Here is a 47,286-nt window from a genome sequence, read left to right on the forward strand (position 1 = left end):
TCTATCAGCACTCCAATCTCTCAAAGCGCCCACACAGTTTGTCTTCTATTTCTTAATGAACCCGCCCCGAAGGCGTGATGCGTATTCTACTCATCTGAACGAATTTGTCGAATACTTTTTGAAAAAAAACCCAAAAAAGTTAAATCAAGCTAATTGAATAAGCCAATTTGCACAAAACAAAACCCAATAGTATTATTTTGTTCATCGAAAGATCAAATAGACAATCACTCGACCTTCAATTATTTTGTTTAGATTTAATCATCCTGTACAATATAGTTCCTGATTTAAAATTAGTCAAATAAAATTACAACAAATTTTACACTAAGCTGAACTATAATCTAAAGACAATGAACTTCTATACAATATAAAGGATTATTGTGATAAGAGAGGAGCTCAGCCGATGCTTTCAAAGCATTCGTGAACAAACAGAAAAACTATGCCAGCCTCTTTTTACAGAAGACTATGTAATCCAAAGCATGTGTGATGTAAGTCCTCCTAAATGGCATTTGGCTCATACCACCTGGTTTTTTGAGAATTTTATCCTGGTTCCCAAGCTAAAAACGTATCAGTTATTTAACTCTTCTTTTCATTATTTATTTAATTCCTACTATCAAAGCCTTGGTAAACCCTACGTAAGGGCAAGGCGAGGATTGCTGTCACGACCCACTACGGAAGTTATCTATGCTTATCGAACCCATGTCAATCATGCGGTCTTAGCATTAATTGATCAATTAACCGAAGCAGAACTCGATGATATACAACTATTGATTATCTGGGGTTTACAACATGAGCAACAACACCAGGAACTTTTGCTGATGGATATTAAGCATAACTTCTCCATTGACCCTGATTTCCCTTCTTATAAACCACATACTATTAGCAATAACCAAAAGATAAACTCGGTAATGTCTAAACCTGTTATTGGAGTCAACGGCGGCATTATTGATATTGGTTATGCAGGCATGGATTTTTGTTTTGATAATGAAATACCCAGACATAAAAAAATTCTTGTCCCTTATTTAATTGCCCCCCAATTAGTAACCAACGGTGATTATCTGGAATTTATAAATGATGGGGGCTATAACGAACCAAGATGGTGGCTTGCAGACGGTTGGGAGCATGCTCTGGAGCAAGGATGGCAGGCACCCTTGTATTGGTATAATTTTGATGGTGAGTGGTATATCTTTACTCTGTCAGGATTACAAAAGTTAAATCCTGCCGAACCTGTGTCTCATGTCAGTTATTATGAAGCTGATGCCTATGCTAAATGGCGTGGCTTCCGCCTTCCCACTGAAGAAGAATGGGAACATGTTGCTATTACCCATGCTCTTTCTATAGATAAAGGAAATTTCCTTGAGTCAGGTTTGTTGCACCCCAAAATACTGACAAGCGCAAATAAAATAAAGCCTGAACAATTTTTTGGTGACGTATGGGAATGGACAGCCAGCAACTATTCTCCTTATCCTGGCTATAGAATCATAGAAGGCCCTCTCGGCGAATACAATGGGAAGTTTATGAGCAACCAGATAGTGCTTCGTGGGGGTAGTTGCGTTACGCCTATGACTCATATTCGAGTAAGCTATCGAAATTTTTTTCAACCTGAAAAGCGCTGGCAATTTAGCGGGATACGCTTGGCTGCAAATCCTTAGGGAGAAAATTCGTGGATGCAAAAATAAGGATTATCCAAAATGATTGTAAAAATCAGGTCGACCACAAACAATTCATGCAGGATGTGTTTATTGGCCTTTCTAAAAAAAACAAGCAAATTCAATCCAAATATTTTTATGATGCAGCGGGTTCAGAATTATTCAACCAAATTACCCGTCATCCCGACTACTATTTAACCCAGTGTGAATTAGAAATATTAACCGCCTATAAGCAGACTTTTTCTACCCTGTTAAGTAATACCCAACCTTTCAATCTTGTCGAGTTAGGACCTGGCGAGGGCATAAAAACACGGATTTTGCTTAATCAGTTTTTAGAAGATCAGTTAAGCTTTACTTATTACACAATTGATATTTCCAGAAGCTACCTGATTAATTTGGTCAAGCAACTGCAGCAACAATTACCGCAAATTGACATGGTCGCATTAAACTCGGACTATCTGGGTGGTCTGGAGTGGTTGGGATTAAATTCAAATCAGCGTAATTTTGTGCTTTTCCTGGGTTCAAGTATAGGGAATTTTGATTTAGCAGCGTCAAAGGAGTTTCTGCGCAATCTCAGAGCCTCTCTTCGCAAAGGTGATTACCTGCTAATCGGTTTTGACTTACTAAAAGATATTGATGTACTTATGCGAGCGTACAATGATCGGGACGGCATTACAAGACGTTTTAATTTGAACTTATTAAAACGTATAAATTATGAGTTAAATGCCAACTTCAATATTGATTCCTTTTACCATTATGGAACATATAATGCTTATAACCGAGCAATGGAAAGCTATCTCATAAGCCGCAAAGAGCAAATCGTCTCCATTAAAGCGCTAAACAAATCTTTTAATTTCAAAGCATTTGAACCGATTCATGTAGAGTCCTCCTACAAATACCTCTTTCCGCAAATAAAAAAATTGGCTGATATCAGCCAATTTAATATCATTGAAAACTACACTGATTCCAATGAATACTTTGTCAACTCTTTATGGCAGGTACCGAACTAAATCGATATGAAAATATCAACACAAAGCCCAGCCATCAAAATTTAGTTATTGTCATTATCGCCGAAATATTGCAGATAGCAGAAACCCAATTCCACCGGCAACAAGAAGAGAGGTCAGAGGATGTTGCTGTACTTTAGTAGCCACTTCATTTGAGTATCCCTTTAAATTATTTTGTGCTTCATAAACCCTGTCTCGCCCTTGCTCATAGAGTTCATTTGCCATCTTTTTACTCTCATTAAGCAATTCGATTGCAGCCTCCCCCACATGAGATTCCTGATGGCTTTCTTTGCGGGATTTAATTCGAGCAGCTGCTTGCTCTCTTGGAGTATGTTGTGTTTTGGCGTCCATTACTATCTCCTATTCCTTAAGTTACTTAGAAAAATGATATCTATCTAACTTTGTTTCTAATTATAGCAAATGGAGTGATAATTGGTTTCGGGTAGATTTAAAGCCGCTCGCCCTGATAATCAGGTAAATTTTTAAGACCCTTAAGATTATCTTAACTAACAAGGCTTTAAATATGCTCAAGGTTAATGCCAACCATTCGTTTTTTTGAAATTCTCACGAAATATATTCTTTATCCACTAGAAGAGCATATGAATGAGGAACTCCGACATCGCGCTGAGCAAACAGGGATTTAAGCAACTGGCTTGCCTGGGTGAGACTCTTTTAACAGAAATAAAGCAATAATCAAACTCGCCAGATAACAACAAGGCATCACCAACAATGCCTTGTTGTAGCTTTGTAAGCTGTATACCGGAACCTCGTTTGCCAGAGTCCAATGATTACTATAATTTAAAATTATACCAACAAGCGGCTGAAAAATTGCCCCACCTAAAAGTACAGAAAGATTATTAAATCCGGAAGCCGTACCAACCAACTCAGGTGGATTATTATCTTTTACAACTGCAAAACTGACTGTTTGTCCTCCAGCACCAAGTCCGAGGAGGAAAAGAACAGCATACATCCAACTGACTGGCACATCAGGCAGATACAATAAAATGAGTGTCGCCGTTAATCCAAAAAAAGAACTAAGAGTCAGTGCTAAACGACGTCTGTAAAAACGATCACTGATCCAGCCTAACAAAGGACTACCGACTCCAATTCCCAACCAAATCATACTGCAAAGACCAGACGCCATTAAAACAGAGATTTGGTATTTTTGCTGCAAGTAAGGGACACCCCATAGTGCTGCAAAAACAGCTATCGGTGTCCAAATAGAAAAAGCATAGGCACCCGTCAACCAGGTATAAGAACGTCTACACACACTAAGCAGACGGTACCATTCATCAATAAATTGCCGTTTTGGAGGCGTTTGGGTCGCTTGATCCGGATAGTCGCGTATTACCAGCCAAATTAATGTCGCAAGAAATAAACCAATCAAGGCCAGGATAAAACTGGCATTGCGCCACCCCACCAGCTCAATCAATGCTGCCAGAGGCATTTCACCAAACATTGCCCCAACAGAGCTCATGAGCTGAGCAATCCCTGCAAGCAGTGCGAATTGGTGCGGAGGAAACCAACGTGAAACTAAAACCAACACACCAATAAAAGAAAAGGCTGAAGCTATACCAATGAGAAAACGTCCTAAAGCCGCAGTTAACAAGCTGGATGTCGAAGCAAAAAAGAAAGAGCCAACAGCACATAAAATTAATGCACAAGTCATTAATTTACGTGGGCCATAGCGGTCAAATAATAAACCAGCCGGTAATTGCATGGGGGCGTAAGCATAAAAATAAAAAGCGGAAACAATCCCAAAACCAGCAGCACTGACATTAAAGGTTTTCATCATGGGCTCTGCCATGACACTGGGTGCAACCTGCAAGATAAATTCATACAAATAAAACGATGCAGACAACAAAAAAATTATGTATGCAGTAAACTTGCCAGGGTGCTGATAATTTGACTGATATGCGCTCAAAATAGAATATCTTGTTATTGATAATACACAACATTACACCCTAAGCTAATTTCGTTTGTCAATGCCCGCAGGGTAGATTACTCCCAATATAATTGGTCGATTTGAGCCAGTAACCTGTGTTAAATCCAAAGCGGTATTATTCAGTGTCTTTTCAGCAAACCAGGCAAACATCGATGCTTCTATAAAATCAGGATCAACACCATAGGCGCTGGTACTTTCTACCTTAACATCAGCTAATAATTCCGCTATTTTTTCAAGCAACGTCAAATTATGAGCCCCACCGCCACAAATCAGCAAGGTATTTGGACATAAACCATGCCCCTTTATAGCCTGAGCAATAGTAGTTGCTGTCAACATCAATAAAGTAGCTTGCACATCAGCAGCAGCATATTGAGGACGCAGATGACCCTCTAGCCAGCTCAGTGAAAAATATTCTTTGCCGATACTTTTGGGATATTGCCGATTGAAATAGTTGTCGGTTAATAAGGAGTCAAGTAAAGGGCCAATGAAATTGCCGGAAGCAGCCCAGGCTCCAGCTTTGTCATAACTATATCCCTGATGTTTTTGAATCCATGCATCCATCAGGCAGTTTCCTGGTCCCAAATCATAGCCACACAAATTAAACTCATCTTTGAGATAAGTCATATTTGCAATGCCACCAATATTCACTATAGCTAGTGGATGACGATGTGCTTTAAATAATGCCTGATGATAAATTGGCGCAAAGGGTGCCCCCTGCCCACCTGCAATAAGATCACGTGTTCTAAAGTCAGCGATTACCCTGACACCAGTAAGCTCAGCGATAGTATGTGCACAGCCTGATTGCACGGTATAGGGAATATCAGCAGTAGCATCATGACAAAGGGTTTGTCCATGACTACCAATCGCTTCAATCTCTTTGGCATTTACACCTGCTTTATCCATGACCTCAAGAGCAGCTTTTGCAAACTCTCTTCCCAGGATAGTGTTTAATTGACTATACGCTTTTAAGCCAGAACATGTTCCTTCCAGTACTTGCTCAAGAAACGCTCTTGCATTAACGCCATAGGGTCTGGTGAGCCCGGCAATCAATGAATTTGAGGTGAAGTCCATGAGTGCTGCATCAACACCGTCCATGCTGGTACCAGACATTAAACCTATAAATAATTTTCTACTTTTATTTAAGTTTACTTGTGTCATAATTTTTCTCCTGACATTCACCACCAGATTAACTCTTATTTAAATTAGAAGTCCTTATGCAGAATAAAGTCATTCCACAGCCAAAAACCACCCCTTTTTTATTTTTAGGTATCTTGTCGACATTTTCCCTGCTTACCTTTGATTTATATCAACCAGCACTTCCTGCAATGACAAACTATTTTAATACAAGTCATGTTTTAGGTCAGTTGACTCTAAGTTTATTTTTCTTCGTTTTCGGGTTTTCTCAATTAATTTGGGGGCCTTTAGTTGACCATTTTGGCCGCAAAAAAACCTTAAGGCTAAGTTTATTTCTTTTCCTGGCAGCTACTTTAGCTTGCATTTTTTCAATCAATATAACGATGCTAATCATTGCAAGGATGTTCCAGGGATTTACTGTTTGCTGTGCTTATATTGTTGCCTTTTCGTCAACTCGGGATCAGGAGGATAGTACCGACCGAGCCAGGGTTTTATCTCATATATCGATGATTGTTTCTGTTTCTCCTATCTTTGCTCCCCTGGTAGGCTCAGTTATTTTCACCCACTATGGTTGGCAGGCAACATTTGTTTTGATGGGATTAATTGCTGTTTTTTTACTTGTTTCAGCAGAAAAAGTATTACTTGAATCACCCCACTGGTCAAAGACTGATACGGCATTTTTATGGCAAACATCATGGGCCACTTATAAGAAAATACTAACGCATCAACGGTTATGGATTGGTACCGCCCTGGTTACTGCCTCCTACTCTTGCGTCATGATAGTAGTTATCAATGCCGCGTTTTTAGTGATAGATAACCTGGGAATTACTCCTTTCTATTTTGCCATTCTTTTTGGCAGCAATGGCCTTATGCTTATTTTGGGTAATTTTATTGGCATTAAGCTACGGGAGCATAAATCCCTAACATGGAATATTTGTGCTGGCAGTCTGTTAATGACTTTAAGTTCACTGCTAATGCTGCTTTTATTTTATATTTATGGCTTGAGTTTAATTAGTTTAGCCCCTACCCTCCTCATTAACCTGGGAGTCAGTTTAGTCAATCCACCGGCATTTTCTCTCGTGCTATCTGATTATAAACATCATGCAGGAACAGCGACCGCTTTACTTAATACAGTAAGAATGACTTGCTCTGCCATTATAGGTGGATTTATTGCTGGATTAATTACCATCCACAGCAGTATTATGGCTGTAAGCCTGCTTTTCTGCTCCCTGATTTGCTTGGCGTTCAGCTTTTTAATTTGGAGCGATTAAGATTAAAACAGCGATAGAAATTGTCAGTTGTTTGCCTGGCTACTTCTTCATAACTTACCTGACGCAAATTACTTAGAGCCTCAGCCACGTATTTGACAAGCGCTGGATGATTCTGCTTTCCGCGATAAGGAACAGGTGCCAAATAAGGAGAATCAGTCTCAATTAAAAGCCGATCGATAGGTACTTTCTTAGCCACCTCATGTAAATTCGTAGCATTTTTAAATGTTACGATCCCGGATAATGAGATATAAAAATTCATATCCAAAGCACGTTTTGCTATGTCCCAGCTTTCAGCAAAGCAATGCATGACACCGCCAATATTACCTGCTTTTTCTTCCTGCATCACCAGCAGCGTATCGTCAGCAGCTTGCCGGGTATGTATTATCAACGGCTTGGATGAGGTCAACGCAGCATGAATATGCTCACGGAAACGTTGCCGTTGTTGCTCCTGAGCCAGTGCAGTTTCCGTACGGTAGTAATCAAGACCAGTTTCCCCAATGGCAATACAGGCAGGATGCTCAGCCAATTTAATTAATAGCGCAGCATCCGGTTCTTTTATCACTTCATTATTAGGATGAAGGCCCACAGAAATACTGATATCTGAATAGTTATCAGCTAACTTACAAAGGGTCGGATAATCATCAAGCTCAACACAGACACAGAGAAAATGTTTCACTCCGTTTTCTTTCGCTCTGGCTATTACGTTTGCCAGCTGATTATCGAATTCGGTTAAGTCAATAAAATTAAGATGACAGTGGGAATCTACAAGCATATTTATTACATCGTATCGGTAACTTGGTTTGATTCTAACATGCTCCCGAGACAAGATTCTATTTTATGGCAAAGATCCTGACTATTGCTTCCTGTAAATTGTACACCTATGCCAGCAGGCCTGTTCCCTTGCGCCCCTTCAGGAGTAACCCAGGCAACAACCCCCTCTGTCTTATATGCTTCATTAATCAAATTAACGTTGAGACTAACAGGTGTTCCCGGCTCAAGATATTGATGCGATCGAATAAATAAACCACCCCCTTTTAAAAAAGGCATATAAGCGAGATAAAGGGCGTTATTATTGATGAACGAACAGTTAATCGTTTGAGCTTCCTTAACCATATACTTCCTTGAGCCATAAGAATAATAAGAATAGCAAAGCTCCCAAAGCCTTCCTGGATAAAGGACTTTGGGAGTAAGCCTTCAGTTAAACTGATGCGTCAAGCAAAAGTTTATTTACACGACTAATAAAGTCAGCAGGATTTTCCAGTTGGCCACCTTCTGCCAATACAGCTTGTTCAAACAGCATCAATACCCATTCTGCGAAGCGATTATCATCTTCAATCGCATGTAAACGCTTAATTAAGGTATGTTCTGGATTAATTTCAAAGATCGGCTTTGTACTGGGCACTTCCTGTCCGGCTGCTTGCAGAATACGTTGCATTTCCAGCCCCATATCATGTTCATCAGCAACAATACAGGCAGGAGAGTCAGTCAGCCGATTAGTGAGTTGAACTTCTTTTACTTTATCGCCCAGAACTTCTTTTATTTGTTTAAGCATAGGAGCCAGCGTTTTTTCCTGCTCTTTAATTTCTGGTGCATCAGGCAGATCTAAATCTATTTTACCCTTACTGATAGACTGTAGTTTTTTTCCGTCAAATTCACTTAAATAGCCTACTAACCATTCATCAACCCGATCACTTAGCAGCAAGACTTCAATATCTTTTTTATTGAAAATCTCTAAATGTGGGCTATGTTTGGCAGCATTATAGCTAGATGCCGTAATGTAGTAGATTTTATCCTGTCCCTCTTTCATACGAGAAACATAATCAGTTAGAGAAACAGTTTGTTTCTCTGAGTCATTTTTGGTGGTAGTAAAACGTAATAGTTTAGCGATAGTTTCCTTATTCGCATAATCTTCAACAGGTCCCTCTTTCAACACCAAACCAAATTCATTCCAAAAACGCTGATAAGCCTCCGGATCCTGACTACTCAGCTTTTCCAGCATTGATAATACACGTTTAGTGCAGGCAGATTTAATAGCCTCTACTTGTTTATTGTCTTGCAAAATCTCACGAGAAACGTTTAATGGTAAATCGCTGGCGTCAATTATTCCCTTAACAAAACGTAAATAACGAGGTAAAAACTGTACAGCATCATCCATAATAAAAACACGTTTTACATAAAGCTTTAAACCGTGCTTGGTTTCCTGCTGCCATAAATCAAAAGGAGCGTGGGCAGGTATATACAATAGACTGATGTAATCCTGCTTCCCTTCCACATGATTATGGGACCAGATCAAAGGATCCTGGAAATCATGAGAAATATGCTTATACAAGGTTTTATAATCCTCGTCGCTTACTTCTGCTTTTTGTAGTGTCCAAAGCGCCGTTGCTTTGTTGACTGTCTCAAAATCATCCGATTTTTTATCTTCTTCCTCATCTTTTTTCATTGTAATGGGCCAGCAGATATGATCGGAGTATTTGGTAATAATACTACGCAACCGCCAGCTACTTAAGAATTCATCCTGATCCTCTTTAAGGTGGAGGATAATTTCAGTGCCGCGTTCTGCTTTCTTCTCCTGGCCAATAGTGAACTCCCCCTCTCCGTTCGATTTCCAGACAATTCCCTCTTCCGGACTTAATCCTGCTCGACGGCTTTTGACAGTCACTTTGTTTGCCACAATAAATGCTGAATAAAAACCAACACCAAATTGACCAATTAATTGTGTATCTTTGGTATTTTCCCCGGTTAAATGACTGACAAACTCTTTTGTTCCAGACTTGGCAATGGTTCCAAGATTTTCAACTGCTTCATCCCAACTGAGGCCTATTCCGTTATCTTTAACAGTAATAGTTCGATGTTTTGGATTAAAATCAATTGTAATTCGCAGGTCGGAATCGTCCTCATATAAAGAAGAGTCGGACAGTGCCAGAAAACGAAGCTTATCCAATGCATCAGAAGCATTGGAAATTAATTCGCGTAAAAAGATCTCTTTATTTGAATAAAGTGAATGAACCACCAGGTGTAACATTTGCTTTACTTCAGTTTGAAACCCCATAGTCTGCTGCTTACCCACCATTTATAAACTCTCCAGTTTGCGGTTATCAATAATAAATTCTGTATATGCGGCTAAATTGATAAATTTCAAGAGGATTAATGAAATCGAACGCGCGGTCTATGCATGAAAAATATAATCTTCTTGCTGGTGCTGATTGTTTTGCCGTTTTTATCTATGATTTTTGCAATCAAATGATGGCTGCCACGCTCTATCTCGCTTAAAGTGAAGACCATAGTTTGGTCGCTTTCTGCTACAGGCTTATCATCATAAAAAAGCTGTAAAGTATCTCCTGCCTTTAGCCGTGGTTTAATTTGCACAATAACCGTTAACTGTCCCTGATTGTTACGGATAGTAGATTGATCAGCAGGTTGAATAATCGAAATCTCATATTCAGAAACCGATTCAACCTTCATAGCTAAGCCATTCTTTTCCTTAACTGCAGGAAAAGAATGGCTTTGTTCATCAGGCAAAATAAATTTCTCAGCTCCTTTATGAGGCATGTCACTAAAATGAACCGTACCTTTATTGTCAGTCCATTTGTAAATGGCAGCACCCAAAGGACTGACTAATAAGCACCAGAGAATCAGATAATATTTAAACACTGAATTTTAAAGGCTATAGTACAATTCAAACTCGAAAGGATGAACAAGACTTCTGACTTGTGCAATTTCTGCTTCGCGAAGTTCTATATAACTCTTGATAAAATCTTTAGAGAAAACATCCCCCTGGATTAAGAATTCATGATCATCCTGAAGATGATGGACTGCTTGCTCCAGAGAACTACATACCGTAGGGACATCAACCAGTTCTTCAGGTGGTAAATCATATAAATCTTTATCCATGGGTTCGCCAGGATGAATTTTTTTCTGGATGCCATCGAGTCCTGCCATCATCATTGCAGAAAATGCAAGATAAGGATTAGCCATAGGATCAGGGAAACGCACTTCAATACGGCGCCCTTTAGGATTATTTACATGCGGTATACGGATAGCTGCCGAACGGTTACGTGCGGAGTAAGCTAAAAGTACCGGCGCTTCAAAACCAGGCACTAACCGCTTGTAACTGTTTGTTGCAGGATTGGTAAACGCATTTAACGCACGGGCATGCCGGATAATACCACCAATGTAATAAAGTGCAGTCTCAGATAAACCTGCGTATTGATCACCAATAAACAGATTTACCCCGTCTTTTATTAATGATTGATGGCAATGCATCCCATTGCCATTATCACCAACCAAAGGTTTGGGCATAAATGTAGCAGTCTTGCCATAATTGTGGGCTACGTTGTGAATGACGTATTTTAAAATCTGCAGCTCATCCGCTTTTTTTGTCAAGCTATTAAAACGCGTAGCGACTTCGCATTGGTTACCGGTTGCGACTTCATGATGATGCGCTTCAACTACCATGCCTAATGCTTCTAATGTTAAACAAATTGCTGAACGGATATCTTGTGAGGAATCGACAGGAGGTACAGGAAAATATCCCCCTTTGATGCTGGGTCTATGGCCAATATTACCACCCTCAAATACTTTGCCAGAATTCCACTGGGCTTCCTCGGAATCGAGCTTGTAGAACGAGCCGCTGATATTCGTTTCCCAACGAACATCATCAAATAAAAAAAACTCAGGTTCAGGACCAAAAAGAGCCTCCTCCGCAATCCCTGTAGACTGCAAGTAAGCTTCTGCACGTTGGGCAATAGAGCGAGGATCACGATCATATCCAAGCATTGTCTGCGGATCCACAACGTTACATCGAATGACTAATGTATTATCCTGATAGAAAGGATCAGTCAATATCGTATCCAAATCCGGTACTAATGCCAAATCAGATTGATGAATTTTCTGCCAACCTTTGATTGACGAGCCATCTATCATTTTTCCATTTTCGATAAAATCATCATCGACTGCTGATACTGGAATGGTGATATGTTGCTCTTTTCCACGAGTATCTGTAAATCGCAAATCTATGAATTTAGCATCGTGTTCCTTTATTGCAGCAAATAGCAAGCTTTTACCCATCATTCTCTCCAAGATTAGCCTCAGGCAAGTCTACCTTAAGTGACTTAGTAAACCCAATAGATTAAACTGGTTTTATTATTAAATAACCTGGGTCTTGGCTGCCGCTAACTTCCTTCGTGGATAAAGCAACAACCAATCATTAAAACCTACATTTTTTAAGTAAGATAATTATGGGCGCCTATCATTACCAAGCGCTAAACAAGGCAGGAAATACCTCTAAAGGTGTTATTGAAGGTGATTCAGAGCGTCATGCACGCCAACTATTGCGTGAGCGCGGATTGATTCCTACTCACATTCGCCCGATAGTCAAGCAACAGCAGTCAGGTCGAAAAGATAAACTGTCTGCTCAGGATTTAGCACTATTAACTCGCCAATTGGCCACCTTGCTTGCCGCAGGAATACCTGTAGAGGAATCCTTACGCGGTGTTAGCGAACAGACTGAAAAAGATAAGGTCCGTGAGCTAATTATAGGGGTTCGCGCCAAAGTCGTGGAAGGCTATGCGCTTGCCCAGGCAATGGGAGAATTCCCGAATGCTTTTCCTGAATTATACAGGGCAACAGTCGGCGCTGGAGAGCAGACCGGACGCCTTGATTTAGTCTTGGAAAAGCTGGCTGATTATACTGAAAATCAGCAGGCAACCAGACAAAAAATTCAGCAAGCTCTCATCTATCCTTCTTTGATGGTAATCGTCTCCACCGCAATTATCAGCTTTTTACTTGCTTTTGTAGTACCTAAAATTATTGAAGTTTTTGCCAGTAGTGGCCAGTCTTTACCAGAAATGACGAAATTGTTGATTGCTATTAGTGATATCATTAAATCCTATGGATTGTTCATTCTTGGCAGTATTATTGCCATATTGGCTATTTTTAAAAAGAGTCTAGCCAATACAAATATACGCACTGCCTGGCATAAAGTCTTATTAAAATTACCGATCACTTCATACCTGACAAGATCAGTCAATGTGGCCCGTTATATCCACACTTTCGGCATTTTATTTGCCGCGGGGGTCAGTGTATTGGAAACGATGCGGGTATCTGCCAGTTTAATTGCCAATCTGGTCATGAGGAATGCTTTTGATGTAGCTGCAGTCCGTGTGCGCGAAGGCACTGCAATTAGCCAGGCATTAAAGGAAACCGGTTTTTTAAGCCCTATGGCAACCCACCTTATTGCCAGTGGGGAAAAAAGCGGTCAACTTGCTGCCATGATGGAGCGTGCAGCTTCCCACCTTGATAATGAAGTGAAGCGCTTAATCGACACAGCATTAACCCTTCTGGAGCCGCTGGTAATTTTATTTATGGGTGCGGTTGTCTTATTTATAGTTCTGGCAACGTTGTTACCCGTATTCTCTATGGAACAATTGGTTAGCTAAGATGGTATTTTAAAGGTCGAACATTCTTTGGAATTCAGATAATATTACGGCTAAGAGGTGGGTGTGAAACCCCTCGTTAATGATATCCCTTCTGGAGTTTTCATGAGTAAACAAAGCGGTTTTTCTTTAATTGAAATTATGGTTGTAGTTGTCATTCTTGGTATTCTTGCCTCTATTGTGGTTCCCAGGATTATCAGTCGCCCTGATGAGGCAAGGGTAGTAAAAGCCAAGCAGGATGTTCTGGCAATTCAAAATGCACTTGACCTTTACAAGCTGGATAACGGAATTTATCCGAGTACCGACCAGGGTTTGATTGCCTTAGTCGAAAAGCCAACCTCAAACCCAATTCCAAGAGATTGGAAACAGTACCTCCAATCCTTACCCAAAGATCCCTGGGGTCGTGACTATTTATACTTAAATCCCGGTGAGCATGGAGAAATTGACGTTTTCACTTTAGGAGCTGATGGTCAATCCGGTGGCACCGGCATTAATGCTGAAATTGGCAATTGGAATGCGCGCTAAAGGATTTACACTTATTGAAATTCTGGTGGTGTTAATTATCATTGGCATCACTATTGGATTTGCTCTGCTCTCCTTTGGAGATTTTGGCGCATCTCGTCGCGCAACAGTTTCTGCCGAACAGTTTTCAACTTATATAAAACTCGTACAGCAGCAGGCTATTCTTGAGATGAGTACCCTGGGTGTTCAGGTGAATCAAGACAATTATCGAACTTTTCGCCTTGAACGCGATAGTTGGCAACTAATGCCAGAGAAAGGCATATTCCATACCCGATATTTTCCTGAGAATGTGATAGTGAATTTGCAAAAAGCGGCTAATACATTTAAAACGCCGAATATCATTATCCATTCTTCTGGAGACATCACTGCGTTCAAGTTAAGTTTTGGCACCAGAAAAAAATCTGACATCATAACCATAATTGCCAGACACGATGGACAGCTTATTATGCAATCACCTAAATCATCATGAATAAACGCTCAAACTCATTCCTGGCGGGCTTTACTTTAATTGAGGTTCTTCTTGCTTTGTCGGTAATAGCCATCGCGCTGACTGCACTACTGAGGGCAACTGCACAAAATATTACTAATACCCAGCGCCTGCAGGAAAAAACAATTAGTCACTGGATTGCAATGCAAGGTGTCTCTATGATCCAGCTCGGCCTATTATCAGTAACTCCTAGCCACGAGACTACTCAAGTAACCAATATGCTTGGGCATCGCTGGTACTGGCGTGTTAAGGTAAATCAAACACCGATAAGCCATGTTCAGCAACTTACCATAACAGTTAGTAAAAATCAGGCGGGGCCTTTTGCAAGTCCCCTGACAGCTTTTCGGTATCATCATGAATAAGCATATCGGCTTTACTCTGCTTGAAATCCTGATAGCGCTTTCGGTATTTGCAATCCTTGCAACAATTACCGCCTCAACCATGTACTACGCATTTAATATTAAGGAGCGAGTCATCCAACAGGCCGATAGGCTCAATAACCTTCAGCTAGCTATGATTTTAATAGAACGCGATACAACGCAAGTAATTCCTCGACCTGTACGCGGGAATGATATGCATCTGTTCCCTGCTTTTGCAGGCCAACCTCAGTATCTCGAATTTACCCGTGACGGGATCGTAAATCCTGGTAGTGCAGAAAAAAGAAGTACTTTAAAACGAATCGCTTATATTTGCCGCGCTAATCAGCTCTTAAGAAGAAGTTGGGAAGTACTGGATACCCCTGAACGTAATCGTTATGAAGAGAAAATATTGCTTGATAATCTAACAAACTGTAAATTTTCCTATTTGAACCATAGTTTGCAGGTTTTACCCGAATGGCGAGACAATGCCCTGCAGCAAAATCAACGTGCGGAGCCTTTACCCAAAGCAGTCCAACTTAATTTTACGTTAAAAGACTGGGATAAAATAAGCTTGCTCACTATCATTCCTGAGGCGTTATATGCTGAAAAATAGCAGAAAAAAATTGATCGAAGCGCCTTCTGCAACCTTGGGCAGCGCCCTTATTTCCGCATTATTTATTATGACCCTTGTCGCCATAGCAGCCACAGCAATGAGCACCCGCCTGCAACTTGATATCTATAGAACGCGGCTTACCATAACCAGCGACAAGCTCTATCTCGCCTCCCAGGCAGTCTCTTTTTGGGCTATGAGTGAGCTAGCCGATAAAAAAAATCGTTTTACCTTAAGTAAATTAGAAGGAGAAGTACTTTCCTTTCCAGAAAAACTACAAACCTTATACCCGGAGATCAAAATCAAAGGAAGCATTTATGATCTGCAATCACGCTTTAACCTGAATAACTTAATAGATAAGAAATATCAAACTACTTTTCTGAAACTCCTCGACTTCACTAAATTGACTTCCTCCCAAAAAGAAGGATTGATTCTGGCAATCCATCATTGGATTAGTCCCTACCTGCCAGGCCGCGGTCAGGATGAACTTATGAATTATTACCTGCAACAAAAGCCTTCCTACCTCCCTGGTCAACAATTGATGCAAACGCTTTCAGAGTTTCGCTTAATTAAAGATGTTAATGCAACGCTTTATTTAAGTCTGGTTAACTTTATTACCGTTCTTCCTGAAACCACTCCTATTAACCTTAATACTGCATCAAAGCAAGTTCTGGCCGCTTTAGGTAATGGCTTAAATGATGCAGAGTTAAATGAATTAATTATGGCCCGAGGCGAGGAAGGCATTCAGGATTTAAAAGACATCAGTCCTTTATTACAAAAATTAAATATCCGTCAGGAGCAGATTACCATTGAGAGCCACTATTTTTTAAACGTTGCTACTGCCATTAGTGAAGATCTGACTTTAACAAAGTACACTATTCTTAAACGTCATAAAGATAAAAATGGTAATCTTTCGGTGACTATCATTAACGAAAGCTTAAATTCCCCCTGGTAATCCAGGCTCTGAATTTGTAACTCAACTTAAAGCTTGATAGAAAGAATAAGTTGAAGGTATGCTCATATTTATGGGTAGATTATCAATTAACCTTCATGTACAATAAATCTTGCTTTTATCATGCGATAAGGGCATTGGGATAGAATGATTTAACCAGAATAAGGAAGTTATGATGAATGTCATTGAAACACAAGCATCTTCTCAAAGCGTGAAACAAGAACAAGGGCTTCAGGACTTGGTTTATAGCCTAGTTACTCGTTTTCTTGCTGAGAATAAAAACAAACCAATTGATGGTCTCTATGACATGATTCTTTCTGAAGTTGAACCACCACTTCTACAGGCTGTTATGGAGAAGCGACGTGGAAATCAGCTGCAGGCAGCCAGAATGCTTGGAATCAGCCGCGGTACTATTAGAAAAAAATTACAACGTTACTTTGGTACAAAGTATTTTCGTCTAACGGATGAGTAATTTTTTTCCTGCTACTTATCGTTCCCTGAATGGAAAGAAATATAAACTATTCATTCAGGGAGATGCATGAATCTTGGTAAACGGTTGTATTTAAGAACCTGTATTCACAGTTAAGCAAGCGGACAAATCAAAATAGTTGAGTAAGCAACCATGAGGTTATTTTCTGCTGATTGAATACCTGTTTCATAATCCTTAGCCAATCGTCTAAAATGATTTAACCAAGCAAATGTTCGATGTAGCCCTGTGTATCTGTCACAATGGCGTTTTCGCCCTTTAACCTTTTTTCCCCTTAATTCCTCAACTCACAGCTTTATCCGTTGTTTTAGAGCTTTTTGAATCAATTAGACTATAGCTTGGATTGGCATTCCGGCCTATTTTTATCCGGCTTTTTTCAACAAGATCATGCATCATTTTTCCAAATCCCTTTTTGCTTTGCACGCATATAAATACTGTAAACTGTTTTCCATGGGGATATTCTCTAAGGGTAATCCCCAAAAAAATAATTGCTGCTAAAAGTAGAATTTTCTCGTAATCTACACACAGGAGATTCTGCATGAAAAAATCAAAATATAGCGACATATTGAAATCATTTCAGTCGAGTACATCTTCAACGTAAAATTTTTCAGAAACGATTGGGAATTCTCAGTAGAATGATTTAATGCGCCGTGCCTAATAGATGCAAAAAAATAGCTTAAGGGTTTAGTAGATGAATACAGAAAAATTATTTTCTTATGGTACGCTTCGATACGAAGCTGTACAACTTGTAAATTTTGGACGTAAATTAGAAGGGTGCAACGATCAATTACCTGGATTTAAATTATCCATGATTGAAATTACTGATTCTGACGTAATCGCTACTAGCGGTGAATCATTCCATCCTATTGTTACCTACACAGGTGATTCAACAAACTGCGTCGAAGGGATGGTATTTGATATTAGTAAGGAAGAATTAAGACGTGCTGATTCTTATGAAGTTTCAGACTATAAACGGATAAAGGTTAAGCTTTCCTCCGGAATATCTGCTTGGGTCTATGCGAATGCTGTAACCGAGATAATCGAGTGAAGCTATTCCTTATTTACATTAGCGGAACGCAAAAAATCACTCATTGAACAGCATGACATGCACTTTATTGTCGCCAAATACGGTTGACGAGACACTAGGTGCAGGCCCAACGGAACCGTAAGCCAGGATTTCAGATGAGAAGAAATACTTACCATGAAAACCCAAATTACAGCGCTTTGCGCTTTCTCCCATACTTGCTAACCGAGGGCTATAATCTTCATATCAAAATACATGTCGACGATGAAGATATGTTTTCTGTTCCATTTACCTCTTGTAAGAAGGCTTGACCTCCTTGTATTAAATTTAATTTTGCTCCTGGAAGTTTGGGCACAGATTGTGATGAAGCAACTGAGGTTTCAAGCATTTTAATACCGAAATTTAAGTAATGAATAGTTCGAATCTCACTATTTACCAATCCTTGTACTTTATCTTGATAGTATTCAAGTGGGTCTTTTTCGATAGAGGAAGCGCTAAAAAGGGGGTTGGAGCTGATTTTTTTCGATTCGACATTGCTATCTTCAAACAGGGCCTTCATGGCTTTAGTGAAGAAAGGGATGCATAATGCATTATCGTTAAAGCTGCGGTAAAATGGACAGGCAAATCCCTCTTCTCCAATTTGAAAAATTGTTTTTCCGTCTACCTTTCTACAAAACTTTTTGCTCGCATAAATGGACAATGTAATGGTAGAAATTTTTAAACTGTCCTCTTCGACTGTTTCAGCAGCAACGTGTTTCCTGCCTTTTAAATAAGTAGTTATTGTCTCAAATAAATCAGGTGGGATTTTATCCTTATCGGCAAGCTTATAAGGTGTTTTGAATGTAGCATCCTTCATTGCTTGATACGTCGGTTCATCTATAAAAATTCTGAGTGAAATAGGTGTAAGTCCATCCTTGAAATGTCCTACATATTCAGAAACCAAGTGGTTGGTATGAGCAAGTACACCTGGCAGTTCAGTGGCTTTCTTAAGTGGCCGCGTTGAACCAGATGCTTTGTATTTCACTTCAACAGCATAGCGCAAAGATTCGTTAATCTGATTTTCACCATTAAAAACCTGGGGATGGATAATACCTCGCAAACCCCCACTTCCTACAAAATAATGAGTATCCGGGTATTGGCTTTTTAGTTCATTAAAATCTTTAATTTCCTGATATTGAATATTAATACCAATTGATGTGGCGTATTTTCTTAGTTTTATCTCCAATTCACTGATTACCACTTTGGAAGAAATACTATCGAGCAGGTCTCCAAAATCCTTGCTTCTATCCATGCCCTCAAAAGATCTGTGTTCAACATACATTGCATGATTGCGTAAAGGATCCTTATATTTTTCAAACATAAGAATTTTTTTTTCTGGGCATTGCAGTTTTAATTGTATCGCACCTAAAAGTCCAATAGGCCCTGCACCAATAAAAATTATATCAGCCATACGTATTAATCTATCAAGAAAACAGACGGTTATAGTAGCAAGTTAGGATTTATTTGCATCTGATTTTTTATAGCAAAACATAGCCTGGGTATAGATCCAAAAGGCTGTAACCCAGAATTTCAGATAAGTAAAGATGCCTTACTATGAAAACCCAGGTTACAGCGCTCTGCGCTTTCACCCGGGCTATCTTGGTTGCTGTGGGATAAAAGTATAGATAGTGTCCTGAAGGGCTGACTAAATGTAGTTAAATACAGTTAATCCTTGAATCCTGGCGAAACTTTGCTGGGCGGCTTGCAGGTAAATCCTTTGCAAGTCAAGCTTCACTGCTACTTCAGGGAAATTTATATCTTCCAGTAAAGACAGTGTTTCCTGGCTGGTCTGGAGAAGATCGCCATTTACCTGTTCAGCCACATCCAGTTGGTTTAGACGGGCACCAATCTGAGCCTGATACGCAAGAAGATTACTAAGCGCGCTGTCCAGTTGATCTAAGAGCTGATTATTCTCTGTTTCAACAACTGCTTTCTCCGACGGCGCAGAGAAAGGCCTATTAAGATTATCAACTATTCTGGATACTGTTGAAAAAATAGACTCATTTTTTGCAGGCTCTATCGTAAAAGAATCGCCATCCTCCGGTCTCCCCGTAATAGTTACCTGAACACCATTGAAGGTCATTGTAGCACCATCTTGGTATAAAGGTGCGTCATCAGGATCTCCTGTAGGAGGGATAACCGACCCGCTCGCTGTGCCCATTATCATAACTACCAGTTCGTTTTGGCTGTTTAATACAAATTGCATTGTATAATCATCAGCTATATAAGCCGAAGTATCCACCACTGTACCTGAGCTAACCGCCGCACTTCCTGTATTGGGTATTGCCGGCAATCCAACAGTAAAATGACCATTGCCATTTAAGATACGCATGAATAAATCTGCACCATTATCATTGATCGCTACCTGTAAACCACTACTAATCGCTTGAAATCTTTGCGTATCATCACCATTGTAAATAAACTCTCCGTTGGCATCCCGTGTAAAAGTCTGGGTGGAGGTTTTGCTGCCGCTAAACAAATAATATCCGTTGCTATCCTGAGTATTTGCCAACCCTTGCAATTGTCCAAGTAAGCTTTGTACTTCTTCACTAAGCGCTCTCCTGTCCTCCTCTGAAAGAGCACTGTTTCCTGCCTGAACTTGTATTTCACGGATACGTTGAGCCACACTCATGATGTTACTTATAACACTTTCCTCAAAGCTCAAAGCACCTGATGCAGCATCTCGATTTTGCTGTAACCGCTCAGTCATGTTGATCCGTTGTTTCATTAGATCAATTTTTGCAGCAGAAATAGGGTCATCTGAAGGAGATTGTATTCTTTTCAACGAGGAAAGCTGCTGCTGCAACTTCATGGTTGTAGCCTGTTGGGCTAACATATTGTTCAGCCCCCGTTGAAAAATCTGATTAGTGGAGATTCGCATTAATCACCTCATTGCTGCAAAGAGAATATTTATCATATCATTGGAGACTGCCATCAATTTACTTGCTGCCTGATAAGCTTGCTGAAAACGTAGTAAATTGGCTGCCTCTTCATCCAAATTAACACCACTCTTGCTTTCACGAAAATCGACCGCTTGTTGATATAATATATCGGCAGCATCGGAGCGAAGTTTAGCCTGATAAGTTTTTCCACCAACTTGAGCAATCAGATTTGAATATCTATCAAATAGACTTTCTGTGCCGCCTTCAAATATTTTATTTTGTTGTAAAGCACCCAGCTTCAACCCATTCCGGTTATCCCCTATTCCCCCGCTATTGTACGATGCGGAGAAACTATCTCCTGCTTTTGGAATACCTGCCAGCACCACTGAGTATGAAGGCGAAATAGCGTCAGGAATTAATAATGTATTATCAGAATTGGGCGTAAACGCAATAGGTCCTGTAGTGATACTATCAGTTACATTGATTAAGTTATATTGAGTGTCTGAAATAAACTCGATGCGAAACTCTTTATCTACATTGACAGTATCAAATATCTCCCCAAGCGAAATGCGGCCATTACCTGTGTTCTCCAGAGAGGCCTGGGTACGAACAGGAGAGGCAAACGCTATTTCACGCGCATCATTTATGCTTAACTTTAAATCACGGGCAGCTCCTCGCGTCGGGCTTAATGTAAAGCGGTCATTATTATTTAAGTTAGCAATATCATCTACTGTAATGGTCATGCCATCCAGAACAATCTGACCAGCCGGTGGAGCAGGAGGGGTATCTGTCCAGTTCAAAGTTATTGATTGACCATCTGACTTACGAAGTATTCGAACTTCATTAGTACCAGCATCAGTTACCAATAATTCATAGTCGCTGAGCTTTAATTGATTAACATCAGAAATCTCAACGGATAAAATACCGGTACCAGTGTTGTCAACAGAAGAAGTCGCCCGTGCCAATTGAAATGACATTTGATTAAAGTCAGTAAAAAAATCCTTTCCCAGCTGGCTATTCAAATCCATGCCCAACCGATGCTGTGCATTAAAGGTTTCTGCAAGCCCTATCGCCATTTGCCCAAGTAGCTGACTGGCATGTGAAATAACATCCTGTTCAAAATCAAGCAAACCACCCAACATACCAGACTTTAGATTACTGGTAACATCAATTTGCCCTGAACCATTTTCAATGACTATCCGGGTACCAGATTGAATTGTAGTACCCGGTTTAATTGCCAAATTACGGTACTCTGTCCCCATAACCAGCATTTCACCACTACCAATAGCGACGCTTATCCCCGCTCCTCCTTGATCAATTACCGTAACGTCTGTATATTGAGATAATTCACGTAATAATTCATCACGTTTATCTAATAATTCAGGGGCATCAGCAACAGCCCCCAACTGCTTATTTACAGCTGCAATACTGGCAGTAATCTGATTAATCTGAGAGATAGCTTCATTGATCTGAGTTGTATTATTACTTTGATACTCATCCAGACGCAACTGCATTGAATTAAATTGATCAACTAATATTTCGCTCTGTTTCAAAGCTACGCCGCGTGATGCGACACTATCAGGAGCTTCATTCAACTGAGCCAGCGAATTAAAGAAACTCTGAAGACTTGTTGAAATACTGGTACCTTCCTGAGACAGAAGTTTGTCAATTTGTAGTGCTTGCTGATAAAAGGTATCATACTGTGATTTGGGCGTAAGCGTGTCGCGTACTCGCTGAACCGCAAAACGATCGCTGTTACGATTTATGTCAACAATAGAAACGCCTGTCCCTATAAAGGAGCCAGCATATCGATGTGAAGGAGTTGCTGCAAAATGAACGGATTGCCTTGAATAACTGGTATTACCAATATTAGCAATATTATTCCCGGCGACTTCAAGAGCACGTTGAAACGCACCGAGACTTGATGAAGCAATACTTAAAATACCTGCCATGCCATCACTCCTTGTATAAAATATCCCCGTTTATATCTTAAATATTATTACAAAAACTATCGATAATTAAAGAAAACCGTTTCTATTTAATGCTTGTTGTAACTCATCACCATGATAAATTGCTAATACTTTAGAAGCGTAGGCTGGATCGGTGGCGTAACCAGCACGATGCAATTCATCAACATAGCGCTCAGGATTATTTGTATTAGCCAATGCCGTCTCATATCGGTTACTCCCTTTAATCAGAGCCACATAATCATTAAAACCATGCTCTACTGTTGGGTATTTCCGAAACGAAGCGTTAATTTTGATTGGAGTATCAGCAAGGTATTCCGTAGTTTGTATTCTTACCGCGTCCTGAGAAGTATTAGTAGCTGCTTTAATATTAAAAAAATTGTTGCTGCTGTTACCCTCTGCATCTTTGGTAACGAACTGTCCCCATCCTGTCTCAAGAGCTGCCTGAGCCATTAGTAACTTAGGATCAAGTCCCAGCAAACTGGCTGCTTGCTGAGCGTAAGGCCAAACAGATTTTACAAAATTATCAATACCTGCGCTATCTATTTTAGTGCTCTCCAAAGAAATTTCCTTTGGAGCAACACGTGTAGGGAAAAGAGATTGATCTACCCCCCTTGCCTGAACATTATCATTCTGACTTAACTGTTTTGCCAGCATATCAGCCAAACCAATGCCTTGTCCATGAGCAATATTGGAAGCATATTGACCATCCAACATATCTTGAAATGTAGCTTGTGTTTTATTATTAAAAGGACTTGAATCATCCAGGAAATGCTGTCCCATACGCATGCTTTTAAGCATCGCTTGCAAGAAAACAGCTTCAAACTGCCTGGAAGCTTCAGGTAAGGCTTTTTTTTCATCAACCTGAGCCTGCTGTTTTAGAACCTGTAAATGCTGAAAATCACTTACTGCTATCCCTTCAATGGCCATATTGCTCTACCTTAATCAGATAACTATTATCGTAGCATTTAATGCGCCAACCTGCTTTAAAGCTTCCAAAATAGCAATTAAATCCGCTGGTGTAGCACCTACAGCATTAATCGCTTTCACAATATCTTTTAAAGAGGCACCTGGCGCAAATAAAAAGGTGCGATTCCCTTTTTCCTCTACATTAATCTGGGTATTGGGAACAACTACTGTACGCCCAAGACCGAAGGGATTAGGTTGACTAACCTGTGGATCTTCACTGATTGTAACAATCAGATTCCCATGCGATACAGCAGACGGCTTAACAAGAACATTTTGTCCTATTACTACTGTTCCAGTTCGTGGATTAACAATAATCCGAGCAGGCCCTTCTCCAGGATTAAATTCAATATTTTCCAATACAGAAACATAATCTACCCGATGAGCTGCCAATTTAGGCGCTGTCACCTCAACAGAGGCAGCATCAATAGGGCGAGCTGTTCCAGGCCCCATAAGCTCATTGATAGCATCACTCATTCGTTTGGATGTAGTAAAATCAGGATGGTGCAAGTTATATGTTAAATTTCGTGAAAAATAAAAAGGATTCGGAATATCTACCTCAACAGTAGCTCCATTAGGAATCCTTCCTCCACTTGGCACATTAATCGTCACACTTGAACCATCATCCCCACTCACTGCCAGGCCAACCACGACAACATTCCCTTGGGCAATCGCATAAACACGGCCATCAGCTCCTTTCAGAGGCGTCATGAGCAAAGTGCCTCCACGAAGACTCTTAGAGTCGCCGATAGACGATACATTAATATCCATCGTCTGACCTTTTTTCATAAAGGTACTAAGGTTCGCAGTCACCATCACGGCAGCAATATTCTTAGAATTCAGCCTGATGCCCGGAGGTATGTTAATACCTAACTGCACCAGCATATTGCCGAAACTTTGTTCTGTAAAACGGGTACCTGTCCTGTCACCAGTTCCATCCAATCCTACAACCAAACCATAACCAATCAACTGGTTATTACGTACACCGGCCAAAGTAGCAATATCTTTAATGCGCTCAGCATAAGCCACACTAAACAAAGTTAAAAAGACTGATAAAAAAACCGCATAGCCTTTATGCATTAATTTGTCCTATGTACTTGAGTCCTGCGTCCATAAACAGGCTGCTAATTGACTCATAAATTTTCATGCCTCTGATTGCAACATCGTAGTGTATCTGTTGTATATCAATTAAGAATCTTAAAAACTCCATTCTCACACAGGGAACAAAGGCCCCCAAATAAATCGCGCCAACCAACCTTGCGCATTGGTATTGTTAACTTGTCCCGTTCCTCCATACGATATCCTTGCATTTGCAACTTTATCGGAGGTAATTGAATTATCCGGCCTGATGTCCTGAGGTCTGACGATGCCAGACAGCCTTACATATTCACTTCCCTGATTAATATGTATCCATTTCTCACCTTGAACCATCATACTTCCATTCGCAAGAACCTTAGCAACAGTCACAGAGATGCTGCCTGCCAACTTATTGTTCTGTACGGATTGCCCCTCACCCTCAAATTGACGCCTGGCATCCAGATCAAAATCCATGCTATATCCACCTCCTAAAGCGATAGGACGTCCCATAAAAGTGGCATTGAAGATTTGATCCCTTTCATTTTTTCGCTGTCGGGTAATTGCACGCTTTTGGGCATCAGTTCTCTCTATCAATGTAACAGTCAATACATCACCGGCATGTCTTGCACGAGGCGTTTCAAACAGAGGTATCACTGTTTCAGCGTTATATATGGAACCATTAACATAGCGAACCTGCTTGGGATCAGGGCCTGTGGGATAGGTAGGCGCATAATCAGGATGGGTTCCAGGGTAAGGCGGTGATAATGCTTCACAACCGGCTAATAACCCCACCACCATTAATCCTGCAGCATGTCGGTAAATAGTCATCAGTAATACCAAATTACAGCGTTTGCGTTAAGTACTGCAGCATATTATCAACCGTTTGTATGCTCTTGGCTGTAATTTCGTAGCTACGTTGTGCTTGTATCATATTTACCAATTCTTCGACTACATTAACGTTAGATGCTTCTAAAGAGCCTTGCAACAATGTACCAAGCCCTGAATTACCTGGAAGATCAGTTTGTGGCGGTCCACTGGCTAATGTTTCTAAGAAAAGATTTTGCCCTATTGGTTTAAGCCCTGATGGGTTAATAAAATCAGTAAGCTCAAGAGTACCAATCTGAGCAGGAGCATTATTGCCTACAGCCAATGCACTGACGGTACCATCAGTTCCAATGGTTAAATTAACTGTTTGTTCAGGAACAGTAATCGGCGGCTGTACCACATAACCATTTGAAGTTACTATCTGGCCTTGTGCATCGATTTGCAATGTACCATCACGAGTATACGCTTCCATTCCGTCAGGCAATAATATTCTTAAGAAGCCTCTGCCCTGGATGGCTATATCATGTGGATTTTGAGTATTCTGGATACTGCCCTGAGTGAATAGTTTCTGAGTAGCAACCATGTGAACACCTGTTCCCATGTTGATACCTGTTGGAATTTGCGTATTTTGAGTCGATTGAGCCCCTGCCTGACGCAAATTCTGATAAATTAAATCCTCAAATATTGCTCTTCCTTTTTTATAGCCTGTAGTATTGACATTCGCCAAGTTATTAGCAATATTGGCGATATTTTGATCTTGTGCCTCAAGTCCGGTTTTACTTACCCATAATGCTGGTTCCATAAAAGCATCCCTTTGTTTTTATTCTAAATTTTCAAACAAATTAAATTTGCAATAATTGTGCCAGTTTTTGAGAGTTCTCGTCAGCTACCTGCATGACTTTCATCTGGGCATTAAACTCTTGCCCGTTGGCAATCAGATTCACCATTTGCTTAACAGCATCAACATTACTCCCCTCCAATGCACCCTTTATTACTGTTATTGAGGCATCAGCCGGGGCAATCCCGCCTTGTTTCAAGTGCATCAAGCCGTCAAGATCCTTGACCAGATCCTCTGTATCCAGTTTTACTAATTTTATTCGTTCAATCACAGCCATAGCATTCGGGTCTCCATCAAGAGGAACAATTGAAATTGTACCATCTGTTCCAATTTCTATGTGCTGTGCTGGCGGGATAGAAATTGGCCCCCCATCACCTAAAACCGGACGATTGGAACCAGTGACCAACATTCCATTTTCGTTAATGTGGAAATCACCCCCGCGTGTATAGGCCTCTTTCCCTTGCGCATTCTGTACAGCAAACCAGCCTTTACCTTGAATTGCCACATCCAAATCCCGCCCGGTTGTGATTAAGGGGCCATCTCTCAAATCAGTACCATTCTCCCGGGTTACTACAAAGGCTTCTGCTGTTTGTGCTGCACCTGCAACATACATTGATTGTGCCCTGGCTATATCTTCTTTAAATCCCGAGGTATTAAGATTAGCCAAATTATTACTGATGACAGCCTGTTTATTAAAATCAATCAGAGAGCCATTCATAGCATTATAAAGCACCGGTTCCATATATGTACCTCTTTATTTTTAAACTCAGTTTCTCTTCTAGAGTCCTCGGCATAACACAGAATTTATTATCCTGTACGAAATGTAACGAGGACTGTAGATAAGTCAGATCTTACTTATCCTCTCTAAGATATTCTCATCGAAGATATAATCAGCCTTACAAGTCATTAACGAATGTTAATAATAGTTTGGGTCACTGCATCAGCCGTCCTAATTGTTTGTGCGTTTGCCTGGAAGTCGCGTTGGGCACCAATTAAATTGACTAATTCGCCAGTAAGATCAACGTTTGAGTCTTCCAACGCACCGGATTGAATTAATCCAAGACTCGCAGTACCGGCATTACCTATTAAGGCCTGTCCAGATGCGGCAGATTCCGCCCAGCTTGTATTACCCAAAGGATTCAATCCATTGAGGTTTTGAAAATTTGCCAACTGGATTTGTCCCATCACCCTTATTTGGCCATTTGTATAACGTCCCTGCAGAAGCCCCTCTTCGCTAATATCCAATCCATCGAGACGTCCGGTAGTATAGCCATCCTGTTGACTGGATTGCAAAGCGAAAGGACTACCAAACTGAGTACTATTGGAAAGGTCAACGTTAAAATTCAATGGATTTGCACCATTCGTTAATACGCTTGCTAAGGGAATTAATCCATTAGCAAGGGGATTGTTAGCTGTATCAAGAGCATTGGCAAATGAACCGTCACTATTAAAATTCACCCTAAATAGATTGTCTGTATTCTCGGTACCACCCAAGGCCGGAATGTCTTGATTATCTAATTGGAAAGCCACATACCACTGATTTTGTGTACCAGGGGGCGAGGCAGCATTAGGCACTCCTGCTAAAGCATCTGCATCGGCTTTAATGAAATACATGGACAGAACATGTGAATTTCCAAGGCTATCGTAAATAGTAGAGGAAGTGACATTATTATAAGTATCGGTTGCCGGCGTTGCCCCTCCAACCCAGTTAATTCCTGAAGGGGTACTGCCTGCAAAAAGATTTACGCCTGTGTTTATCCGGGTGGTCGGGTTAGGATTTATATTGGCTGAATCAATTCTCATATCCCCTGATACAGCAGACAGCGTACCATCAGCATTAGCAAGCAATCCGGTAAGTTTTTGATTTAAATTATTGATAATGTAGCCCTCATTATCTACACCAAAAGCCCCGGCTCTGGTATAAATATTGGAGCCCTGATCATTTAAAATAAAAAATCCGGAACCAGTGATAGCCAAATCAAGACTGTTATTAGTAAATGTAAAGCCTCCTTGCCCAAAATTTTGTTGTACACGAGATAACCGCACACCACTACCGACGGCATTACCGCCTCCTCCGAAAGAGCCTGTGGCATAAATATCTGCAAATTCTGCACGAGAACTCTTAAAACCAGTTGTGGCAGAGTTGGCAATATCATTACCAATAACGTCTAAATTTTTAGTCGCCGCCTGTATTCCACTAAGTGCTGTTCCAAATACCATTATCGCCTCCTGCAGCCATTATTTAGCTAATTGATAGCCTTATCAGTTACTTGAATATTAAATATAATTTCATCAGTAATCAATTCTATGCTAACCGGTAATTTGTCTTACATCATTAAGGGAGATTGAACCAATACCTGCCACATTTAATCTTACACCCTCCCCATTTTGTCCCAGGCTTACACTATCGACATTCGCAGCCGTCATTGTTTTTAAAGCAACCTCCCTCCCTGAATAAATACCATTCACACTAATCGTGTATTTACCAGCAACAGCTCTTTCCCCCTTTTGATTAAATCCATCCCAACTGAACTCAAAAAAGCCGGGAGCAGGTTGCCCTAAAGGAATTTTTCTGATTAATTCTCCCGTTTCAGAATAGATTGAAGCGGTCAGTTCACTTACTCCCGGTGGAATTTCAACAGCAGCTTTCGCTTCTCCCTCCTGAGCCAAGCTAAAGGCTTTGCTATTCACCAGGACTTTACGGCCTACAAGAGCAGATGCCTGTAATGCCTGATTGGACTGTAGTGAAGACGCAAGCTGTTCCATTGATTCCTGCATTTTATTAATCCCATCATTTGTACTAAATTGAGCCAGCTGAGCCAAGAAATCGCCATTTGTTTTGGGCTCAAGGGGATCCTGATTTTGAACCTGAGCAACCATTAACCTTAAAAAATCACTTTGCCCAAGATTCTTGTTAGTGCCTGTTACGGGTTGATTAAACATGGCATTGCCGCCGGTTCCATTAACTGAGTTCATAGCCATTATTAGTATCCCTTACTGTCCAAGTTGCAAAGTACGTTGAATCAGTTGTTTAGTTGTATTTAGCATTTCAAGACTCATTTGGAAGGCTCTTGATGCGGAAATTATATTTGCCATTTCTGCGACATAATTAATATTAGGTGCATAAACAAATCCCTGTTCATCTGCCAACGGATTGCTGGGCTCATATTGCTTTAAAGCCTCCGCTTCACTTTCATAAATTGCAGTAACTTCAACGCCAGCTTTTACCTGGTTATCCATCCATTGTTGAGCCTGATCCTGCACTGTTCTGAAAACCGGATATTGAGCTTTATAAGTATCTTCCGGCTTGCCTGTAACAACGTTCGCGTTACTCATGTTGCTGGCACTGGTAGTCAAGCGAGTAGTTTCTGCAACCAAAGCCGAACCCGCTATATCAAATATATTGTTTAAAGACATTAATTACTCTCCTCTCAATGCGGTAATCATTGACTTAATTTTGTCATCAAGAAACGTCAAACTTGCTTGATAAGCTATCGCATTCCGCAAAAACTCGGTCGATTCCAGGTTTTTATCAACTGTATTACCATCCAGCGTCATATGGCTAGGTGTACGATATTTAAGTTGACTTTGGAAATCACTCTGCCCATGGATATGGTGAGGTGCATCAGTAGTCATTTGCTGAGACGAAGCAGACATAGCCTGTTTCAGCGCATCATTAAAATCAATATCCTTGGCTTTATAATTTGGAGTGTTTACATTTGCCATATTATTAGCAAGCTGCGAAGCACGCTGATCCCGTAACACCAGTGCCTTGGCATGTATCCCCAAATAATTATCCAGATTAAAGGCCATATTAACTCCCTTGGTTACTTCCAGTAGCTATAAGCAAATCACATGCCAATTTAAATCTAATCCAGACCTTTTTATCTTCTGCACTTTAATCATTGTTTGATGGCAATATCAAAAGTACAATTTACGCCAACCAGCCGATCTGATTTAGGAGTGATGAAATGCATGAAACAGATAAAAAACTGCCTGAAAATGCAATTGAACAGGTTAAAATCTACCTTTTACAGTTACAAAATGATATCTGCAATTCTTTAGAAAATCTTGATGGTAAAGCCAGGTTCATCGAAGATGTATGGAATAGGCCTTCGGGTGGAGGAGGAATCACACGGGTACTTGCCAAAGGCAATGTTTTTGCCAAAGCAGGTGTCAATTTTTCTCATGTGTCTGGCAATCATTTGCCACCTTCAGCCAGCTCAAATCGCCCAGAATTAGCCGACTGCCATTTTAATGCCTTGGGTGTCTCTTTAGTTATTCATCCTGATAACCCTTATGTACCCACTTCGCATGCAAATGTTCGTTTTTTTATTGCTCAAAAAGAAGAATCTCCTCCTGTTTGGTGGTTTGGAGGCGGATTTGATTTATCACCTTATTATGGATTCCATAACGACTGTAAGCATTGGCATCAAACCGCTTTTGCTGCTTGCCAGCCTTTTGGCGATGATATCTATCCTCGATTCAAAACCTGGTGTGATCAATATTTTTACTTAAAACACAGACAAGAAGCAAGAGGGATTGGTGGTTTATTTTTTGATGATTTTAATGAAGGAGGATTTGCCAACAGCTTTGCGTTAATGAAAAGCATAGGGGATCATTTTATTAAAGCTTATGTGCCAATAGTAGAAAGAAGAAAGGGTTTAACTTTTGGCGCGAGAGAAAAATCTTTCCAGCTTTATCGCCGTGGGCGGTATGTGGAATTTAATCTGGTCTATGACCGAGGAACTTTATTTGGCCTGCAATCAGGTGGACGTACTGAATCCATTTTGATGTCATTGCCTCCGGAAGTTCATTGGGAATACAACTGGCACCCGGAAAAGGACAGTGCAGAAGCAAAACTCTATACCGATTTCTTGCCGGCTCAAGACTGGTTAAATAGCCCATTGTAAATTTCTTTAGATGTCACATTGTCAAGCCCCTGTTTGGTAGCGATCATAGTCCAGACAGGGAGCTTCTATAACTCGTTTTTTTGGGTCTCTGTACAATTAACATCAAAGCCATTCAACTTATAAAGCACCACCCACACGCCTAGGGCTACTATAGTATTTAAAATCGCCAATATAAAAAAGACCATAGGAATAGTAACCCGCAAATATAGCAAGAAAAGAACAAACCCTGTTCCTATCACCATAAATAAGGCATTAAAGATATTATTCATTGCAATAGTACGCGCTCGTTTACCCTCCTCACTCACAACCTGAATATAGGTATATAAAGGGACAACGAATAACCCCGCACAAAAAGAGAAGAAGAAAAAATCGAGTGTAATACGCCAATTATTTGCCTCAGATAAAAATAGAACTAATGACTGCAAGGGCTTTTCTACCAGCGAACCAGGTGATGCTCTATAAAGATCAACTGCAAATAAAGAGAGTAGGAACATCGTAATTGGCACGTAGCGCAATGTAATTTTCCCCGCTAATAAATAACCAATGATAAATGCACCCAAAGCAATTCCAATGGAAAATAAAGCAAGAAAAAACGCAAAGACAGACGTATCAGCTCTTAATATATAATGCGTATAGTCAGGTAGTTTGGTTAACATGATTGCCCCAACTAACCAGAACCAGGAAATGGTAAATACAGCAGGCATCACCTGTCGATTGGCAACAGCCCCTCTTATAACCTTCATCGTTGCATGGAAAATGTTCCAATTTATCTCCAAATCGACCGCTTTAGGAGGTGCCTTAGGAATAAATAAACTGGCAACCAATCCTGCCATCGCTGCTACATTAGTTAACAATATGGCATAACCAGTATGAGAATTGGAGCTGCCTATACTTAAAGCACCAAGAGTAGTTCCCAGCAAAATAGCCATGAAGGTTGAGCCTTCTATTAATGAAGTGGCTCCAAGTAATTCTTGACGTGGTAAATGATCCGGCAGAATGGCATATTTTATTGGACCAAAAAACGTGGAGTGAAGCCCCATCCCTGTAAGCGTTCCCATCATGAGAAAGACACTCTGTAAGTAAAGAGAAAATCCACCGATAATCATCAGGATGAGCTCAAACAGCTTAAGCCAAACCGCCAAAGTGGATTTATCGTATTTATCAGCAAGTTGTCCAGCGGTTGCCGAGAAAAGAAAAAAAGGAGCGATAAATAAAGCACCAGCTATGGCCTGATACTGTTCAGACTGTGCAATAGAATCACTGACATGATAACTTATTAAAGTCAGCATTGCCAATTTAAAAGCATTGTCGTTAAAAGCACCAAAAAACTGAGTAAAAAAAAGGGGAAGAAAAACCTTCTTTTTTAACAAAAATATAATAGAATTTCTCATCCGACGATCCGGTGCAGTACGATAATTTATCAGCTATCCTCGCTACAGCCTTCGGGAATTAAAGGACAGCCGTATGCATTTCGACGTGCATCAAACACTACTTTTCCCTGCGGATAATGTGGACTTAATACAACCTGGCCAACACAAACCATGTATAAACGATTTTTGCTACCCAACATTAAAAAGTCTTCATGATTTAACCAGGCGGGCAAATCTGCCAGGCTTTTTGAGTCAATTGGAGAGAACGAAAATTCTTTCCCGCTTTTAGGCATGTAATTAAGAACCAACTGAATTTCTTTATCAGCATTGTTTTCATGAGGCTCTATTGCTTCTAAATGACCATCCGCGCAACGCCAGAATACTTTATATTTATCTGCATAACTGACTATGGATAAAAACAACAAAACTAATACTAAAGCACTTTTTCTCATTTGAATTCCCTTAATAATCAGTTGAAAAGCAAGTTCGACAAGACCTCCAATACTCTAGCTTGCCATAGCACGTCTACTTAATGAAGAAATAATTTTTTCAAGGCTATGGGGATAAGGCTCAGTTTGCTCAAGAATTGCCTTGGTCCGCTGTTCACAATACGTTTTCACTTCCTTGTCTGGTAAAATGTAAAAAATTTTATTGTTAACGCCCTGAATAATATGAGCGGCAACTTCTTCAGCAGGTCGGCTCCGAGCCATGAGTTCAGAAACCATATGATGTAATCTGTCGGTATGCAAAGGAGTAGAGTTTTCCAACAGTTGGGTATTGGCAAATGACGGACAGGCTACCGATACATCAACTGGCTTCTCCAAACGCAGCAGATCAAAATGCAGTGATTCAGAAAGAGCTACTATGGCGTGTTTGGACATCGCATAGGCTGCCATTTGTGAGCCACTGCATAACCCATACAAACTCGCAATATTAATTATATGAGAGCGGTGAGCCTGTTTAAACATTAAAGGTAAAAACGCCTGCACACCATGAATTACCCCATGCAAATTAACATCCATAACTTTGCGGATATGTTCATTGGTTAATTCCCATACAGGCGCAAGATGACCACTGATACCCGCATTATTGAATAACCAATCCACACGGTTAAAGTGTTCCCATGTCTGCTTTGCCAGATGTTTAAGACTTTCGGGTTTAGTTACGTCACAAACAACACCTAACACTTCAGCCTGTGACTGATTGCTTAGTTGCTCAACCTTGTCACAGAGGGTGGTGACTGCATTATCTGCCATTACCACATGAAATCCATGCTGAATACAAGCCTGAGCCAAAGCATGCCCAATACCACTTGCAGCTCCGGTTATTACCGCAACCCTCTGACTAGAATCCATTCTAATCTCCTCCCCCAATAATAATTGATAAATTTTTTATTGTTGTTCCTCACGCCAATGGCGTATTAAATAACCATGTTCCAATTGAGCAGGATCCAGGCTAACTGGAACTTTGACAACATGCCCACTTCCTGCCGCTCTTTCAATACTTTGCCCCAGTTTATCTTCTATCGCTTCCAAACAAAAAATCTGGTTCCCTGTAGGCAACATAACCTCTATAGTATCACCAATAGAGAACTGATTCTTCGCATTTACCGTAAGCATTCCACGATTACTATCGTAATCAACCATCTCAGCTACAACTTGTTGCTTTATTCCTGTTGTATTCCGATCATTATAACTTTGGTATTCCTCAGGAACATGACGTCGATAAAATCCTTCAGTGTATCCGCGTAATGATAACCCCTCAAGCGCATCCATCAAACTCCAATCGAAGGGTTTTCCTGCAACAGCATCATCAATTGCTTTTCGGTATAATTGCGCAGTTCGAGCAACGTAAAAATCTGATTTGGTGCGCCCTTCGATTTTTACACAATCAATCCCCATTGTAGTCAATGCTTCAATATGTTGGATTGCACGCAAATCCTTTGAATTAAAAAGATAGGTACCATGCTCATCTTCTTCTATTGTATTCATCGCCCCCGCTCTTTGAGGGTTTTGTTCAAAAACATAAGACTTCGACTCTATCTGATGATTACCCCAGTCATCTTCTTTGCTTTCTTTGACGTCATATTTCCAGCGGCAAGCATTGGTACAAGCCCCTTGATTGGGATCGCGATGGTTAAAATAACCCGACAACAGACAACGTCCTGAATAAGCCATACAAAGAGCACCATGAACAAACACTTCCAACTCTATATCTGGACATTGCTCACGAATAGCCTGGATTTCCTTTAACGATAACTCACGCGATAAAATAACTCGCTCTATGCCGATAGTTTGCCAAAATTTGACACTGGCAAAATTCATCACACTGGATTGTACAGACAAGTGAACTGGCTGCTGAGGCCAGCGCTCTCTTACCATCATAATCAAGCCTGGATCAGTCATAATTAAAGCATCTGGTCCTGCTTCTACAACTGGCGCCAAATCATCAAGATAAGTATTAATCTTGTTATTTTGGGCAATAATATTGCTGGCAACAAAAAATAATTTTCCCTGAGCATGAGCTTCATTAATTCCAATGACCAAATTTTCATGTGAAAATTCATTGTTTCTTGCACGCAAACTATAACGTGGTTGCCCCGCGTAAACTGCGTCCGCTCCATAAGCAAAAGCACGTCTCATACGCTTTAGTGAACCAGCAGGCGATAATAATTCTGGGCCTTTCATGTGTTTATTTTAGCCAAAGTAAAATGTTTGGAGGATAATAGCGATTCTAATACCTGTTGGTCAAGAAATAAGTATTAAGAAGAGCTGAAAGGCAAAAAGCCAGTGAATCTAACCTTTTACCTTCAAAATCAGGAGAGCAATCTGAGTACGTTATATAATGATGTTTATTCGTTATCGACTAAAACCACTTCTTGTGCTTTATATCCCTTAGGACCCTTATCAAGCACGAAAGTAACTGAGTCATTTTCATGTAATGTTTTGAACCCAACACCTTGAATATCCTTATAATGAACAAAGATGTCATCACCTTGTTGATTAACGATAAATCCAAATCCTTTTTTTTCATTAAACCACTTAACATGGCCAGTTTCTCTTTGCGACATTCATTATCCCCTTTTGTCTATACTCTTCCTACCTTGCTTGGCAGAATTAAAACATCTAAAGCTTTCATAACTCAAATTATTGATATTGTAAATTCAATCCCCTTTTTGAAATTCCCATTCAAATTAAGAAATGAGCATGTGCCATTTATTTGAGTTACAAATGCCTCACGCTGGAATTAACCAACTTCCATTAGCATATCAGTTTTTTATTGATTGTTAATGACTTTTTAAAAAAAACCTTACTTAGAATATTCATTTAATCCCCTTTTAGAAAAACTTCTTGTAGAATAAAACAGATTGTTTTTATTTTGACTATACGGGCAACGTTAATGGACACTTTTAAAAAATCATTTATTCGCTTGGCTTTGGATTGCGGGGTATTAAAATTTGGGGACTTTACTTTAAAGTCAGGTCGTCAAAGCCCTTACTTCTTTAATGCCGGCTTATTTTACCAGGGGGATGCATTACGGCAGCTAGGTTATTTTTATGCCAAAACGCTAATTAAACATCAAGTTGACTTTCAGCATCTTTTCGGCCCCGCCTACAAAGGGTTGCCTTTAGCCACCGCTACAGCGGTTGCTTTAGCAGAGGAAGGGATTAATATAACAGTGACTTTCAATCGCAAAGAGAAAAAAAATCATGGCGAGGGAGGCGAGCTTATTGGAGCTCCTTTACAGGGGGAAACCATTATTGTAGATGATGTCATCACAGCAGGAACCGCTTTCCGTGAGGCACAACGCTTAATCAAAGAGAATGGCGGTATACTTACCGGGGTAATAATTGCCCTGGACCGCTGTGAAAAAGGATTGGGTTCTCAATCAACCCTATCAGAAATTGAAGAGCAAGGCATTCGTGTGTTCTCTATTGTTACCCTTTTTGATTTAATTGATTATTTACGAGCAGATGGCCAATTAGATGAAGTTAACCGCTTAGTTAGCTATCAACAAAAATACGGTTGTTGATTATTCACAAAACGACCACCATCAGCTGAAATTTTGTTAAGTTAAATTCTTGCGGTCGATACCGCAAGAATTTAAGCATAGGCCGGCCTAAGCAGCGTCAATACGCCGCAATGTCAATTGTTTTCATCTTATGATTAACATGCTTGCCATGCCTTAGGGTAGTCAAGGTGATTTGTTCCCCCACCTTAATATCCACAAGCAAATTGTAGAATTGATCATAATTTTTTACAGGATGACCATTTAAAGCAATAATGATATCGCCTAAACGTATGCGCCCCCAGCTATCCCGCAGTGTACCTCGCAACCCTGCCTGGGCAGCAGGTGTATGAGGTAAAACATCTGCGACTAATAACCCTTTGTTAATCCCTAATCGTTTAGCTATATGAGGTTCAACAAGCTGAACACCAATCCCTGACAACACTACCCTGCCATTCTTAATCAATTGAGGAACAATTCGTGCAACATCATCAGCGGGTACCGCAAAACCAATACCAGCAGAAGAGCCAGAGTTTGAATAGATGGCAGTATTTAAACCAATTAGCCGACCCTTGCTATCCAACAAAGGCCCTCCTGAATTTCCAGGATTAATAGAAGCATCTGTCTGGATCATATCACGAATAGTAACGCCCCCAGCTCCTGGTACCTGACGCCCCAAGGCTGAAATAACACCTGTAGTCAAACTGTGATCCAGACCAAATGGATTACCTATGGCAATGGTTTTCTGCCCCACTAGCAATTCATTAGTACGAGCTAACTCAAAAGGAGTAAATGACTTTAACTGTTCCAAAATTTTTGGTGATTTTATTGCCAACACTGCAATATCTTTACGCGGCTCTGTACCTATCACTTTTGCTGGCACGGTTAACTTGCCAATACTGACAGTCAGGTTATCTGCTCCGTTTACCACATGAAAGTTAGTAACAATATGCCCTTCAGCATCCCATATAATGCCTGAACCAGCCCCTGCCGCCACTTGCATACGCTCATAAGAGTGATTAAGGACTGTTGCCAGGCGATGAACGTAAACTACCTGCGGTGAAAATTTTTGAAATATTTCAACAGTATTTCTCTCATTTGGCAGCAATTCATCCAAAGTTGTACCATAGGAAGGGAATGTTAAACTTAAACAACAAAGCAGAAGAGTGAACCATTTACCTCTCATTACTAAACTCCACATTTATCTCTGCACCAGATAAAGACAACTTTCTGGGGAAATTGTTAATTAATTTGCTATTATGCCCTAATTTAGTCTAGTTAGACAAATATAAGTCATCTGGCATTTGACTAACCTGAAATAGATAGGTATGAAGGAAACAGATTTCAAGAGAAAAATATTTAATTAAATAAACAGAACAACCTCTTACTAATTACAGGTTTATAGGATTAAATAAGTGGATCAGCAACCAACCTCTAATCCACTCATTTGCAATTGCATTCAGTTTGAAATAACCAGCTCAGGGGTTTCATCCCTTTCTTCGTCGAGCGAAACATCATCTAAAATTTCATCTTCTTGACTAGAATCAGGCTCATTAATCTCATCTTCAGTTTCAGCTACATCCTCTCTGGCTTCAAGCTCGTCTTTTACCCTATCCACAGAAAGTCCGCTAGAAGGACTGAAATACTGCATTAACATGTAAATCGGCGCCATAATCATCATTTTAAACGTTTGAGTACTGGCATCAATTGATTTTTTTGCAATATTTTCGCTGTTTCTATTATGGCGTAAATAAATTTTTTCCAGTAACCCAGAATGGCGATAATAGATTAAATCTAACTGTTCATTACGTTTTTTCTCTTGTTCGAGAAGATACTCTTGCAATTCGATGTGGGAATTCCACAAAGAAGCACGTCGCTTCTGCAATTGCTCAAGTTCTTTATTATAAAAGTCTATTTCATTATCTATCTCACTCCTAAGTTTGTCACAAATTGACTTACGTTCAACTGACTGGCCACCGCCAATAATAGCGGATGATTCCTTGATGGTCATTTGTGAATAACGCTGGATGAGAGCCAATTTCTTATTAAGGATCTCTTCAATTTTTTGATCGAGATACTGGATCGCATCCTTGTTCGCACCAAGCACCTGGTAGTGCGAATCAAAGCGCTTGTTACTGGTCATCTGATCACGGATTTTTTCCAGCTCTTTTACTTCCTGAGTCAGTGCCATCTGCTGTGCCTTGTCATTTAAATTCTTATCACGGCTTAGCAATAATTGCCTGATAAAAGCAGATAATAATGCAACAGCACCAAAAGCAGTCGCACAAATGATCGCTATAGTTACCGGTTCCATAGCAAATTCTCCCTAGTGCAAATGTATCAATTGAGTATGAATCTCGATTGCAAAATAGCGACTGAATGCCTGATACGAATCTGCTACTGGCCATTCTGCAGCGTTATCACACATACGTAACATTTCGGCTTCAAATATTGGCTCGTAATTGTTCTGAAGGAAGGGTTTTATCTCTGACAGCTTACTGAAATTTTTAATAACCACCGTTGCATTTTCAGCCAAATGTGCAAGATTAACCCGCTCCAAAACATTTATAAGCTCATCCTGCCCTTCAACAGCAGCCTTCATCCACTTCAGTAATACAGAGCGGGGTTTAACACGTAATAACTGCTTACCTTTTTCTAAAGAAGGTTCCATAAGCACAATATGCGAGTGAAGCTCAAATTTAAAGCAACATAAGAAGTCCAAAAAGCTGCCTTCAATTTCATTACGAGCATCTTCGCCCAACCAACGACTTATTTCATGTCGAAACATGGTTGTAAAATGGCGCTCAATCTCATTTAACGTTTCTTCATCGCTATTTTGCCTGGCAATTGCATAAGCTGTATTATCAGTTTGAAGTAAACGTAACTCTGGTAAATCAACATCGGGTAATTGAGAAGCAAGAAATGATAAAAATACAGAGGTAGGTTTGAGAATTATAATTTCCCATTGACTTGGTTGCATGACGCTCTCCTTGACCTTTTTGACTCATCCTGAGTGCAACTAAAAGCATCTTTCTTCCCCCACATTTTTTCAAGGGAAGACTATCAGATTAACGCAGTTTTTAAATGATAACAAGAAATAAAATTAAGATCAATATTAAATCAAATTGGCCAACCAGAAACTTATTGTCAAAAACAAATCAATATAACAGGAAAACTCATTACTAAGTTAAATCATTCCAGATAAACACTCCTTAATAAGTCAACATTAGCAAATAACTCCCATGTTATGACTTATCAGGCTTGACATAAGTGTTGTGATCTATACCATATGCCTGTCGTTTAATTTTTTAGCTAAACATGAAATTCCTAAAGAAACTGCTCGCAACGTTTGTTGTTATTTTTATTCTCACAACAATAATTTTATGGGTACTGGCAAAATCAATAAAACCCGAGATTATAAAAGATTATATTAGTTCTCAACTGACTTCCTTAACAGCCCAGCCCAGCCAAGTAGAAGGCGATATTTCCTGGCAACTTTTTCCTCGCCCGGGGGTCAAAATTACAGGAGTACAGATTGGAAACGAAAGCAGTCAGACAAACTATTCTGTTAAAATAGACAACTTGTTATTTAACTTAAAAATCACGCCACTTTTAAGAGGAAAACTTGTTTTCAGCGAACTTGCAGTCAATGGCTTTAAAGTTAATATAAATCCTAATGCAGAGCGACAAGTTAAACCCAAAAAATCTACACCAGCAGATAAACACAGCACCCAAAATAGCCTGGCAAAGCAATTTGCCATAGAACGTTTCCTATTAAGCCAGGGGCAGGTAACCCTTATTCAGGACAATAACAAACTTACGCTTTCAAATCTGCAGGTAGGCGCAGATCAATTTAATTTGCAAAAAGAAACCTTCCCACTGCAGCTTAAGAGTAACTTCATTCTGACATCTGCTAATAAAGCTGTAGCTAAAGCATCAGTTAGCTTTAAAGGCAGCCTGGCATTGTCTGCTTCCTTATTTAATGATCCATTAACAGTGCTGCAGCAGACTCCTCTGAATGGACAATTATCCCTTCAAAATCTCAGAATAAAACAATTCAAAGTAAATAAAATTAGCGCAAATGTAAAAACCAAGGCAGGCTCTCTTCTCCTTAATCCCCTGACTTTAAACCTGTATAATGGGGAATCAGTAGGGGATCTGAGCTATGAGTTTGCTAACATGAAGTTTGATTTAAATCAAACCGCTACAAATCTTGATGGAAGTAAACTGCTTTATGATCTGACCAGGAAAAACTTTAAAGGCACTGCAGATTTTTCCCTTCATGCACAAGCCAGTATGCAGAATACTGACTGGCAAAATACAGTAACAGGCAAAGGCAACCTGACAATTAAAGATGGCATTGTTGAATCAATTGATCTGGACAAATTCATTGATGAAACAAGCAATTTAATTAACGGGCTAATCAGTGGTAATAAGGAAAATATAAATAGAACACTGCAACCTGGCCAATTTGAAAATCCAGACTTTTTTAAAGGTAATACGAATTTCCGGCTTCTAACATTGCAATATGCACTTCAAGAGGGCAAACTGCAAAGCGATTCCTTAGTACTGCAAACTGACAGGCTGCAGCTTAAAGGTGAGGGAACATTAAATTTGAGAGATAACCTTCTGGATGGTCATCTGCTGGCAAAAGTAAGCCTCACCAACCCAAGCGTAGATAAAATTCAGCAATTATTGGGAGGGAGCTTCCCTGTTCTTATTAAGGGAAATTTGGTTACGCCAATTATATTGCCTGATTTAAAAGTTATTAATCCCTTGTTGACTCGATTTTGGCTAAAGGAAACATTGACCAAACCTGTCAAGCAAATCCATAAGCAGTTAAAATCGCTTTTAACTGCCCAATAAGGAATGATGACAACAGCCCCATCATTACAGAGAGTATTTAGCGAGCCCTTGTTAGCCTGGTTTGATTGTCATGGACGTAAAGACCTGCCCTGGCAACATCCTCGTGGTGCTTACAGGGTCTGGATTTCCGAAGTTATGCTACAGCAAACCCAGGTAAAAACTGTAATCCCTTACTTTAATCGCTTCATAGAGAACTTTCCTGACGTCTGGCAGTTAGCGCAAGCAGATGAAGATAAAGTTCTGGCACATTGGTCAGGATTAGGTTACTACAGTCGCGCACGCAATCTCTTAAAAACGGCGAAAATCATTTGTACACAATATGATGGGATATTTCCTCATCAGTGTTCAGAGCTCGCTGCCTTACCAGGAATTGGCCTCTCAACAGCAGCAGCGATTGTATCGCAGGCTTTTAATTTACCGGCAGCAGTTCTTGACGGCAATGTCAAACGAGTACTTTGCCGCTATTTCATGATTGAAGGCTGGACAGAACGAGTTGTTATCAAAAATCAACTTTGGCAACTGGCAAACCACTGCATGCCTCAGCAACGCTGTGCTGATTATACTCAGGCTATTATGGATTTGGGTGCCACTTGCTGTACGCTTAGAAATCCTGGCTGTACTATTTGCCCATTAAAAACAACCTGTAAAGCTAATCTAAATAATAAGGTACTGGACTTCCCTCATAAAAAGCCAAAGAAAACACTTCCTTTAAAAAAGCAGCAATTCCTATTGATATATAATTCAGCTCAACAAATCTATCTGGAAAAAAAACCGCCTGTTGGTCTGTGGGGCGGACTCTGGTGTCTGCCAAGCGTTGATATAAGCAGTTGTCCAGCAACCTATATTAGAGAAAACTACGCGATAAACAGCCTGAAAATCGATGAGTTAATCAATATAAGGCATTCCTTTAGCCATTTTCACCTGGAGATTAAAGCCCTCGCCATTAAAGCCACACCTATGACCAATGAAATAGCTGAATCAGATGGAAGATGGTTTAAGCTGGAGGAGTTAAAACAACTGGGGATCGCCAAACCTGTCAGTACAATTATCAAGCGTTTTCAGGAAACTCAGACGATTGATATCTGCTGAGAGTATGTCCGGATAAAAATACCATTAAAATTAAAATTACACCGGCTAACAATAACAGGTAAATCTCGCCAGAATATAACTTGATAACCGAAATATCTTTCCATTGAGCTAATACATAATAAAAAAGAATAATTACTGCCCCAGAAAGGCTGTTAAATAAAGACTGAACCCTCCCCTGATAGTCAAGAGCAGTCATTTCCTGAGCTAATGTTGTCAATAAAGCCCAGGAGGAAAAAGAAAATCCAATGAAAAAATGATAAAAAATAGCCCAATTAGCAGTCTGAGCGTGACTGAACAGATAAAAAGACACTATTCCCAGCAAAACCTCCCCCAAAATAATTTTAGATATAGAGAAGAAATTAGTCAGCCACGGACTTAAGAAACCACCTAAAATCATCCCAGCCGAAAGCATTGCCTCAAGCCAGCCAAATTGAGCCACATCGCTATGCAAGACAGTTGTCGCAAATGGCGCCAACAAAACAGGAGCGGTCATATAACAAATAAAAAACAACCCTTGAACCAAATAAATGAGAAGAACTGGCATACGACGAATAATATATTGGCCACCCTGTAAAAACTGCTTAAAAAAAGACACTTGCAGCTCCCCCGACTTTTTACTGCTTTGATAGGGAATACGAAAAACAAAAACAGCAGCAAGTAAGTAGCATGCACCATTAATTATAAAACAAGTTGCAAAAGAGGTTCCGGCAAGGATAAGACCAGCTCCTCCCATACCTAACACAGCCCCCATTTCATAAGAGGTATCCACCATCGCGTTGGCATACAATAGATCCTCTTCATCCTTGATAATCTCACGTACAAAAGCCATGGCAACCGGAATATAGGCAGCCAGTAATGTTCCAATAAGTGCAGCAAGAAGATAAATCGCAAGTGGTGTAATATAGTTATGCCAGCTAATTATAGCAAAGCCAAATAAGCATACCGCCCGCAACCCTATTGTGCTCAATAGTAATAACTTCCGATTGCAGCGATCGGCAAGAACCCCCAGCAAAGGACCTAAAAGCACATTTGGAAGCCAAAAACAAGCCATCAGCTTGGCCGTAGAAACTACAGACGCATCAAAACGCATGAGTGCCCATACCATAATGATATAAGTCAACCCATTGCCAAACATGGCAAGCGCACAACTTAGGGTAAAGTCCCTGAAAGCGCTGGTTTTGAGAAGCTGATATTGTCTACCAAACATAATAGTCTTTGGTTAATCTATAAAAAAGACGGCGGATGAAGAAGCCAGGTTGCAGATGTAGCCCGAACATAATAACCTGAAGCCCAACAAATGTAAATATTTTATACAAAAAGTCTTATTGTGTTCGTGGCCAAATAACGTATTATCAACTCATAGTCTTTTTAAGGGTAGTTATGTTTAACCTGTTTATGTTCATACTTAGCTTTATTGCTTTATTGTGGTCTGCGAATCATCTGGTTACAGGTGCATCAGGCCTTGCGTTTCATTACAGGTTGTCCCCCTTGCTGATAGGTTTCACATTAGTCGCCTTAGGTACGTCTGCTCCAGAGATAATGATTGCAATTACCTCTTCCCTTGAAGGATTAAATAATTTAGCCATAGCCAATGCAATCGGTTCGAATATCGCCAATATTGGCCTTGTTTTAGGCTTAACCGCTCTTATAAAGCCCCTTAGAGTTCAATCCACCCTGTTACGCCGTGAATACCCTCTGCTTTTTTTAGTGATGCTATTTTCTTACTCTTTAATGATGGATGGTTATTTAGGGGTGCTTGATGGTTGTCTTTTTTTACTGATGTGCTTACTTCTTATCAGTTATTTTATTTTTATAACGCGACAACAACATCCGCAAAAGCAACTTACTATTGGCATTCAAAAGGCTACGCTTAGAAAACATTCAGTAAAAATTCATACCATTAGTCTATTGATTGGTCTTATCGTCTTGCCTGTCAGCTCCAACTACCTGGTAAGTAATGCGATTGTTTTATCACATTGGCTAGGTATCAGTGATGTCATGATAGGCCTGACTGTCATTGCTATAGGCACCAGCCTGCCTGAACTTGTCACTTCAGTTGTTGCCACCTTAAAGGGGGCAGATGATATCGCAATTGGTAATATATTAGGCTCTAATATGTTTAACCTGCTGGCTGTAATGATTTTCCCTGCAATCATCCATCCGGAAACAATCAGCCATACCTTACTCTGGCGTGATATCCCCGTCATGTTTGTAACCACCTTGATCCTTTTATGGATTAATTATCGTAATAAAACCAAAATGGCTCGTTGGCATGGTGGAGTATTAGTATTAATTTATTGTTGCTACATGGTATCGCTTATCATAAATGCCATGATATAAACTTGTTCATAACTCCTCAAACTAGCCTGTTGCTATCGATTCAGGTTGATGGTGTAAAATGGCAAGCGCCGCAACGGCATCAGGTTGCCCTGCCCTGGCGGCTTTGTTAATCCAGTACCAGGCTCTCTTGCGATTCTCCACAACCCCTTGACCATAATAATACATATAGCCTACAGCATATTGGGCATCTGGCTGCCCTTTTTTTGCTTCTGGTTTCAGGTGCACAAATGCCTGTCGATAGTTTTGAACACGAAAACTGCTAATACCCTCAGCCAGGTTACTACGAACCGCACACGCAAACTGAGTCAATCCCAAAACAATAACCAGAGCTATTCGCAAGGAAAAACGCATGAATTTATTCCTCAATTAACGGCTTTGCCGGGAGTTCAAAGGTTAATTCATTTTTAGGTAAACTTAAACTCTCAAGAGCACCATTATGTAAAACCACGATACCATTTGGAGAAATTCTTTTGATTATCGCCCCTCCCGGTAATGAATCTCCAGTTACATAGGTTTTCTCTGGCCCACCACCAACACGAATTATAACTTGTGAATCCTCTTCCTTATTGGAGAATAAAACGCCCAGGACTTCGGCATCAAGCATCGATTGCTTGACTTCGGTATCCAATAGATTAACGGGTACATAATCTCCAAACAAGGGCGTCTTAAAAACAGGAGAATCAGGCCGTAAATTTTCCTGATGACTAATTTCTGGAGAAGTGATTGCTATCGGCGCTTTTTCCACCATTTGAACACTGCTTAATATTTCCCATATAAATAAAACAAAACTGACTGTAAAGATAACCACAGCGCTTACTATCTTAGGGTCATTAAAATCGCGGAGGAATTTGGTACTCTTCATGTTCAGCTTCAAAGTTAGCATGAATTTTGCCTGTATATGACTATATTAACAAAATTATACATCGTGAAGGATTAATTAAATTTAATTTTATAATCGCAAACAAATTAGCCAGAGTCTATATTAAGCTCTGTGAACCTAATATTTGCAAGCATAGTATCAAACGGTATAGTTACATAACTTAAAAGGACGACACATGCCATTCAATCAGGATCCCCCTTATATTCAGTTGGCTACCATATCACGCTGGTATGTGGTTTCACGTGCAATTCATACCGTAGCCAAACTGGGCATAGCCAATCATATGTCGTACAAGCCTGTAGCAATTAAAGAACTGGCTGAAAAAACGGGAACAATTCCCGAGTTATTAGACCGATTATTAAAATTCCTTAGCGCGTATAAGATTTTTGATTATCATGAGGGTTCCTTTGCATTAACTGAGCTGTCTCTACCTTTGCGTGATGATCACCCAAACTCCATCCGCGATGTCTTATGCATGGTTGACGAAAGCTGGTGGCAAGCTTTTTCTTGCCTTGATCTCTGTTTAACGACTGGAAAATCTGCCTTTTCTCATCAGCATGGCGAGGATTTTTTTACCTACCTCAGCAAGCATCCAGAAAAACAAAGTAATTTTGATAAAGGAATGGCCAAATTATCCAGTTTCGATGATGCTTGCGTGGCTTCATCCTATAATTTTTCTTCCTTTTCGCAGGTCATTGATATGGGAGGTGGGCGAGGCGGTTTAATTAAAGCAATAGCCGCTCAATACCCTGCAGTAAAACTAATCTTGTTTGATACCCCTTCTGTTATTGCGCAATTACATGCCAAAGATTTTCCATCACAGGTAAAATTGGTTGCTGGTGACTTTCTCACCTCTATCCCACTGGCTGAAGCTTATATTTTTAAGGGCGTTCTGCATGATTTTAACGATGAGTTGATGAATAAAATCCTGTGTAACTGTCATCAGCAGATGCCTGCGGATTCTCTACTGTTTATTGCTGAACAAGTATTACCTGACAACGAATATCCCCATCCTAACAAAACAATGGATATTGTTATGATGGCTTTATTAGGTGGCAGGCAGCGGACACTTAAGGAATGGCAACAATCCATTCAACCTTCGGGATTTATTTATCAGGAAAGTTATCCTACTAACTCTCTTTTTACGTTGATGGCTTTCAAACCTGATAAATAAAATAGATCGCCGGATTAGAGTCTGTTGACATTTCAACTTAAACTGCCCACTTCCCGTGCTTTATGCGCGGGATCCACGCAAACCACACGAAACTAATCATCCTCTTGACAAGGTTTGAGACTAGATTCCGCGCATAAAGCTTCCAATTGGCCCTAAGTTTTTATTGACAAA

At 40.1% G+C, this 47,286-nt stretch carries 49 protein-coding genes; 17 read left to right on the forward strand and 32 right to left on the reverse strand.

Features of this window, described 5'->3' with window-relative positions; all coding sequences use genetic code 11:
- Positions 1-377: 377 nt before the first annotated feature.
- Together egtB and egtD are read left to right on the forward strand one after the other, a co-directional pair.
- Complete coding sequence (gene egtB / locus E1O65_RS09765) at positions 378-1,649, forward strand: ergothioneine biosynthesis protein EgtB (RefSeq protein ID WP_207384240.1); 1,272 nt, start codon at positions 378-380, stop codon at positions 1,647-1,649.
- 11 nt (positions 1,650-1,660) lie between these two features.
- The gene (gene egtD, locus E1O65_RS09770) at positions 1,661-2,656 is read left to right on the forward strand and encodes an L-histidine N(alpha)-methyltransferase (protein ID WP_133133423.1); all 996 of its coding nucleotides are present in this window, start codon (positions 1,661-1,663) and stop codon (positions 2,654-2,656) included.
- 54 nt (positions 2,657-2,710) lie between these two features.
- Here the strand turns inward: egtD and E1O65_RS09775 are convergent, their stop codons facing one another.
- From E1O65_RS09775 to E1O65_RS09785, 3 genes are all read right to left on the reverse strand, one after another.
- Complete coding sequence (locus tag E1O65_RS09775) at positions 2,711-3,004, reverse strand: hypothetical protein (protein ID WP_133133424.1); 294 nt, start codon at positions 3,002-3,004, stop codon at positions 2,711-2,713.
- Between the two features lie 289 nt (positions 3,005-3,293).
- Positions 3,294-4,580: an MFS transporter gene (locus E1O65_RS09780; protein WP_242601582.1), complete on the reverse strand. Its 1,287-nt coding sequence runs from the start codon at positions 4,578-4,580 to the stop codon at positions 3,294-3,296.
- 42 nt (positions 4,581-4,622) lie between these two features.
- Positions 4,623-5,756, reverse strand: coding sequence for an anhydro-N-acetylmuramic acid kinase (locus tag E1O65_RS09785; protein WP_133133426.1), 1,134 nt, complete (start codon positions 5,754-5,756; stop codon positions 4,623-4,625).
- Positions 5,757-5,812: 56 nt separating this feature from the next.
- Between E1O65_RS09785 and E1O65_RS09790 the strand changes: the two genes are divergently transcribed.
- The gene (locus E1O65_RS09790) at positions 5,813-7,003 is read left to right on the forward strand and encodes a multidrug effflux MFS transporter (RefSeq protein ID WP_133133427.1); all 1,191 of its coding nucleotides are present in this window, start codon (positions 5,813-5,815) and stop codon (positions 7,001-7,003) included.
- Here the strand turns inward: E1O65_RS09790 and E1O65_RS09795 are convergent.
- The 5 genes from E1O65_RS09795 to glnA all read right to left on the reverse strand — a co-directional run bounded on the left by E1O65_RS09795 (position 6,978) and on the right by glnA (position 12,073).
- Positions 6,978-7,775 (reverse strand): TatD family hydrolase, encoded by a 798-nt coding sequence (locus tag E1O65_RS09795; protein WP_133133428.1) that lies wholly within the window; start codon positions 7,773-7,775, stop codon positions 6,978-6,980. The genes E1O65_RS09790 and E1O65_RS09795 overlap by 26 nt on opposite strands.
- A gap of 5 nt (positions 7,776-7,780) precedes the next feature.
- Positions 7,781-8,116: a PilZ domain-containing protein gene (locus tag E1O65_RS09800; protein WP_133133429.1), complete on the reverse strand. Its 336-nt coding sequence runs from the start codon at positions 8,114-8,116 to the stop codon at positions 7,781-7,783.
- A gap of 85 nt (positions 8,117-8,201) precedes the next feature.
- Complete coding sequence (gene htpG, locus E1O65_RS09805) at positions 8,202-10,076, reverse strand: molecular chaperone HtpG (RefSeq protein ID WP_133133430.1); 1,875 nt, start codon at positions 10,074-10,076, stop codon at positions 8,202-8,204.
- 74 nt (positions 10,077-10,150) lie between these two features.
- Positions 10,151-10,657 (reverse strand): DUF4124 domain-containing protein, encoded by a 507-nt coding sequence (locus E1O65_RS09810; protein WP_133133431.1) that lies wholly within the window; start codon positions 10,655-10,657, stop codon positions 10,151-10,153.
- Between the two features lie 6 nt (positions 10,658-10,663).
- On the reverse strand, positions 10,664-12,073 hold the full coding sequence (gene glnA, locus E1O65_RS09815; protein ID WP_133133467.1) for a glutamate--ammonia ligase: 1,410 nt from the start codon (positions 12,071-12,073) through the stop codon (positions 10,664-10,666).
- A gap of 170 nt (positions 12,074-12,243) precedes the next feature.
- On the opposite strand from glnA, the gene lspF reads away from it, so the two are divergent.
- From lspF to E1O65_RS09850, 7 genes are all read left to right on the forward strand, one after another.
- The gene (gene lspF / locus E1O65_RS09820; protein ID WP_133133432.1) at positions 12,244-13,443 is read left to right on the forward strand and encodes a GspF family T2SS innner membrane protein variant LspF; all 1,200 of its coding nucleotides are present in this window, start codon (positions 12,244-12,246) and stop codon (positions 13,441-13,443) included.
- 102 nt (positions 13,444-13,545) lie between these two features.
- A complete protein-coding gene (gene lspG, locus E1O65_RS09825; protein WP_133133433.1) occupies positions 13,546-13,965 on the forward strand; it encodes a GspG family T2SS major pseudopilin variant LspG in 420 nt (139 codons plus the stop codon).
- The gene (gene gspH / locus E1O65_RS09830; RefSeq protein WP_133133434.1) at positions 13,955-14,431 is read left to right on the forward strand and encodes a type II secretion system minor pseudopilin GspH; all 477 of its coding nucleotides are present in this window, start codon (positions 13,955-13,957) and stop codon (positions 14,429-14,431) included. The genes lspG and gspH overlap by 11 nt, the downstream gene beginning before the upstream one ends.
- The gene (gene lspI / locus E1O65_RS09835; protein ID WP_133133435.1) at positions 14,428-14,811 is read left to right on the forward strand and encodes a GspI family T2SS minor pseudopilin variant LspI; all 384 of its coding nucleotides are present in this window, start codon (positions 14,428-14,430) and stop codon (positions 14,809-14,811) included. The genes gspH and lspI overlap by 4 nt, the downstream gene beginning before the upstream one ends.
- Entirely contained in the window at positions 14,804-15,421 is a 618-nt protein-coding gene (gene lspJ / locus E1O65_RS09840; protein ID WP_133133436.1) for a GspJ family T2SS minor pseudopilin variant LspJ, read from the forward strand. Before lspI ends, lspJ begins: the two co-directional genes overlap by 8 nt.
- On the forward strand, positions 15,408-16,373 hold the full coding sequence (gene gspK / locus E1O65_RS09845; RefSeq protein WP_133133437.1) for a type II secretion system minor pseudopilin GspK: 966 nt from the start codon (positions 15,408-15,410) through the stop codon (positions 16,371-16,373). The genes lspJ and gspK overlap by 14 nt, the downstream gene beginning before the upstream one ends.
- Before the next feature lie 172 nt (positions 16,374-16,545).
- Positions 16,546-16,842 carry a helix-turn-helix domain-containing protein gene (locus E1O65_RS09850; protein WP_133133468.1) on the forward strand — a complete coding sequence of 99 codons (297 nt, stop codon included), beginning with the start codon at positions 16,546-16,548 and terminating at the stop codon, positions 16,840-16,842.
- 297 nt (positions 16,843-17,139) lie between these two features.
- Here E1O65_RS09850 and E1O65_RS09855 read toward each other — a convergent pair whose 3' ends face one another.
- Entirely contained in the window at positions 17,140-17,421 is a 282-nt protein-coding gene (locus E1O65_RS09855) for a hypothetical protein (RefSeq protein ID WP_133133438.1), read from the reverse strand.
- 127 nt (positions 17,422-17,548) lie between these two features.
- Here E1O65_RS09855 and E1O65_RS09860 point away from each other — a divergent pair, with 127 nt between their 5' ends.
- Positions 17,549-17,905 (forward strand): gamma-glutamylcyclotransferase family protein, encoded by a 357-nt coding sequence (locus E1O65_RS09860; RefSeq protein ID WP_133133439.1) that lies wholly within the window; start codon positions 17,549-17,551, stop codon positions 17,903-17,905.
- 217 nt (positions 17,906-18,122) lie between these two features.
- On the opposite strand, the gene E1O65_RS12670 is transcribed toward E1O65_RS09860, so the two are convergent.
- The 12 genes from E1O65_RS12670 to flgB form a co-directional block, all read right to left on the reverse strand.
- Positions 18,123-19,331, reverse strand: a complete 1,209-nt coding sequence (locus E1O65_RS12670; protein WP_242601580.1) for a hypothetical protein — start codon at positions 19,329-19,331, stop codon at positions 18,123-18,125.
- 234 nt (positions 19,332-19,565) lie between these two features.
- Complete coding sequence (gene flgL / locus E1O65_RS09875; RefSeq protein ID WP_133133440.1) at positions 19,566-20,801, reverse strand: flagellar hook-associated protein FlgL; 1,236 nt, start codon at positions 20,799-20,801, stop codon at positions 19,566-19,568.
- Between the two features lie 3 nt (positions 20,802-20,804).
- A complete protein-coding gene (gene flgK / locus E1O65_RS09880) occupies positions 20,805-22,754 on the reverse strand; it encodes a flagellar hook-associated protein FlgK (protein ID WP_133133441.1) in 1,950 nt (649 codons plus the stop codon).
- Between the two features lie 66 nt (positions 22,755-22,820).
- Positions 22,821-23,699, reverse strand: a complete 879-nt coding sequence (locus E1O65_RS09885; RefSeq protein ID WP_133133442.1) for a glucosaminidase domain-containing protein — start codon at positions 23,697-23,699, stop codon at positions 22,821-22,823.
- A 15-nt stretch (positions 23,700-23,714) separates the two neighbouring features.
- Entirely contained in the window at positions 23,715-24,815 is a 1,101-nt protein-coding gene (locus E1O65_RS09890; protein ID WP_133133443.1) for a flagellar basal body P-ring protein FlgI, read from the reverse strand.
- A gap of 132 nt (positions 24,816-24,947) precedes the next feature.
- Positions 24,948-25,640, reverse strand: coding sequence for a flagellar basal body L-ring protein FlgH (locus E1O65_RS09895; RefSeq protein ID WP_133133444.1), 693 nt, complete (start codon positions 25,638-25,640; stop codon positions 24,948-24,950).
- A gap of 13 nt (positions 25,641-25,653) precedes the next feature.
- On the reverse strand, positions 25,654-26,439 hold the full coding sequence (gene flgG, locus E1O65_RS09900) for a flagellar basal-body rod protein FlgG (protein ID WP_133133445.1): 786 nt from the start codon (positions 26,437-26,439) through the stop codon (positions 25,654-25,656).
- Between the two features lie 40 nt (positions 26,440-26,479).
- Positions 26,480-27,217: a flagellar basal-body rod protein FlgF gene (gene flgF, locus E1O65_RS09905; protein ID WP_133133446.1), complete on the reverse strand. Its 738-nt coding sequence runs from the start codon at positions 27,215-27,217 to the stop codon at positions 26,480-26,482.
- A 164-nt stretch (positions 27,218-27,381) separates the two neighbouring features.
- Positions 27,382-28,695: a flagellar hook protein FlgE gene (gene flgE / locus E1O65_RS09910; protein WP_133133447.1), complete on the reverse strand. Its 1,314-nt coding sequence runs from the start codon at positions 28,693-28,695 to the stop codon at positions 27,382-27,384.
- A gap of 90 nt (positions 28,696-28,785) precedes the next feature.
- Complete coding sequence (locus E1O65_RS09915; protein WP_133133448.1) at positions 28,786-29,457, reverse strand: flagellar hook assembly protein FlgD; 672 nt, start codon at positions 29,455-29,457, stop codon at positions 28,786-28,788.
- Between the two features lie 12 nt (positions 29,458-29,469).
- On the reverse strand, positions 29,470-29,892 hold the full coding sequence (gene flgC / locus E1O65_RS09920; RefSeq protein ID WP_133133449.1) for a flagellar basal body rod protein FlgC: 423 nt from the start codon (positions 29,890-29,892) through the stop codon (positions 29,470-29,472).
- 3 nt (positions 29,893-29,895) lie between these two features.
- The gene (flgB, locus tag E1O65_RS09925) at positions 29,896-30,288 is read right to left on the reverse strand and encodes a flagellar basal body rod protein FlgB (RefSeq protein ID WP_133133450.1); all 393 of its coding nucleotides are present in this window, start codon (positions 30,286-30,288) and stop codon (positions 29,896-29,898) included.
- 158 nt (positions 30,289-30,446) lie between these two features.
- Here flgB and hemF point away from each other — a divergent pair, with 158 nt between their 5' ends.
- A complete protein-coding gene (hemF, locus tag E1O65_RS09930) occupies positions 30,447-31,388 on the forward strand; it encodes an oxygen-dependent coproporphyrinogen oxidase (RefSeq protein WP_133133451.1) in 942 nt (313 codons plus the stop codon).
- A gap of 65 nt (positions 31,389-31,453) precedes the next feature.
- Here hemF and E1O65_RS09935 read toward each other — a convergent pair whose 3' ends face one another.
- The 5 genes from E1O65_RS09935 to E1O65_RS09955 form a co-directional block, all read right to left on the reverse strand.
- Positions 31,454-32,779 (reverse strand): MFS transporter, encoded by a 1,326-nt coding sequence (locus E1O65_RS09935; RefSeq protein WP_133133452.1) that lies wholly within the window; start codon positions 32,777-32,779, stop codon positions 31,454-31,456.
- Positions 32,780-32,808: 29 nt separating this feature from the next.
- Positions 32,809-33,210 carry a hypothetical protein gene (locus E1O65_RS09940; protein WP_133133453.1) on the reverse strand — a complete coding sequence of 134 codons (402 nt, stop codon included), beginning with the start codon at positions 33,208-33,210 and terminating at the stop codon, positions 32,809-32,811.
- A 54-nt stretch (positions 33,211-33,264) separates the two neighbouring features.
- On the reverse strand, positions 33,265-34,113 hold the full coding sequence (locus E1O65_RS09945; protein ID WP_133133454.1) for an SDR family NAD(P)-dependent oxidoreductase: 849 nt from the start codon (positions 34,111-34,113) through the stop codon (positions 33,265-33,267).
- 36 nt (positions 34,114-34,149) lie between these two features.
- Positions 34,150-35,445, reverse strand: a complete 1,296-nt coding sequence (gene yegQ / locus E1O65_RS09950; protein WP_133133455.1) for a tRNA 5-hydroxyuridine modification protein YegQ — start codon at positions 35,443-35,445, stop codon at positions 34,150-34,152.
- A gap of 164 nt (positions 35,446-35,609) precedes the next feature.
- Positions 35,610-35,828: a cold shock domain-containing protein gene (locus E1O65_RS09955; protein ID WP_133133456.1), complete on the reverse strand. Its 219-nt coding sequence runs from the start codon at positions 35,826-35,828 to the stop codon at positions 35,610-35,612.
- Between the two features lie 329 nt (positions 35,829-36,157).
- On the opposite strand from E1O65_RS09955, the gene pyrE reads away from it, so the two are divergent.
- Positions 36,158-36,790: an orotate phosphoribosyltransferase gene (pyrE, locus tag E1O65_RS09960; RefSeq protein WP_133133457.1), complete on the forward strand. Its 633-nt coding sequence runs from the start codon at positions 36,158-36,160 to the stop codon at positions 36,788-36,790.
- A 97-nt stretch (positions 36,791-36,887) separates the two neighbouring features.
- Here pyrE and E1O65_RS09965 read toward each other — a convergent pair whose 3' ends face one another.
- From E1O65_RS09965 to E1O65_RS09975, 3 genes are all read right to left on the reverse strand, one after another.
- Complete coding sequence (locus tag E1O65_RS09965; protein ID WP_133133458.1) at positions 36,888-37,952, reverse strand: trypsin-like peptidase domain-containing protein; 1,065 nt, start codon at positions 37,950-37,952, stop codon at positions 36,888-36,890.
- Positions 37,953-38,225: 273 nt separating this feature from the next.
- Positions 38,226-39,080: a hypothetical protein gene (locus E1O65_RS09970; protein ID WP_133133459.1), complete on the reverse strand. Its 855-nt coding sequence runs from the start codon at positions 39,078-39,080 to the stop codon at positions 38,226-38,228.
- A gap of 12 nt (positions 39,081-39,092) precedes the next feature.
- Positions 39,093-39,746: a hypothetical protein gene (locus tag E1O65_RS09975; RefSeq protein WP_133133460.1), complete on the reverse strand. Its 654-nt coding sequence runs from the start codon at positions 39,744-39,746 to the stop codon at positions 39,093-39,095.
- A gap of 338 nt (positions 39,747-40,084) precedes the next feature.
- Between E1O65_RS09975 and E1O65_RS09980 the strand changes: the two genes are divergently transcribed.
- Both E1O65_RS09980 and mutY read left to right on the forward strand, forming a co-directional pair.
- On the forward strand, positions 40,085-41,632 hold the full coding sequence (locus E1O65_RS09980) for an AsmA family protein (RefSeq protein WP_133133461.1): 1,548 nt from the start codon (positions 40,085-40,087) through the stop codon (positions 41,630-41,632).
- A gap of 3 nt (positions 41,633-41,635) precedes the next feature.
- Positions 41,636-42,721, forward strand: a complete 1,086-nt coding sequence (gene mutY / locus E1O65_RS09985) for an A/G-specific adenine glycosylase (protein ID WP_242601581.1) — start codon at positions 41,636-41,638, stop codon at positions 42,719-42,721.
- On the opposite strand, the gene E1O65_RS09990 is transcribed toward mutY, so the two are convergent.
- Positions 42,681-43,928, reverse strand: coding sequence for an MFS transporter (locus tag E1O65_RS09990; protein ID WP_133133462.1), 1,248 nt, complete (start codon positions 43,926-43,928; stop codon positions 42,681-42,683). The two genes, mutY and E1O65_RS09990, sit on opposite strands and share 41 nt — an antisense overlap.
- Positions 43,929-44,101: 173 nt before the next feature.
- On the opposite strand from E1O65_RS09990, the gene E1O65_RS09995 reads away from it, so the two are divergent.
- Positions 44,102-45,061 carry a calcium/sodium antiporter gene (locus E1O65_RS09995; RefSeq protein ID WP_133133463.1) on the forward strand — a complete coding sequence of 320 codons (960 nt, stop codon included), beginning with the start codon at positions 44,102-44,104 and terminating at the stop codon, positions 45,059-45,061.
- A gap of 21 nt (positions 45,062-45,082) precedes the next feature.
- On the opposite strand, the gene E1O65_RS10000 is transcribed toward E1O65_RS09995, so the two are convergent.
- Both E1O65_RS10000 and E1O65_RS10005 read right to left on the reverse strand, forming a co-directional pair.
- On the reverse strand, positions 45,083-45,412 hold the full coding sequence (locus tag E1O65_RS10000; RefSeq protein ID WP_133133464.1) for an SEL1-like repeat protein: 330 nt from the start codon (positions 45,410-45,412) through the stop codon (positions 45,083-45,085).
- Positions 45,413-45,416: 4 nt separating this feature from the next.
- Positions 45,417-45,923: a type II secretion system protein N gene (locus E1O65_RS10005; RefSeq protein ID WP_133133465.1), complete on the reverse strand. Its 507-nt coding sequence runs from the start codon at positions 45,921-45,923 to the stop codon at positions 45,417-45,419.
- Positions 45,924-46,116: 193 nt separating this feature from the next.
- Between E1O65_RS10005 and E1O65_RS10010 the strand changes: the two genes are divergently transcribed.
- Entirely contained in the window at positions 46,117-47,115 is a 999-nt protein-coding gene (locus tag E1O65_RS10010) for a methyltransferase (RefSeq protein WP_133133466.1), read from the forward strand.
- The last annotated feature ends 171 nt before the right edge of the window (positions 47,116-47,286 follow it).

It is taken from the genome of Legionella sp. W10-070, assembly GCF_900640175.1.
Lineage (GTDB): Bacteria > Pseudomonadota > Gammaproteobacteria > Legionellales > Legionellaceae > Tatlockia.

Bases quoted from the DNA above. Each gene is read 5' to 3' on its own strand.
- flgE (WP_133133447.1), bottom strand. From the start codon at position 28,695: ATGGTATTTGGAACAGCACTTAGTGGAATACAGGCGGCGACTAAAAAT.
- pyrE (WP_133133457.1), top strand. From the start codon at position 36,158: ATGGACACTTTTAAAAAATCATTTATTCGCTTGGCTTTGGATTGCGGG.
- E1O65_RS09935 (WP_133133452.1), bottom strand. From the start codon at position 32,779: ATGAGAAATTCTATTATATTTTTGTTAAAAAAGAAGGTTTTTCTTCCC.
- mutY (WP_242601581.1), top strand. From the start codon at position 41,636: ATGATGACAACAGCCCCATCATTACAGAGAGTATTTAGCGAGCCCTTG.
- E1O65_RS09995 (WP_133133463.1), top strand. From the start codon at position 44,102: ATGTTTAACCTGTTTATGTTCATACTTAGCTTTATTGCTTTATTGTGG.
- E1O65_RS09890 (WP_133133443.1), bottom strand. From the start codon at position 24,815: ATGCATAAAGGCTATGCGGTTTTTTTATCAGTCTTTTTAACTTTGTTT.
- flgB (WP_133133450.1), bottom strand. From the start codon at position 30,288: ATGGCCTTTAATCTGGATAATTATTTGGGGATACATGCCAAGGCACTG.
- E1O65_RS09850 (WP_133133468.1), top strand. From the start codon at position 16,546: ATGAATGTCATTGAAACACAAGCATCTTCTCAAAGCGTGAAACAAGAA.
- yegQ (WP_133133455.1), bottom strand. From the start codon at position 35,445: ATGAAAGGCCCAGAATTATTATCGCCTGCTGGTTCACTAAAGCGTATG.
- flgF (WP_133133446.1), bottom strand. From the start codon at position 27,217: ATGGAACCGGTGCTTTATAATGCTATGAATGGCTCTCTGATTGATTTT.
- E1O65_RS09885 (WP_133133442.1), bottom strand. From the start codon at position 23,699: ATGGCCATTGAAGGGATAGCAGTAAGTGATTTTCAGCATTTACAGGTT.
- lspJ (WP_133133436.1), top strand. From the start codon at position 14,804: ATGAATAAGCATATCGGCTTTACTCTGCTTGAAATCCTGATAGCGCTT.
- glnA (WP_133133467.1), bottom strand. From the start codon at position 12,073: ATGGGTAAAAGCTTGCTATTTGCTGCAATAAAGGAACACGATGCTAAA.
- lspF (WP_133133432.1), top strand. From the start codon at position 12,244: ATGGGCGCCTATCATTACCAAGCGCTAAACAAGGCAGGAAATACCTCT.
- E1O65_RS09990 (WP_133133462.1), bottom strand. From the start codon at position 43,928: ATGTTTGGTAGACAATATCAGCTTCTCAAAACCAGCGCTTTCAGGGAC.
- flgG (WP_133133445.1), bottom strand. From the start codon at position 26,439: ATGGAACCAGCATTATGGGTAAGTAAAACCGGACTTGAGGCACAAGAT.
- gspH (WP_133133434.1), top strand. From the start codon at position 13,955: ATGCGCGCTAAAGGATTTACACTTATTGAAATTCTGGTGGTGTTAATT.
- E1O65_RS10010 (WP_133133466.1), top strand. From the start codon at position 46,117: ATGCCATTCAATCAGGATCCCCCTTATATTCAGTTGGCTACCATATCA.
- E1O65_RS09775 (WP_133133424.1), bottom strand. From the start codon at position 3,004: ATGGACGCCAAAACACAACATACTCCAAGAGAGCAAGCAGCTGCTCGA.
- E1O65_RS09795 (WP_133133428.1), bottom strand. From the start codon at position 7,775: ATGCTTGTAGATTCCCACTGTCATCTTAATTTTATTGACTTAACCGAA.
- E1O65_RS09915 (WP_133133448.1), bottom strand. From the start codon at position 29,457: ATGGCTATGAACTCAGTTAATGGAACCGGCGGCAATGCCATGTTTAAT.
- E1O65_RS09800 (WP_133133429.1), bottom strand. From the start codon at position 8,116: ATGGTTAAGGAAGCTCAAACGATTAACTGTTCGTTCATCAATAATAAC.
- E1O65_RS09965 (WP_133133458.1), bottom strand. From the start codon at position 37,952: ATGAGAGGTAAATGGTTCACTCTTCTGCTTTGTTGTTTAAGTTTAACA.
- E1O65_RS10000 (WP_133133464.1), bottom strand. From the start codon at position 45,412: ATGCGTTTTTCCTTGCGAATAGCTCTGGTTATTGTTTTGGGATTGACT.
- E1O65_RS09940 (WP_133133453.1), bottom strand. From the start codon at position 33,210: ATGAGAAAAAGTGCTTTAGTATTAGTTTTGTTGTTTTTATCCATAGTC.
- lspG (WP_133133433.1), top strand. From the start codon at position 13,546: ATGAGTAAACAAAGCGGTTTTTCTTTAATTGAAATTATGGTTGTAGTT.
- E1O65_RS09785 (WP_133133426.1), bottom strand. From the start codon at position 5,756: ATGACACAAGTAAACTTAAATAAAAGTAGAAAATTATTTATAGGTTTA.
- flgL (WP_133133440.1), bottom strand. From the start codon at position 20,801: ATGCGAATCTCCACTAATCAGATTTTTCAACGGGGGCTGAACAATATG.
- E1O65_RS09980 (WP_133133461.1), top strand. From the start codon at position 40,085: ATGAAATTCCTAAAGAAACTGCTCGCAACGTTTGTTGTTATTTTTATT.
- hemF (WP_133133451.1), top strand. From the start codon at position 30,447: ATGCATGAAACAGATAAAAAACTGCCTGAAAATGCAATTGAACAGGTT.
- E1O65_RS09945 (WP_133133454.1), bottom strand. From the start codon at position 34,113: ATGGATTCTAGTCAGAGGGTTGCGGTAATAACCGGAGCTGCAAGTGGT.
- E1O65_RS09860 (WP_133133439.1), top strand. From the start codon at position 17,549: ATGAATACAGAAAAATTATTTTCTTATGGTACGCTTCGATACGAAGCT.
- gspK (WP_133133437.1), top strand. From the start codon at position 15,408: ATGCTGAAAAATAGCAGAAAAAAATTGATCGAAGCGCCTTCTGCAACC.
- E1O65_RS09790 (WP_133133427.1), top strand. From the start codon at position 5,813: ATGCAGAATAAAGTCATTCCACAGCCAAAAACCACCCCTTTTTTATTT.
- E1O65_RS09975 (WP_133133460.1), bottom strand. From the start codon at position 39,746: ATGCAACCAAGTCAATGGGAAATTATAATTCTCAAACCTACCTCTGTA.
- E1O65_RS12670 (WP_242601580.1), bottom strand. From the start codon at position 19,331: ATGGCTGATATAATTTTTATTGGTGCAGGGCCTATTGGACTTTTAGGT.
- E1O65_RS09895 (WP_133133444.1), bottom strand. From the start codon at position 25,640: ATGACTATTTACCGACATGCTGCAGGATTAATGGTGGTGGGGTTATTA.
- E1O65_RS09955 (WP_133133456.1), bottom strand. From the start codon at position 35,828: ATGTCGCAAAGAGAAACTGGCCATGTTAAGTGGTTTAATGAAAAAAAA.
- htpG (WP_133133430.1), bottom strand. From the start codon at position 10,076: ATGGTGGGTAAGCAGCAGACTATGGGGTTTCAAACTGAAGTAAAGCAA.
- E1O65_RS10005 (WP_133133465.1), bottom strand. From the start codon at position 45,923: ATGAAGAGTACCAAATTCCTCCGCGATTTTAATGACCCTAAGATAGTA.
- lspI (WP_133133435.1), top strand. From the start codon at position 14,428: ATGAATAAACGCTCAAACTCATTCCTGGCGGGCTTTACTTTAATTGAG.
- E1O65_RS09855 (WP_133133438.1), bottom strand. From the start codon at position 17,421: ATGTCGCTATATTTTGATTTTTTCATGCAGAATCTCCTGTGTGTAGAT.
- flgK (WP_133133441.1), bottom strand. From the start codon at position 22,754: ATGGCAGGTATTTTAAGTATTGCTTCATCAAGTCTCGGTGCGTTTCAA.
- E1O65_RS09970 (WP_133133459.1), bottom strand. From the start codon at position 39,080: ATGGAACCGGTAACTATAGCGATCATTTGTGCGACTGCTTTTGGTGCT.
- flgC (WP_133133449.1), bottom strand. From the start codon at position 29,892: ATGTCTTTAAACAATATATTTGATATAGCGGGTTCGGCTTTGGTTGCA.